Raw genomic sequence first — 53,751 nt, 5'->3', positions numbered from 1 at the left:
GCGGTCACCAGGTTCAGCGGCGCGCCGACCCCGAAGCCGAGCAGCATGAGGCGTCGGCGGATCCGCGCGCCGGCGGGGGTGTCGTCGAGCGCGCCCGCGCGCAGCAGCCGCGAGCCCAGGAGGAACAGCACCGTGGCGGACGGCACGATCAGGACGAGCTCGATCCGGTAGAGCCCGGCGCTGTCGAGCCGCACGAGGACCTGCTCCCACCAGCTCGCCGTCGACGCCACGGCCGGCTCCGGCACCGCCGGCCCGCCCGGCAGCACGAGCAGCAGCGCCGTGACGGCCCCGATGCCGAGCAGGTAGAGGCCGCCGACCACCGCCATCCACGCGTGCACCACCCGGTCGCTGCGCCCGACGAGGTACGCCACCAGCAACGACGCGACGGCGTAGCCCATGAGGACGTCGAACTCGAACACGAGCACGTAGTGCAGGAGCCCCTCGACGAAGAGGATCGCCGCCCGCACCGGGTACCGGCCCGGCCACGGGGAGCCGCGGCGCACCGCCGAGCGGTACTGCAGCTCGATGCCGATGCCGAACAGCAGCGTGAGCAGCGCGAGGAACTTGCCGTTGGCGAGCGTCCGGAGCGCCGTCTCGACGACGTCCGGCGCCGGCCCGCCGCCGGCGAACCAGGCGGTGGGCCCGCCGGGGTGGGCGAACAGCCACACGTTCGACGCGAACGTGCCGAGGATGGCGACGCCGCGCAGGACGTCCAGGGACGTGATGCGGGTGGGCGTGGTCGTGGGCGCGGCGGGGGCGGTGGACGTCATCGGGGACCTCCGGGGGCACGGGTCTCGGGCACGACGACGACCCTGCCGCGGTGGACGTGCAGGGTCGTCGGTCGTTCTGATGACGCGTGCGGCGCGGCGTACCCACCTCGACGGACGCTCACCGCCCGCCGTTCACGCTGACCGCTCACCGCTCGGCGGCCGGGTGCACGGTCGCGCGGCCCACGCGGTGGCTGCTGACCTCGCGGGTGGGAGGTGTCAGGCGCCGGCGATCGTCTCGAGCACCGAGCGCACCGGTGTGGGGCGCCGACCGAGGAGCGTCCCCAGGGTCGGGTCGGTCACCTCGAACTCCCCGCGGCGGGCCGCGCGGTACATGCCGAGCGTGAAGTCGGCCGCTGCGACGGGCATGCCGCGCTCGACGGCCGCCTCCTTCCACTCCTCGTCGCTCACGACGACGCGTCGGACGGTGCGCCCGAGGACCTCGCTGAGCTGCTGCGCGACGGCGTGCAGGTCGAGCGCCTCGGCCGCGGTCAACGGCGGGGTGACGCCGTCGAGCGCCCCTGCGTCCGTGAGCGCGAGCGCGGCAGCCTCCGCGAGGTCGGCGTGCGCGGTCCAGGACACGGGTCCGTCCTCGGGTGCGACGAGGAGGCCGGTCCTCGGTGCGTCCCCGACGGAGAAGCGCAGGGTGTCGGCGTAGAACCCGTTGCGCAGCGCGGTGAACGGGACGCCGAGCCCGGCGAGGTGCGCCTCGGTCGCCGCGTGCGTGGCCTGCGGGGAGAACAGCGAGGTCGCCGAGGCCGCCTGGTGGCTCGTGTAGAGGACCCGCGCGGCGCCGGCTGCGTGGGCGGCGTCGACGGCGGCCCGGTTCGCCTCGGCCGCACCGGGGCCCCGGATGGCGGCCGAGACCACGAGCACCTGCTCGGCGCCCTCGAAGGCGTGCCGCAGGCCGGCGGGGTCGGTGAAGTCGCCGGCCCGGACGCGCACGCCGCGCTCGGCGAGGTCCGTGGCCTTCGCGGGGTCGCGGACGCTGACCCCGACGGTGTGCGCGGGCACGCGCTCGAGCAGGCGCTCGACGATCTGCGACCCGAGCTGACCGGTCGCGCCGGTGAGGACGATCATGACGGCACCTCTCGTTGAACCAGTGGAACTCGCATCACGTTATCACTGGAAATTCAGTGGTACGCCGCGGGCGTTACCCTTGATCCATGTCACCCGAGCCCGACCCCGTGCCCGATCCGCGGGACGACGCACGGGCCCGCATCCTGGAGCAGGCCGAGCGCCTCCTGCGTCACGACGGCGCCGCCGCGGTCACGACGCGGGCCGTCGCCTCGGCGGCGGGCGTGCAGCCGCCGACGATCTACCGTCTGTTCGGCGACAAGGACGGGCTCGTCGACGCGCTCGCGGAGCACGTCATGGCGGCGTACGTCGACACCAAGGCCGCGGCGAGCGCGTCGGAGGGCGACCCGGTGGCGGACCTGCGGGCCGGGTGGCGCACGCACGTCGAGTTCGGGCTCGCGAACCCCGAGCTGTACCGCCTGCTCGCCACGCACCGCTCGCCCGGCCGGTCCCCGGCGACGGCGCGCGGGATCGAGGTGCTGCGCGCCCGCGTCCACGCGCTCGCCGTCGCCGGGCTCCTGCGGGTGAGCGAGCAGCGTGCGCTCGCGATGATCCACGCGGCCGGCAACGGGACCGTGCTCGCGCTCCTGGAGGTGCCCGCGGGCGAGCGGGACCCGGGCCTCGCGGACGCGATGCTCGACGCCGTCCTCGCGAGCGTCGTCGCGCACGAGCCGGCCGCTCCCGAGGCGACCAGGACCACCACCGTGGCCGTGACCTTCGGGACGGTGCTCGACGACCTCCCCGGGCTGAGCGACGCCGAGCGGGCCCTCCTGGCGGAGTGGCTCGCGCGGTCTGTGGAGCGCCTGCAGGGCGCGTGACGGCGGGGGCCCGGCGTGTCCCGGTAGGTCGCGCGGCGCTCGTCGCGCCGTGCCAGTGGTCCTCGCCGGGCTGGATGAAGGCCGGTGAACCGCTGGGCGGGGCACTTGCCGGTCGCGGTCGGGTCAGCCCGGGACGTGCTCCGCGGCCGGCGTCGAGTACTGCGCGACGAGCTCGCGCTTGAGCACCTTGCCCGAGCCGCCGAGCGGCAGCGTCTCGACGAGGTGCACGACGCGCGGGTACTTGTAGGCGGCGATCCGCTCGCGCGTGAAGTCGACGACCTCCTGCGCGGTCGCGGTGCGGCCGGGCATGAGCACGACGGCGGCGTGGACCTCCTGGCCGTGCGCCTCGTCCTCGACGCCGAACACCGCGGCCTGCGCGACGGCGGGGTGGCGCACCATCGCGTCCTCGACCTCGCTCGGGTACACGTTGTAGCCGTTGCGGACGATCATGTCCTTCTTGCGGTCGACGATCGTGACGATGCCCTCGGCGTCGACGGTGCCGAGGTCGCCGGTCCGGAACCAGCCGTCGACGACGGCGGCCGCGGTCGCCTCGGGGTTGCCCAGGTAGCCCTTGAACAGGTTGTGGCCGCGGACCACGACCTCGCCGAGCTCGCCCGGCCCGAGCAGCACGATCCGCTCCTCGACCTCGGAGTCCGCGATCTCGACGTCGACGCCCCACAGCGGCCGCCCGACGGTGCCGGGCCGGATGGGCTCGCCGACGTAGTTGAACGACACCGTCGGCGCCGTCTCGGTCAGCCCGTAGCCCTCGTGCACCTCGGCGCCGAACGCCGCGGCGAACGCCTCGAGCAGCGCGACCGGTAGCGCGGCGCCGCCCGAGACCGCGTACTTGAGCGGGGGCCGGTCGGGGGTGCGCGCGGCGGCCTGGACCATGCCGAGGAACATCGTCGGGACCGCCGTGAACACCGTCGCGCGGTGCTTGACGAGCAGCGCGAGCGCCTCGTCGGCGTCGAACCGGGGGAGCAGCACGATCGCGGCGCCGCGGCGGAACGCGGTGTTGAGCACGGCCGACTGGCCGAACGTGTGGAAGAACGGCAGCCCGCCGAAGACCACGTCGTCGGGCCGGATGTCCGCCGTGTCGAGGAGGGTGACGTGCACCTGCTCGACGAGGGCCAGGTGCGAGGCCACGGCGCCCTTGGGGCGGCCCGTCGTGCCGCTCGTGTACAGGACCGTGGCCGGCGCGAGCGGGTTGACCGACGCGTACGTGCGCACGGGCTCCGCGGCGTCGGCCTCGTCCTCGAGGCGCGGGGCGGGGACGGCGGCGACGTGCGTGTCGGGGACCAGGACGGTCACGACGGGGACGCCGGCCGCCGCCGCGGCGGGCAGCGCCTCGCCGAGCATCGGGGCCGCGGCGACGAGCAGCGTCGCGTCGCTGTCACCGAGCACGTACTCGATCTCCTGCGCCTTGAACAGCAGGTGCACGGGGACGACGACCGCGCCGAGCGACAGGATCGCGTAGTAGACGCGCGCGAAGTCGGGCACGTTCGGCACGAGCATCGCGACGCGGTCGCCCGGGCCGACGCCGCGGTCGCGCAGCGCACCCGCGTACGCACGCGTGCGGTCCCACAGCGGGCCGTAGGTCAGCGCCGCGTCACCGACGTGGAACGCGACCCGGTCCGGGTGGCGGCGGGCGGTCTCGGCGAGGATCGCGGCGACGGACAGCGTGCCGTGGCCGGGGCCGGTGAGGATCGGGTCGAGCTCGGCGGTCATCTCGGGGTCCCTTCGCGTGCGGTGACTGCGGCGTGACTTCGGCGGGGGAGTGCGGGGCGAGCGGTGCGGTGCGGGACGAGCGGTGCGGTGCGGTGCGGTGGGGCGGGCGGTGCGGTGGGGGGTGGAGCGGAGCGGCGTGCCGTCGGCGGCGTCACGTCGGGCGTGGTCGGAGCTCCGCCTTCCCGAGCGAGGAGAGGTGGACCTCGTCGGGCCCGTCGGCGATCCGCAGCGACCGGGCCGCGGCGTACATCGCGGCGAGCGGCTGGTCGTCGGAGAGCCCGGCCGCGCCGAACACCTGGATAGCGCGGTCCACGACCTGCTGCACCGCGCGCGGGACCGCGATCTTGATCGCCTGGATCTCGGTCATCGCCGCGCGGTTGCCGACCGTGTCCATGAGCCAGGCCGTCTTGAGCACGAGCAGGCGCAGCGCCTCGACCTGGATGCGCGACTCCGCGGCCCACTCCCGGACGACGCCCTGCTCGGCGAGCGGCCGCCCGAACGGCGAGCGGGACGCGGCGCGCTCGCGGACCAGGTCGAGCGCCCGCTCCGCCATGCCGAGCGCGCGCATGCAGTGGTGGATGCGCCCCGGCCCGAGCCGGGCCTGCGCGATCGCGAACCCGTCGCCCTCCCCGCCGAGCAGCGCCGACGCGGGGACGCGCACGTCCTCGAAGGCGATCTCGGCGTGCCCGCCGTGGTCCCGGTCGTCGTAGCCGAGCACGGTCAGCGGGCGCACGACACGCACGCCCGGGGTGTCGCGCGGGACGAGCACCATGCTCTGCTGCCGGTGCCGCGGCGCGTCGGGGTCGGTCGCGCCCATCACGACGAGCAGCGTCGCGTCGGGGTTCATCGCGCCGGTCGACCACCACTTGCGGCCCGTGACGACGAGGTGGTCGCCGTCGCGGCGGATGCGGGTCGCGATCTGCGTGGCGTCCGACGACGCGGCGCCGGGCTCGGTCATGCAGAACGCCGAGCGGGTCCGCGCGGCCAGCAGCGGCTCGAGCCAGCGCTCCTGCTGCTCGGGGGTGCCGAACTCGGCGAGGAGCTCCATGTTGCCGGTGTCGGGCGCCGCGCAGTTGGTCGCGACCGGACCCAGGCGGGGGCTGCGGCCGAGCGCCTCGGCGACGGGCGCGTACTGCAGGTTCGTCAGCCCGGCACCGCGCGGCCCCGGCAGGAACAGGTTCCACAGGCCCTGCGCCCGCGCGACCTCCTGGAGCTCGCGGACCACCGGGCGCGGGCCCCACTCGTCGGGCGTCGCGGCGACCTGCGCGTCGAGCACCGGCTCGGCGGGCAGGACGTGCTCGTCGAGGAACGTGCGCGTGCGCGCGAGCACGTCCCGGGTCCGCTCGTCGTACGCGAAGTCCACGTCCGCCCCCTCAGCTCGCGCCGTCGAGGCGCGCGAGGCCCTCGTCGGCCAGCGGGAGGACCATCGCGCCGATCGCGTCGAAGCCCTCGCCCACGGTCTCGCCCGCGCGGAACCGGAAGTGCACGCCCTCGAGGATCACCGCGAGCTTGTACGCGGCGAACGCGCGGTACCAGGACAGCTCCGGGACCGACGAGCCGAGCCGCACGGCGTACGCGTCGGCGAGCTCGGCGAAGTCCGGGTAGCCGGCGGCGGGGTCGACGGCGCTCGCGGTCAGGCCGTCGGGCGGCGCTATCCGGCGGATGTCCCAGTACAGGCCGAGCATCCCGAGGTCGACGGCGGCGTCGCCCAGGGTGGCCATCTCCCAGTCGAGCACGGCGGCGACGTGCACGCCGCCCGCCCGGGCGACGAGCGCGTTGTCGAGCCGGTAGTCACCGTGCACGAGCCCCGTCCGCGCGGTCTCGGGGACGTGCTCGCGCAGGCGCTCCTGCAGCGCGTCGAGCGCCGGGAGGTCGCGCGAGCGGGAGCCGTCGTACTGCCGGCCCCAGCGGTGCAGCTGCCGGCCGAGGTAGCCGTCGGCGCGGCCGAGGTCCGCGAGCCCGACCGACGCGGGGTCGAGGGCGTGCAGCTCGGCGAGCAGCTCGGCGAGCTCGAGGCTCACGGCCCGGAGCTCGGCGGGGGAGTAGGCGGCGTTCTGCGCGGGGTCGGAGATCGCCTCGCCCTCGACGCGCTCCATGACGAAGAACGGCGTCCCGGTCCCGGCGCTGCCGTCGGTGTCCTCGACGAGGTCGACGGTCGCGGGAACCGGGACGCGGGTGCTTCCGAGCGCGTGGATCACGCGGTGCTCGCGGGCCATGTCGTGCGCGGTCTCCTGCACGTGGCCGAGCGGCGGGCGGCGCAGCACCAGCGGGACGCGCGCGCCGTCGACCCGGTACGTGAGGTTGCTGCGGCCGCCCGCGAACAGGGTCGCGCGCAGCGGCTCGTCGGTCGCGAGGTGGGGGTGCGTGCGGCGGAGCCAGGAGTCGAGGCGGGCGACGTCGAGACCGGGGAGCGGCGGTGCGGAGGGTTCCACGGGGAGGTCCGCGGGTGCGACGTCCTCCGTGCGGCCCGCGGCCATGGTCGGCGGCTCCGGGGAGCGTGGTGCGGCAGGGGGTCGGGGCAGCGCGGGGACCGCCGTGGCGGCAGTGTCCGGGACCGGCTGCGTCATGCGCTGCCACCTCCGTGCTCGGGACGGGCGCCGATGCCCGTCCCGAGCAGCATACCGGACAGTCGGTATGCGGAGGTCCGCCGCGCAGCGCCAACCTCGCCCCGCGCCGCCCCGCCCCGCTCCGCCCCGCGCCGCCCCGCTCCGGGGGCTCAGTGGTCGGAGGCGTGCTCCTCCGTGCCACGCACCCGCGCCCCGATGCCGTCGAGGATCACGTCGAGACCGAAGCGCCACGCGTCGAACCCGGCGACGCCGGCGGCCTCCGCCGCGCGGATCCGCGGGAACGCAGCGCCGCTCTCGCGCAGCAGCGAGCGCATCTCCGCCCCGACGTCGTCGGCTGTCGTCCAGTACTGCGTCCCGGCGAGCTCGCGCGAGAGCGTCGACCGCGTGTGCGAGAAGAGGAGCGTGATGACCGCCCGGAGCGCGTCCCCGGTCAGCCCGCTGCCCTCGAGCGCTCCCGCGGCAGCCTCGCTCCACGCGATCTCGCGCGGCCCCATCAGGCGGTTGCCGACGGTCGCGGCCGGGAGCCACGGGTGCGCGAGCCAGGTCTCCCGGAGGTCGGCCGCCCACGCCACGACGGCCGCCCGCCAGTCGTCGTCCACGTCCACCTCGGGAGGCACGCCGACGGCCTGCTCGACCGCGACGGCGACGAGCTCGTCCTTGCTGCCGACGTACCGGTACAGCGCCATCTTCGAGACCCCGAGGCGGTCCGCGACCTTCTGCATCGAGACGGCGTGCAGGCCGTCGGCGTCCGCCACGGCGATCGTCTCGACGGCGATCCGGGCCAGGTCGAGCGAGGGTCGCGGACCGCGCGCCGGGACGACGGGCTCGCCCCAGAGCAGCCGCGCGAGGCCCTCGTGCGGCGCCCTGGGGGCGTCGTCGGACCCGTCAGGCACGTGGCTCCGCGACGAGCCGCAGGATCGTGACGCCGGTGTCGAGCGTGGTCGTCCCGGCGTGTGCGAAGCGGACGAGCGCGTCCGCCGGGCTGAACAGCAGGTCCTCACGGTCCGCGGTCCGGGCCAGGACGGGGTGCACCCAGAAGTGCACCTCGTCGAGCAGGCCGGCCTCCGCCAGCGCGTACGCGATCGACCCGAAGCCGTAGGTCAGGATGTGGCCGTCGCCGTCGATCCGGAGCTTCTCGACGGCGGCGACCGGGTCGTCGGCGACCGTGGTGGTGTTGTGCCAGGTGCCCTCGGTCTGCGTCCGCGAGACGAGGACCTTCGGGATCTCGTACATCCGGTGGTTGTAGGCGTCGTCCGACGGGGCGTTCCAGTACGGGGCGAACCCCTCGTACGTCCTCCGGCCCTGCAGCAGGACGTCGCTTCGGCTCACCAGGTCGGTCTGGTACGCCGCGGCCTGCTCGTTGAAGTACGGGAGCGACCACTTCTCGGGGTGGTCGATGACCCCGTCGAGCGAGGCGTACACGGCGGCGACGGTGGTGCGCATGAGTCGTCCTCTCAGTGGGGCGAACCTCTGCGTCCGCCGGATACGGTTTACGGTAGACGCAGTTGTGCGGCCTGCGCCACCCCTGTCGTCCGACTCATCTGGTGGACCGGGGTGAGGGAGCAGGTGCAGGCCTCAGGCCCCGGCGTCCTCCCGCGACGTCCGCGCCAGCCGTTCGACCAGGTCGTCGGGGATCGGCCTGCGCGGCGAGAAGGTGATGCCGGTCTTGGTCGCCTTCAGGCCGGCGGCCGCGATCTCCCCGGCGTGAGCCGTGATGGCGCCCGGGAGGACGTACAGCCCGCACTGCCTGCTGAACGCCGCATAGCTCGCGACGACCGCGCCGTCGACCCTGAACCCGGGCATGTCGTACGCCACGATCTCCTCCGCGTCCGGCAGGGTCCGCGCCAGGAGCGCGCGCAGGTGCGTCAGCGCGGGCCGGAAGGGCTCGGGTGCCGCGGCGATGTACGCGTCGTGGTCGGCGGGCGTCGTCATCGGACCACGAGCTCCCGCTCGATCGCTGCCCGGATCGGCTCGGGGATCGGCGCCGGGCGGCGCGAGTCCCGGTCGACGAACACGTGCACGAACCGGCCGGTCGCGATCGGCTCCGGCTCGTCCGCGCGCAGGATGCCGAGCTCCCACGTGACGCTCGTCGTCCCTACCCGCCCGGCGCGCAGGCCGACCGCCAGCGGCTCCGGGAACGACGCCGGCGCCCGGAAGTCGCACGACGACGACACGCACAGCGCGATCCGGTCGCCGCCGAGGGGGTCGAGCCCGGCGCCGATCATCCAGACGTTCACCGTCGTGTCCATCGCCTCGTAGTAGACGGTGTTGTTGACGTGCCCGTACTGGTCGTTGTCGTTCCAGCGGGTCGGGAACGGCGCGCGGTGGCCGTAGGTCATCGGGGCTCCTCGGGGCGCAGGACCAGGTCGAACGCGGCGCGGGCGCGCTCGGCGCTCGGTGCGTCGCCCGTGATCAGGTCGGCGTACGTGAACGACTCCGAGACCCGCACGAGCAGGTAGGCGAGGTCACCCGGGGCGATGTCGCGCCCGAACGGCCGGTCGCCGAGCTCCTGGCGGACGAGCTGCTCGACGACGGCGACGTAGCGGCGCTGGATCTCGCTGCCGTTGGTCGTCAGCAGGCGCAGGGCCCGCGCCGGTTCGCGGCGCAGGAACGACCGGAAGTAGTCGGCGGTGATGAGGTCGTGCGCGAACGAGGTGAGGATCGCGACGACCCGGTCGGCGCCGGAGCGGCCGTGCGTCGCGGCATCGGCCTGCTCGAGCGTCGGGACGGCGAGCGACCACAGGACCTCGGACAGCAGCGCGTCGCGGTTGCCGACCCAGCGGAACAGCGACGTGCGGTCGACACCGAGGCGGGTCGCGAGCCGGCCCATGTCGATGCGCTCGCCGGCGATGAACGTCTCGCGCGCGAACCGGAACGCCCGGACGGCGTCCTCGTGCGCGCCGTCCTCGAGGCGCTCGGACAGCCAGGACGGCGCGACCGCGGTGCCGACCCGCGCGAGCGTGCTCCGGTGCGTGGGGAGCGTCATGCGCCGCACTCTAACCCCGGTCGCCGAGGGGGTTGCAACATTCTCGCGAATGATGCAACCCTGGCGGCGGGACGCGTGCGCACCGGGGCGCAGCGCGCCGATCGACGACGATCGAGGGCCGAGATGACCGACACCGCCACGACGGACCACGCCGCCACGGACAGCACCGCGGCCGACGCCGCCACGGTCGAGGGCGCCGTCGTCGACGGTGTCGAGGCGGGGACCGCCACGACGGACGGCGCCGCGACCGGGCCGGCCGAACCCGCCGCCGGCGCGTACGTCGTGCCCGGCACCGACCGCCTCGCCGCCGACTTCTACGCGTTCCAGGACGCGCTCACCCCGGTCGAGCTCGAGGCGTCGCTGCGCCTGCGCGACTTCATGGAGCGCGAGGTCCGGCCGATCGCGACCGACTACTGGGACCGCGCCGAGTTCCCGACGCAGATCATCCCGGGGCTCGCCGAGCTCGGGATGTTCGGCGCGAGCTGGCCCGAGACGCAGCGGTTCGAGAACAGCGCCGTGTGGCGCGGCTGGGCGGCGCTCGAGCTCGGCCGGGTCGACCCGTCCACGGCCACGTTCGTCGGGGTGCAGAGCGGGCTCGCGATGAGCTCGATCGCGATCGGCGGGTCGCCCGAGCAGCGCGCGCAGTGGCTGCCGCCCATGGGCCGCGGCGAGCTCATCGGCGCGTTCGGCCTCACCGAGCCGCTCTCCGGCTCCGACTCCTCCAAGGGGCTGCGCACGACCGCCGAGCGCCACGGCGACACCTGGGTGCTGAACGGCGCCAAGCGCTGGATCGGGAACGCGACGTTCGCCGACGTCGTCGTCATCTGGGCGCGCGACGTCGCCGACAACCAGGTCAAGGGCTTCCTCGTGCGCCGCGGGACCCCCGGCTTCACGACCACGAAGATCGAGCGCAAGCAGGCGCTGCGGATCGTGCAGAACGCCGACATCACGCTCGACGGCGTCCGCGTCGACGAGGCCGACCGGCTGCCGAACATCCACTCGTTCCGCGAGGTCGCGCTCGTGCTGCGGCTCACGCGCGCCGAGGTCGCCTGGCAGGCCGTCGGCGTCTCGGTCGGCGCGTACGAGGCGGCGGTGCGGTACGTCGGCGAGCGTCAGCAGTTCGGCCGGCCGCTCGCGTCGTTCCAGCTCGTGCAGGACCGCCTGGCCCAGTGCCTCGGCAACATCACCGCGAGCATCGCGCTGTGCCTGCAGGTGTCGCGCCTCCAGGACCAGGGCCGCCAGGGCGACGAGCACGCCGCGCTCGCCAAGGGGTTCGCGACGAGCCGCATGCGCGAGACCGTCGCGTGGTGCCGCGAGCTGCTCGGCGGCAACGGCATCGTGCTCGACCACGGGGTCGCGAAGTTCTTCGCCGACGCCGAGGCCGTCTACTCGTTCGAGGGCACGCGCGACATGAACAACCTCATCGTCGGCCGCGCGATCACGGGGGTCGGCGCGTTCGTCTGACCGGCCCGCACCGCGCAGCCCGGGGCCTCCTGGCGCCCGCACCACCCACCGTCGGAGCCCGCCACCGCCCGTCCGCACCGTCGTCACCCACGAGAGGACCGCCCGCCATGCCCGAGGCCTACGTCGTCGCCACCGCCCGCTCACCCATCGGCCGCGCGTTCAAGGGCTCGCTGCGCAGCCTGCGCCCCGACGACCTCGCCGCGGCGATGGTCCGCGCCGCGCTCGACCAGGTGCCGGCGCTCGACCCGGCACGCGTCGACGACCTCCTGCTCGGCTGCGGCATGCCCGGCGGCGAGCAGGGCATGAACATGGCGCGGGTCGTCGCGGTGCTGCTCGGGCTCGACACCGTGCCCGGCGCGACCGTGAACCGGTACTGCTCGTCGAGCCTGCAGACCACGCGCATGGCGTTCCACGCGATCAAGGCCGGCGAGGGCGACGTCTTCGTGTCCGCGGGCGTCGAGTCGGTCAGCCACGCCGCGCGCGGGTCGAGCGACTTCATCCCCGGCGAGGACCTCACCAACCCGGTGTTCGCGGAGGCCGTCGAGCGCACGGCCCGGTCCGCGAAGGGCGGCAGCACGTGGCACGACCCGCGTGACGACGGCGAGCTGCCCGACGTCTACGTCGCGATGGGCCAGACGGCCGAGAACGTCGCGCAGCGCACCGGCACGACCCGCCGCGACCAGGACGAGTACGCCGCGTCGAGCCAGAACCGCGCGGAGGCGGCGATCGCGAGCGGCTTCTGGGAGCGCGACATCACGCCGGTCACGCTCGCGGACGGCACGGTCGTGTCGCGGGACGACGGTCCCCGCGGGGGCGTCACCGTCGAGGCGCTCGCCGCCCTCGACCCCGTCTTCCGGCCGGACGGCACCGTGACCGCGGGCAACTGCTGCCCGCTCAACGACGGCGCCGCCGCGGTCGTCGTGGTCAGCGACCGGGTCGTCGACGAGCTCGGCCTGACGCCGCTCGCCCGCATCGTCTCGACCGGGGTGAGCGCGCTGTCGCCGGAGGTCATGGGCCTCGGCCCGGTCGAGGCGAGCCGGCGGGCGCTCGCGCTCGCGGGCCTGTCGATCGGCGACCTCGACCTCGTCGAGCTCAACGAGGCGTTCGCCGCGCAGGTCCTGCCGTCCGCGCGCGAGCTCGGCGTGGACCTCGACCGGCTCAACGTGCACGGCGGCGCGATCGCCGTCGGCCACCCGTTCGGCATGACCGGCGCCCGGATCACGAGCACGCTGCTGCACGGCCTGCAGGAGCGCGACGGGACGCTCGGGCTCGAGACGATGTGCGTCGGCGGCGGCCAGGGGATGGCGATGGTGCTCGAGCGCACGAGCTGAGCTGCGGACGTCTGCCGCCGGCATCCCCGCCGCCCGTCGGCGTGGGGACGGCGCGGTGCCTCCGCGGCTCCCACGCCGTCCCGGGCGGTCACCGGACCGCGTCCAGGGCGAGCGGCACCCCGGCCAGCTCCTCGGAGACCCGCCAGACGCGGGCCGCCTCGTCGGCGTCGCGCAGCGGGCGGTACAGGGCGTGCTCCGCCGGGCCGCCCCCGAGGTTGCCGAGCCCGTCGGGGCCGTAGAGCCGTCCACCGCGGGCCTGCGGCGACGTCGCGGCGTACAGCGCCGGGAGCTGTGCGCTCTCCACGGTCCCGAGCAGGATCCCCGCGCGCGACAGCCTCCGGATCAGGGCGATCTGCGGGGTGTCGCGGTCGCGTCCCAGCTCCGGGCGCGCGCTCAGCAGGCTCGTCGGGGCGACCCCCGGGTGGGACAGGTTGCTCGTGACGCCCCAGCCGCCGGCCTGGCTCCGCCGGTCGAGCTCGAGCGCGAACAGGCCGAACGCGACCTTCGACTGGCCGTAGGCGCGCCGCCCGTCGTAGGAGGTCTCCCAGTTGACGTCGTCCCAGTGCATCGACCCGGACCGCGCGGCGACGCTGACCTGCGACGTGACCCGTGCCCGTCCGGCGGAGAGCAGCGGCAGCAGGTGCGCGACGAGCGCGACGTGGCCGAGGTGGTTCGTGCCGAGCTGGAGCTCGAACCCGTCCTGCGTGGTCTGCCGGTCCGGCGGCGTCATGACCCCCGCGTTGTTCACCAGCAGGTGGAGCGGGCGCCCCTCGTCCCGCAGCCGCGCGCCGAGGGCCGCGACCGAGGTGAGCGACGCGAGGTCGAGGTCGAGCAGCGAGACGAGGGCGGCGGGGTGCTCCTCGCGGATCGCGGCGAGGGCCGCCTCACCCTTCGCCCGGTTGCGGACGGGAAGGAGCACCTCGGCCCCGGCCGCAGCGAGCCTGCGGGCGATGCCGAGGCCGATGCCGTCGCTGGCGCCGGTGACGAGCGCTCGTCGGCCGGTGAGGTCGGGCAGGGTCAGGTGAGGGGTGCGAGGCATGGCGGAGCTCCTGGGTTCGAGGGGTCGGGGTGCGAGGGGTCTCGCGGTCAGCGGGAGGCCGGCACGGGTGCCGGGGGGACGGGTGCGTCGAGCGGGGCGCCGGCGACGCGGCGTGCGAGCACGACGGTCACCGCGAAGTGGGCGGCGAACAGCGAGGTCGCCGCGACCTGGGTCACGGCCAGGGCCGCAGGCTCGTCGGCGAGGTAGAGCCCGACCCGGACCACGAGGTTCGCGGTGGCCATCGCGAGCCCGACCAGCGAGGTGACGACGTAGACGCGCCGCAGGCCGCGGTGCCGGCTCCAGTCGCGCGGCCCGCCCGACAACCGGTTGGCCATGAGGCCCGTGAGCGGCCGGCCCACCACGAACGAGACGACGTAGGCGAGCACGAAGACGGCGGGCAGCACCATGGTGGGAAGGAAGAACGCCCGCGCCTCGCCGGCGAGGGCCGCGACCCCCGCGCACACCGCGGCGACGACCAGCCCGGCGACCGCAGACCCGGGTGACTCCCGGCGGGCGAGCCGCACGGCGCAGGCGAGCACCGCGGTCACCCCCAGGGCGACGAAGGCGGTGCCGAGCCCCGCGGCGGCGTCGGCGGCGACGAAGGCGATCGTCGGTGCGGCGGCCGTGGCGAGCCCGACCGGTCCACCGACGCGCTCCCACGTCCGCGCCGCCGCGGCCCGCGCCGCGGACTGCTCCTCGACGTCCGGCAGCCCGAGCACGCGGCGGGCCCTCGCGCTGGCTCCGGACGGCTCGCCGCCGGGACCGGCGTGCTCGGGCCAGGAGGGGACGGAGGCGGTGGCGGGCTGCTGGATCACGGGATGCTCCTCGGTCGGTCGGTCGGGGTGTGGTGCCAGCCTCATCGCGCAGCACCGACGCATCCAGGGCCTCCCGATCCGTGCCTGACGGGACGGGGCCGGCGACCGGCGGGCTCACGGGGGGATCGGCAGGCCGTGGCTCCGCGGGCGCACGGACGGTAGGAACAGCACATGAGCCGAGGACGGGAACGTTGATCGACAGGGCAGGGCTGGCGGAGTTCCTGCGCAGCCGCCGCGACGCGCTGCAGCCCGACGACGTGGGCCTCCCACGCGGCCGGCGCCGGCGCACCGCCGGGCTGCGCCGAGAGGAGGTCGCCGCGCTGTGCCACATGTCGACCGACTACTACGCGCGCCTCGAGCGCGAGCGCGGGCCGAAGCCGTCCGAGCAGATGGTCGCCTCGATCGCGCAGGGGCTGCACCTCAGCCTCGACGAGCGCGACCACCTGTTCCGCCTCGCCGGGCACCGGCCCCCCGGCCGCGGCGCGGAGAGCGAGCACGTCAGCCCGGGTCTGCTGCGCATCCTCGACCGCCTCTCGGACACCGCCGCCGAGGTCGTCACCGAGCTCGGGGAGACCCTGCGGCAGACGCCGCTCGGTGTCGCCCTGACCGGCGACGCCACCGGGCACACCGGCCCGTCCCGGAGCCTCGGCTACCGCTGGTTCGCGGACCCGGCGAGCCGCGCGCTGTACCCGCCCGAGGACCACGCCTTCCTGTCCCGGCTCTACGCCTCGCACCTGCGGACCGTCGTGACGCTCCGCGGGCCGGGCTCCCGGGCGGCACGCCTCGCCGACCTCGCCCTCGCGCGCAGCGAGGAGCTGCGGCTCCTGTGGGAGACCCACGAGGTCGGCCTCCGGCCCACCGAGATCAAGCGCCTGGTGCACCCGGAGGTCGGGGCGCTCGAGCTGCACTGCCAGACGCTGCTGGACCCGCAGCAGTCACACCTCCTGCTCGTCTACACCGCGGTCCCCGGGAGCGAGAGCCACGAGAAGCTGCAGCTGCTCTCGGTGATCGGCGCTCGGGCGCTGGGCTGAGGCGTCCTCGGGCACCCGGCGTCCCGCCGCGCGTCAAGGGCGCCAGTCCTCCTGGTGGTCCGGGTGGCCGGCGTGCACCGGCGGGCCCGACCGCCTCAGGCCGGCACGAACAGCGCGATGGTCCGCGCCACGAGCGCCGGGCGCGGCGCGCCCTCGATCTCGACGGTCACGGTCGACGACACGCGCACGCCCTGCGCGGTCGGCTCCGCGCTCTCGACCACCGTGGTCGCCCGCACGCGGGACCCCGCGAGCACGGGTTGCAGGAACCGCACGCGGTCGAGCCCGTAGTTGACGACCATCGCGGTCCCGCCCACGTCGAGCAGCCCGGCGGTGAGTGCGGGGACCAGCGCGAGCGTGAGGAAGCCGTGCGCGACGGGCCCGCCGAACGGCGACTCGGCGGCGGCGCGCTCGGGGTCGACGTGGATCCACTGGTGGTCGTCGGTCGCGTCGGCGAACAGGTCGATGCGTCCCTGGTCGACGACCCGCCACTCCCCGGTGGCGGTCTGCCCGACGGCACTGCCGAGGGAGGCGGGCGAGGCGACGGTGATGACGGTCATGCGCGCGGCCCCCCGGCGACGTAGAGGACCTGGCCGGAGACGTAGGACGCGCCCTCGGAGCAGAAGAACGACACCGCGGCGGCCACGTCCTCGGGCTGCCCGACCCGGCGCACCGGGACGTCCTTCGCGGCGGCGGCCAGCAGGTCGGCGTACGGCATTCCGGTGCGCTCGGCGACGGCGCGCATCATGTCGGTCTCGATGACGCCCGGCGCGACGGCGTTGACGGTGACCCCGAACGGCCCGAGCTCGATCGCGAGCGTCTTGGTGAAGCCCTGCATCCCGGCCTTGGCGGCGGCGTAGTTGGCCTGCCCACGGTTGCCGAGCGCCGAGGTGCTGGACAGGTTGACGACCCGCCCCCAGCGCGCCGCGACCTGGTGCTGCTGGACGGCCCGGCTCACGAGGAACGCTCCGCGCAGGTGCACCGAGAGGACGGCGTCCCAGTCGTCGGCCGACATCTTGAACAGCAGGTTGTCGCGCAGGATCCCCGCGTTGTTGACCAGGACGGTCGGCGGACCGAGCTCGTCCGCGACGCGCGCGACGGCGGCCGTGACCGCCTCCTCGTCGGCCACGTCGGCCCCGAGGGCGAGCGCGGCGCCGCCCGCCTCCCGGATCGCGGCGGCGGTCGCCTCGGCGTCGGCCTCGCGCAGGTCGAGCACGGCGACCTGGTACCCGTCGGCGGCGAGCCGGCGGGCGGTCGCGGCGCCGATGCCGCGGGCGGCGCCGGTCACGAGGGCGGTGCGGGCAGTCGTCACGGGGTGGTCCCTTCGTCGAACGTGAGGAGCTGGCGGAGCTCGCCACCGGCCGCGAGGCGGTCCATGGCGGAGTCGAGGTCGTCCAGCGTGACGCGCGAGGACACGAGCCGCTCGAGCGGCAGGCGTCCGGCGCGCCACAGGTCGACGTACGCGGGGATGTCGCGCGCGGGCACCGCGGAGCCGAGGTAGGAGCCGACGACCGTACGGGCCTCGGCGGTGAGCGTGAGCGGCGAGACGGCGGCGCGCGCGTCGGGAGGCGGCAGCCCGACGGTCACGGTGGTGCCGCCCGGGGCGGTCAGGGCGAGCGCGGTCTCGAACGCGCGCACCGACCCGGCCGCCTCGACGACGACGGGGGCGCGCACGCCGCGGTCGACGGCCTCCACCGGGGTGTGGGCGGCGGCGGCTCCCAGCTCCCGGGCCGTCGCGAGCTTCTCCGGGACGGGGTCGACGCCCGTCACCTCGTGACCGAGCGCGACGGCCACGAGCAGCGCGGCCATGCCCACGCCGCCGAGCCCGACGACGACGACCGGCTCCCCGGGCCGGGGCCGGCCCGCGTTGACGACCGCTCCGCCGCCCGTGAGCACGGCGCAGCCGAGCAGCGCCGCGACCTCGGCCGGGACGTCGGGGTCGACGCGCACGACCGACGTCCGGCTCACGACGGCGTGCGACGCGAACGCCGAGACGCCGAGGTGGTGGTGCACGGGGGAGCCGTCGCGGTGCAGGCGCGTGCCGCCGCCGACCAGGGTCCCGGCGGCATTGGCCGCGCTGCCCGGTCCGCACGGGAGGCGGCCGTCGGTCGCGCACGCGGGGCACGCGCCGCACCGGGGCAGGAACGTTAGGACGACGCGGTCGCCGAGGGCGAGGTCGTCGGCGCCGTTCCCGGGCCCGTCGCCGGACCCCTCGCCGAGCCCCTCGCCCAGCGCAGCGACGACCCCCGCGGCCTCGTGCCCGAGCAGCATCGGCACGGGCCGGACGCGGCTGCCGTCGACGACGGAGAGGTCCGAGTGGCACACGCCGGCGGCCTCGATCCGCACGAGCACCTCGCCCGGTCCGGGGGGGTCGAGCTCGAGGCGCGAGACCCGGAAGGGGCGCGACGCGGCGAACGGCGGGGTGCTGCCCGAGCGCTCGAGCACAGCTCCGACGATCTGCACGCGTACCTCCTGTCGGCGTCGTCCTCGACGCTCTCGCACATACCGACTGCCCGGTATGTGCGACCCTACCGCACGGCCCGCCGGCCGGGGGCAGGTCCGCGCGCCGGCGCGGAGTGTCGGCAGCTGCGGCGGGGATCCGGGGCGGGTCGCCGCAGCCGGGTCGCCGCGTCGCTTCCCATGCAACGGCCGGTCGTTCAGGCACCCGCTGAAGAAACGAAGGGTCCGACCAGAGTTGAATCCAGACGAGGTCTCACCACCCTGGACTACCGCGTAACTCGAGTGGGCCGAGAAGGAGTCTCGAGCGGCGCACAGCCGCCTGACAAGCCCCTCTTGTGCGCATGACTCAATGTTGTGTTGGATGCAACGGTGGTCACGCCGTCCGGAGGGCACGAAGCGCAGGGTGCAGCCCGTCTCGTCCTGGTCGACGGGCTTGGTCTGCTGCATCCCGAGGCTGCGGTGATGGACGCGATGCTGGAGGGCTGGGCGCGCCAGCAGCGGGTGCGGTTCCTGAAGCGGGACACGATCGCCCACCGGCTCCGGCTGGTGCGGCGCATGGTGGAGTTCTCGAACCTGTACCCGTGGCAGTGGACGGCGCCGGAGGTCGAGGCGTTCATCAGCGGGCAGTCCGGTGCCGTGCGGCCGTCGACCGTTCGCGGCTACACCGCTGACCTGCGCATGTTCCTCGAGTACCTGACCGATGCCCGGTACGGCTGGGCGCCCGTCTGCCTGGAGCGCTTCGGCCAGGCGCCGCAGCAGGTGATCGACGAGTGGAACAGCGTCGCCCACACCAGCGGCTACGAGGGGGCGCCTGGGCGCCGGCCGCTGAGCTATGACGAGGTGCAGCGCCTGTTCGACGCCGCGGACGACATCGTCGAGTCCGTGCGAGCACGCGGGCGCAAGGGCGCGCTCGCCGCGCAGCGTGACGCGGCGATTCTCAAGACGGTCTACGCGTACGGGCTGCGGCGCCGGGAGGTGTGGGGCTTGGACACCGTGGACCTGCGCCGCAATCCGAAGGTCCCGGCGTTCGGCCGGTTCGGTGCGCTGTACGTGCGCTGGGGCAAGGGGAACCGCGGCGGGTCCCCGCGACGGCGCACCGTCATGCTCGTCCCGGAGATGGACTGGGTCGTGCCGGTCCTCGAGCAGTGGGTCGAGGAGGTCCGGCCCCGCTTCGACCCCGGGCAGCACGCCGCGCTCTGGATGACCGAACGACGGAGCCGGCTCGACTGGCGCGGGATCAACGCGGCGTTCGCGGAGGCCCGCGATGCGGCCGGCCTGGACCGGGCGCTCGACCTGCACAGCCTGCGCCACTCGTACGTGACGCACTTGGTCGAGTTCGACTACCCGGAGCGCTTCGTCCAGGAGCAGGTCGGGCACTCCTACGCCGCGACCACCGCCATCTACACCGGCGTCTCGGACGCCTACCGCAACACGTTGCTGCGCCGGGCGATCACCGCTCATCAGCCGGACCTGTGGCACGACCCCGAGGAGGGCACATCGTGATCAAGAAGATGGGTGTGGCGTGGGACCTGCGCCTGCGCATGGCCGAGCGCGGTCTCTTCGCCACGACCGACCTCGTGCCGCTGCTCGCCGAACGTGGCATCCACCTGTCCCGCGAGCAGGTCTACCGGCTCGTGACCTCCACCCCCCAGCGGCTGAGCACCGACACCCTCGCTGCCCTGTGCGACATCCTGCGGTGCACCCCGAACGACCTGCTTCGCGTCGTCGTGGTCGACGAGCAGGTCGCCAAGAACGCGAGCGGTGGGATCGGTCCGAGCGGTGCGGCGCCTTCGGTGCGGCGCAGCCGGATCCGGCGACCCGACCTCGACTGATGGCGCCGGCGGCGAAGCAGTACGTCCGCATCCCCGTCCGTTGCCCCATCTGCACCCAGACCCGGCTGTTCGCCGCCCGCTGGCCCATCGGCCCGGTCTGCTTCCCCTGCTACAACCAGGCCCGCGCCTTCCCCAGGCCGTGCGCCGGGTGCGGCAGGTCGCGGGTGCTCATCGACCACCCTGACCGGTCGCCCAACGAGGAGCCCGTGAAGCCGACGCTGTGCGGGCCGTGCTGCGGCAGTCGCCGGTACTCCTACATCTGCTTGCGCTGCGGTGGAGGGGAGGAGCCGTACAAGGGCCTGGTCTGCGTGCGGTGCGCCGTTGCAGACCAGCTCGTGGAAGCGTTCGGCGTGGCAAGCCCGGGGAGCCCGGTCGCTGCCTTGACCGCGGCGCTGGTCGGGAGTCGGCGTCCGCGGTCGGTCATGAGGTGGCTGACCAACTCGCGCGGCGGAGCCCGTGTCCTGCGTGAGCTCCTCGACCAGGGCATCACGGTCAGCCACGAGGCGCTCGACACCTACGACGAGCGCGAGGTGTGGCCGCTGCGCCGGACCCTGGTCGAGCTCGAAGTTCTGCCGGATCGGCACGAGCCGATCGCCCGCCTCGACGTCGTGGTGGACAAGGTGATCGCGGAGCTACCCCCAGGCCACCGCCCGATCGTGCGGGCCTACGCCTCGTGGTGGTACCTGCGCCGGGTCCGTCGCCGGTACGAGCGGACCGGCACGTTCACCTACGCGCAGTTCCGCAAGGCGTGGATCGGCGTCGTTGACGTTGGCAAGTTCCTGGGATGGCTCAGCGACCGCGACGTGACGCTCGACTCGCTCGACCAACCCACGCTGGACGAGTGGCTTGACCACGCCACCGGCCACCAGCGGTCGACGATTGCGGACTTCCTACGCTGGGCGGCGCGGCGGCGCCTGACCCCGAGCCTGACGGTCAGCTACCCGGAGTCGACCGAGCCGTCGATCCGAATGACCGAAGAGCAGCGTTGGGCGGCGCTGCGCCGTTGCCTGACCGACTCCACCATCCCAGACGACCTGCGCGCGGCCGGCGCGCTGCTGCTGCTTTACGGGGTGCCATTCGCACGGATTCGTGAACTCACTCGTGACCACCTGGTGACCGACACCGATCGGAGCCTGGTGACCGGGTTCACGCTCACGCAGCACGGCCCGACCATCGAGGTCCCACCCCGCCTCGGACGCATCCTCGCCCGGCTCCCGGCCGCGACGCCGACCCGTGGTGCTCCGCTCATCGCCGCGAAGTCCGCCCGTCCGCAGTGGCTGTTCCCTGGGAGGGGGACCCGTGGCCACATCACTCACACCAGCCTGGCGGCCCGGCTGAATGCGCACGGGATCGCGGTCCGCCCCTCGCGTAACGCCGCCCTGATCTCGCTCGCCTCCGATCTCCCGGCGGCAGTGGTCGCCGACCTCGTCGGGATGAACGCCACGACCGCCGTGCGGTGGGCCCGGCGTGCGGCCCGCGACTGGACCGGGTACATCGGTCTACTCGAGCCGCCCACGCGCGAGGACGCCGCCGGCTCGATTCGTGAGCCTTCAGGACGGCGATAGCCGTCGAGCGGTTCAGACGCTTTCTCTGTCGGACGGGATGCGCAGCCACGCCGGACCGGCCGGGGGGCTACGGTCGCCGGGTCGTCCGCGAGATGCCGTCGGTTGCGTGGGTCGCGGCCCAGCTCGCGAGCACGCGTAGGGCGTCCTCGCCGGGTGATCCGGTGGGGGTAGTGAAGGTGATGACGGTGAGGCCGGGGTCGGCGGGGAGGTCCAGGACCTCGAAGTCGAGGTGAAGTTCACCGACGACGGGGTGGCGCAGGTGCTTGCGGCCGGTGCGGTGCAGGCGGACGTCGTGCGCGGCCCAGCGGGTGCGGAACTCGGGGCTGCGGGTGCTGAGCTCCCCGACGAGGTCGGTCAGGGCGCGGTCGTAGGGGTCGCGGCCGGCCTCGGTGCGCAGCTGGGAGACGGAGTCGTCGGCGGCGCGGTCCCAGTCGATCCAGAAGTCGCGGGCCCGGTCGTCCAGGAAGGTGAACCGAGCGTGGTTCGGCGGGGTGCCGGGCGGGTGCGGTGTGGCGTCGACCGGGGCGAAGAGCGCACGTCCGAGCGGGTTGGCGGTGAGCAGGTCGAGGCGGCCGTTGTTGACGATCGCGGGCACCGAGTCGCCCATGAGGTCGAGCAGCCGCTGCACGCCTGGGCGCACCTGCGCAGGGGTCGGCTTGCGACGCGGGCGGGTGCCCGGTGCGGCGGCGCGGGCGAGGTCGGCCAGGTGAGTGCGTTCGGCCTCGTCGAGCTGCAGCGCCCGGGCGAGGGCGTCCAGGACGCTGTCGGAGACCCCGGCGAGATTGCCGCGTTCGAGCTGGGCGTAGTACTCGACGCTGACCCCGGCCAGGTCGGCGACCTCGCCGCGCTTGAGGCCCGGTACGCGCCGGTTGGGGGCGAACGCGCTCAGCCCCGCCTGTTCGGGGGTGAGCCGGGCCCGGCGCGTGCGCAGGAAGTCCTTGACCTCGTCACGGTTGTCCACCAGGCCACGGTAGGACCGGTCCGCTGCGGGCGGGGTGGGCTGCCGGTACACCTTCCACCGGTAACTTCTCCGGCCTGGTGGCCTCCCGTTGCATGGGTCATGCCGCACCACGCGGCGCACCCGAAGCGATGGAGAGGCACGAGCATGAGCGAGCAGACGTCCGCCCAGCAGGTCTGGATGGTCACCGGAGCCGGCCGCGGGATGGGCGTGCACATCGCCCAGGCAGCCCTGGCCGCCGGGCACGCGGTCGTGGCGACCGGCCGCGACCCCCAGCGCGTGCAGGACGCGATCGGCGCGCACGAGAACCTGCTCGCCGTCGCACTCGACGTCACCGACCCGGCCGCAGCCGAGGCCGCCGCCGGTGCGGCGGTCGACCGGTTCGGGCGGATCGACGTGCTGGTGAACAACGCCGGCAACTTCTACGCCGGGTTCTTCGAGGAGATCAGCCCCGCGCAGTTCCGCGCGCAGATGGAGACCAACTTCTTCGGTCCGCTGAACGTGACCCGCGCGGTCCTGCCTGTCATGCGCGCCCAGCGCAGCGGCCACGTCCTGACGATCACGTCGGCCGCGGGGATCATCGGCCAGGAGTTCTGCGCCGCGTACGCCGCCTCCAAGTTCGCCTTGGAGGGGTGGATGGAGTCCCTGCGGTACGACCTCGCGCCCTTCGGGATCCACACCACGATCGTCGAGCCCGGGTTCTTCCGCACCGAGCTCCTCGTCGAGGGCGCCTCCTCGATCTGGCCCGAGCTGTCGATCGAGGACTACGCCGAGCGGACGACCGCGACCATCGCGGCGTGGAAGAGCATGAACGGCCAGCAGGGCGGGGACCCCGCCAAGCTCGGCGCGGCCCTGGTCACCCTCACCGCGCTCGAGGCGCCCCCGCTGCGCTTCGTCGCCGGCGCGGACGTCGTCGCGGGCGTCGAGGACAAGGCCCGACTGCTCCTCGAGCAGGTCGACGCCCACCGTGAGCTGTCCTCCGCCATGGCGATCGACGAGAGCTGACGAGCCTCCATGCGAAAGGTACCGACCGCCCTCGCCATCGCCCTGATGAGCACGATCACCCTCGCGGCGTGCTCGCCGGCGGCCGACCAGACCACCACCCCAGAGACCACGTCCACGACGACCAGCCCGTCCGCCACCGCCGAGCCGTCGACGCCGGCTGCCGCGTCGACGGAGGGGACCGCGATCACCCTCACCGCCGGTGAGGTGGTCATGACCGGGACCCTCAACGACACCCAGGTCGCCCAGGACTTCGCCGCGATGCTCCCGGTCACGCTGCCCTGGTTCCGCAACTCCGGCATCGAGTACATCACCGAGCTGCCTGCGCCCCTGACGGAGACCGGGCCGTTCTACACCGACGTCCAGCCCGGCGACATCGTCTACTACAACCCGCTCGACAGCATCACGATCATCTACGAGGAGACGGTGTCGGTTCCCACCCTGACGGAGATGGGCGAGATCACCTCCGACCTGAGCGTGTTCGACGACCTGCCCGACGAAGTCGACATGCTCGTCGAGCTCGGCTGAACAGGGCCCCACCGGTGTCGCAGCGACCCCTGGTGCGGCCCGGCCGCGGGAACCTTGCGGCCAGGACCCTGAGCGCGAATATCGCCACCCGCTGGTGCGGGAACGGGGACTCGGGTGCCGGGGCCGTGCAAGCAGGGCGGCCATGACCGGTCCTCCGCTCGGCCGCGATCTGAACCTGATCGCCGCGTACCTGGCTCGACGAGACAGCCCGTCCTTGTCCCCCGCGCACGTGTCGCCGTTCGACGTGCTCATCCTGTGCGGCAGCGCGGTGCTCCCGGCGGTTGACGTTGTCGCCTCCACCTTCCACGCCGGCCTAGCCCCTCGCATCCTGGTGTCGGGCGGCGTCGGACACTCCACAGAGCACCTGGCTGAGGCCGTGCGCAACCACCCCGTCTACCGCGACATCCCTACTCAAGGGCGATCCGAGGCCGGCGTCCTCACCGACATCCTCACCAAACATCACCGCGTGCCCGAGTCCAATCTCCTGCTTGAGGACGGCTCCACCAACTGCGGTGAGAACGCCGACTACAGCGTCGATCTGCTACGCCGAACGCCCGGACCGTGGAGATCCCTGACCCTGGTCCAAGACCCGACCATGCAACGACGTACACACGAGTGCTTCCGCCGCTCGACGCGCGACATCCCCGAAGCGCAGATCCACAGCTATGCGCCCTTCATCCCCGCGGTCGACCCTGAACTCGCTCGAGAAGTAACGGACGGACAAGGATGCCCCACCTGGTCCTTGAGTCGCTTCGCTGCTCTCCTCCTCGGCGAGATCCGCCGACTACAAGACGACGAGGACGGCTATGGCCCACGCGGCGCCGGCTTCATCGACCACGTGGACCTCCCCAGCGAGGTCGTATCGGCGCATGAACGCATCAGAAGGGCGCGACCCGAGTGGGCCACCTTGCGCGACACCCCCCAGCCGTGACGTCGGCCTCGGACGCGACGACCAGAATCCTTCGGTCCTCTAGCGGACAAGGTCCGAATACAAGCGGTGACGAATACCGGACACCGCCAGGTGTCCGACCGGACCTGGACCCTGGTGAGGTGCAGTTACCCGGGCGGCTGACCTGACGTGCCGTTGTCCTCGAGGAACGGCGACGGCAGCGGTTCTCGTGCACGGGTCTGGTGCACGCAGTCGAGGAAGTCGTCCCACGAGGCCGGGTCGTTGCTCCGGTACGGGGGAGTCGGTTGCATCGCGATCGCCATGAGCTGCAGCGACTCTGACTCGGGCTCGCGCGCCAGGTACTGCATGAGGTAGCGGTAGGCGGCCTCGTAGGCCTGCTCGACGCTGAGCACGCCGTCGTCGTCACTCATGCGAGGACGGTAGCCGCCCGTCCAATCCGCGAATACTGACGGTGACGAATACCGGACTCCGCCAGGAGTCCGGCCGGACCTCGACCCCGGCGAGGTCGAGCTACCCGTGCGGCTGACCTGAGCCGCCGTCGTGGTCGAGGAACGGAGAGGGCAGGGGACGGCCCTCTCGGGTGTCGCGCTCGCAGTCGAGGAAGTCCTCCCACGAGGCAGGGTCGTGGCTCGTGTGCGGGTGGGGCTCGGGCTGCATGGCGATCGCCATGAAGGTCAGCGAGTCCGACTGCAGCTCGCGGGCCCGGTACTGCATCAGGTGGTTATGACGGTCGTACTCGGCCCCGGTTGGACGGCCTTGCCTGGCCCCACGGGAGGTCAGCGTACGCGAGCTGTGACGGTCGTGTTTGGCCCCACCTGAGTGGTGCTGTGGGATGCACCCGGACTACCGGATCGAGGGCGAGATCTTCGACAGCGTCGCGCCCGCCACGTCCAACGTTCGCAACATCTGGGACCGGGCGCGGAGAAAATCGAGGTGGAGCAGGCGAACCGGGTCGTGTACAACCTCGATGACAACCCGGTCTCGATCGACGCGCTGCGCACGCAGTTCGCCAGCTGGGGGATCCCCGGTCTCCAGGAGGTCCTCGCCGTGCGCGGCGGTGAGGTCGTCCGGATCTTCCCCTAGGACGGAGTCCCGATGTTCAACTACCCGATGGCGCTGGCGACCGACGAACCCGTCGAGGTCGTCGCGGACGTCCTCGCCGACGTCCTGGGGGTGCCGCGCGGCGGCGTGCTCGTGGTGGGCGCGCTCGAGGCCCGGGTGCGCACGCTCGACCACCCGATCACCTTCGAGGTGTACAGCGAGATTCTCGGTCGACCGGCCGACATGTCGGTCGAGTTCTACGTCGAGAACAAGACGGGCGACGACGCGTGGCGCGAGGCCGAGCTCCGGCTCGCGACCGTCGCCGCCGAGCTGGCCGTCCGGCTCGACGCCGAGGCGTGCCTGACGTTCGAGAACGACCGCGTGGTCATGCGTCGGACCGGCGGCGGGCTGGTGCTGTTCTCGTGGTTCCCCCAGTGGTCCGAGCCCGCCGTGCGCGGGGCCCTGCGCGGGCCGGTCTCCGTCACGGACGAGGCCGGCAGGCCCTGAGCGCGGCGGGTGCCGACCCGCCGGAGCGCCGCGCCGACGTGCCGGGCGCACCGCTCCGGCGAGGCGCTCAGCCGCAGGCCCGCTTGACGCACCGCCTCGGCGGGGCGGTCCGCATCGCGGTCAGCCCCGACGGCAAGGACGCCTACATCGCCGGGAACTCCGAGAAACTCGCTCGCGGTCTTCTCCCGCACCCGCTGACACAGGCGGCGCCGACCGCCCGAGGCCGGTCGGCCGTTCGAGCACCGTCGCTTCGCAGCAGGTCCGCTAGCACCGCCTCGAGGGCGCCTTCAGACGCCCACGGTGGCCACCTATGGCCGTCACAGCCCCCTCGCGATAACCCACGGTGGCGCCACCTATGGCCGTCATCCTGGAGCCAGCTCACGCCGCCTCAACCAATCAGGTAGCGGTAGGCCGCCTCGTAGGCCTGCTCGACGCTCAGCACGCCTTCGTCGTCGCTCATGCGGAGACGTAGCCGCCCGTCCGATCCGCGAATACTGACGGTGACGAATACCGGACGCCGCCAGGTGTCCGACCCGACTTGGATCCGGCCAAAGTTGTCGTGCCTGACCGGCTCACGTGACCGCTCCGTGCCGTGAGCGGGCGGTGGAGAGCTGGGTACGTCAGCCTGTGAGGGCGACCTCCCGTAGCCACTGGTCGAGGTCGGGGCCGGCCTCGGCGACCTCTTCGCCGCGCACGGCGAGCCCGTCGCCGATCACGGCGTCGGGCGCGAGGTCGGTGTAGACCTCGACGGCGCGACCCAGGCCGCTCATGGCGTGGGTGGTGACGGGCAGCAGGCGCCGGGTGCCCAGGGGCGCGGACTCCACGAACGTGGACATGATCATCGGGGGGCGGACGTTCCAGATGGGGCTGGCCAGGATCACCGTGTCGTAGGCGGTGAGGTCGGGCAGCGGGCTGGCGATGGCGGGGCGGGCGTCCTGGTCCTGCTCGCGGACGTTGCGCGCCACGGTCTCCTCGTAGTCGTCGGGGTAGGGGTCGGCGGCCTCGATGCGGTAGGTGTCGCAGTCGATGCGGTCGGTGATCATCGTGGCCAGAACCTCGGTGTTGCCGATCTCGAGGTCGCGGCGGTCGCCGTACCAGTAGTTCTCCCCGGGGCGGGAGAAGTACACGAGCAGCATCGACGTCGTGACCGGCGGCGAGGTGGGCACAGTGGAGGACTCCTGGCGTGGGGTAGCGAGGGGGCCGGTGTCCTCGGTGGTGCAGCCGGCCAGCGCGAGCACACCCGCGCCGGCGGCGCTGCGCAGGAACGTCCGGCGGCTGATGGTCGGGCTGGTCATGTGCCAGGGTCGACCAGGGCCTGGCCGCGGGTGGCGGCCAGCGACGCGAGCAGGGAAAGGGCGTCGGCGGCGGGGGTGCCGGGGGCGGCGCTGTAGGCGATGAACACCAGGCCGGGGTCCTGGGTGAGTTCCATGACGTCGTAGTCCAGGGTGAGGATCCCGACGTCGGGGTGGCGCAGGCGCTTGACGCCGGTGCGGTGCAGGCGCACGTCGTGGGTGCCCCACAGGACGCGGAACGCCTCCGAGCGGGTGGAGAGCTCACCGATCAGCTCGACGAGGGGCTTGTCGTAGGGGTTGTGGCCGGCCGCGGCGTGCAGGGCCGCGACGCAGTCACGGGTGACCTGCTCCCAGTCGGGGTAGAAGGCCCGTCCGCCGGGGTCCAGGAACGCGAACCTCGCCGCGTTCGGTGCGGTGCCGGTGAGGCGGGCGAACTCGAAGACCGGGGCGTGCAGCTCCCGGGCGAGTGCGTTGGAGGCGACCATGTCCATGCGGGTGTCGCGCACGTACGCCGGGGTGGTGGCCATCCCGTCCAGGACCCGCTGCAGCGAGGGCCGCACCGTGGTGGCCTTGGCGGGGGAGCGGCGCCGGCGGGCGGGCTGGTTCGCGGCCTGGGCCAGGTTGCGCAGGTGCAGGTGCTCAGCCTCGTCCAGGCGCAGCGCGCCGGCCAGGGCGTCCAGGACCGAGTCCGAGACTCCGGCGAGGTTGCCGCGCTCAAGGCGGGCGTAGTACTCCGAGGACACCCCGGCCAGGACCGCGACCTCGTCGCGGCGCAGCCCGGCGACACGCCGGCGCCCGGAGCCGAGCGGCAGACCGACGTCCGCCGGGCTCAGCCGTGCACGCCGTGACGCGAGGAAGTCGCGTACCTCGTCTCGCTGGTCCATGCCCTCGACGGTAGGTCGGCTCCGGCCGGCTAGCCACGACCTGCCAGTACACCTCTCGTCAGTGCGTTCCTGCCGCGCGGTCCCGGTGGTGTGGTGGTCAGGTGAGAGTCCGTGCGGCACGCCGCGGCTCCCACACCCGCCCGCCACGGGCGAGCACCGACACGACGAAGGGCTTCACCATGTCCAGCCAGATCCCCACGGTCACCCTGAACAACGGCGTCCAGATGCCGATCCTCGGCTTCGGGGTCTTCCAGGTCCCCGCCGAGGAGACCGAGCGCGTCGTCACCGACGCCCTGGCCGCCGGGTACCGGCACATCGACACCGCCGCCGCCTACGGCAACGAGGAGGCGGTCGGCCGCGCGATCGCCGCCAGCGGCATCGCCCGGGACGAGCTGTTCGTGACCACGAAGCTGTGGATCCACGACGGCGGCGAGGACGGTACGAAGCGCGCCTTCGAGGCGTCCCTGACCAAGCTCGGCCTGGACCGGCTCGACCTGTACCTGATCCACCAGCCGCTCGGGGACTACTACTCCTCCTGGCGCGCCATGCAGGACCTCAACCGGCAGGGCGCGGTGCGCGCCATCGGCGTCTCCAACTTCCACCCCGACCGGTTGGTGGACCTCGTCGACCACAACGAGGTCGTCCCGGCGGTCAACCAGATCGAGACCCACCCGTTCCACCAGCGCGCCACCGACCAGCAGGTCATGGCCGAGCGCGGCGTGCAGATCGAGTCCTGGGGCCCGCTCGCCGAGGGCAAGAACGACATCCTCACCAACCCGGTGCTCACCGAGATCGGGCAGGCCCATGGCAAGTCCGTCGCCCAGGTGACCCTGCGCTGGCTCATCCAGCGCGGCGTCGTCGTGATCCCGAAGTCGTCGCGCCCGGAGCGGATGGCCGAGAACATCGACGTGTTCGACTTCGAGCTCACCGACGACCAGATGACCCGCATCGCCACCCTGGACACCGGCGTCAGCGTCGCCTTCGACCACCGCGACCCCGCGATGGTCAGCTGGCTCAACAGCCGCCGCGACCGCTGACCCCCTCCCGCAAACCGCGCCCGGGGCAGGTGCACGAGCACCGCGGTGCACCTGCCCTGGGCACGAGCTCTGACCCGCACCCCGGACGAAGGAGAACGACGATGATCACGCGCACCCTCGGCACCAGCGGCCTGGAGGTCTCCGCCCTCGGCCTCGGCTGCATGGGCCTGAGCCACGGCTACGGTCCCGCGGCCGACCACTCCGACGGCATCGCGCTCATCCGCACCGCCGTCGACGCCGGCGTCACGTTCTTCGACACCGCCCAGGTCTACGGCCCCTTCACCAACGAGGAGCTCGTCGGGCAGGCCCTGGCCCCGGTGCGCGACCAGGTCGTCATCGCCACCAAGTTCGGGTTCTCCTTCGACGGCACCACCAGCACCGGGCTCGACAGCCGCCCCGAGCACATCCGCGCCACCGTCGAGGACTCCCTGCGCCGCCTCGACGTGGAGTCGATCGACCTGCTCTACCAGCACCGCGTCGACCCGAACGTGCCCATCGAGGACGTCGCCGGGACCGTCAAGGAGCTCATCGACGCCGGGAAGGTCGCACTTCGGGCTGTCCGAGGCCGGCGCCGGGACCATCCGCCGGGCCCACGCCGTCCAGCCCGTGGCCGCGCTGCAGAGCGAGTACTCCCTGTTCTGGCGCGAGCCCGAGGCGCAGATCCTGCCCACCCTGATCGAGCTCGGCATCGGGTTCGTCCCGTTCAGCCCCCTCGGCAAGGGCTTCCTCACCGGCGCCATCACCACCACGACGAGGTTCGCCGACACCGACCTGCGCAGCAGCCCGCCCCGGTTCACCGAAGACGCCCGCGCCGCCAACCAGGCCCTCGTCGACCTCGTCACCGCGATCGCCCACCGCGCCGGCGCCACCCCCGCGCAGGTCGCCCTCGCCTGGCTGCTCGCCCAGCACCCCTCCATCGTGCCGATCCCCGGCACCACCAAGGCCCACCGCCTGCACGAGAACACCGCCGCCGTCGACGTCACCCTCACGGCCGAGGACCTCGCCGAGCTCACCACCGCCTCCGGCCAGATCGACGTCCAGGGCGACCGCTACCCCGAGCACATGCAGAAGTGGATCGACCGCTGACACGACTGTGCCGACGCGCGACCGGGGCCAGGAATACCGACGGTCAGCAATACCGGACACCGCCAGGTGTCCGACCGGACCTGGACCCCGGTGAGGTGCAGCTGCCCGAGCGGTTGACCTGACGGAGCGTCCTGGAGCAAGGGCCGGCTGCTGCTCGCGGATCTGGCGCGCGGCTAGAGCGGGAGTGCGCGGTCCTCGACGACGGAGCGCATGACAAGGGTGGAGTTAAGTCGTTGGACGCCGGGTAGGGCGGCGAGGTGGCCGTCGTAGAGGCGCTGGTAGTCGGCCAGGTCGCGGGCGACGACGCGCAGGAGGTAGTCGGGGTCGCCGAACAGGCGCTGGGCCTGCAGGACGTTGGGGAGATCGGCGACGGCGGTCTCGAAGGCGCCGATGCTGGTGACGGTCGCCTCCTGCATGGTGACGAAGACCAGGGCCTCGAAGGTGAGGCCGACAGCGCTGGGGTCGAGGCGGGCGTGGTAGCCGGTGATGACGCCGGCGCGTTCCAGCGTGCGCAGCCGGCGGTGGCACGGGGAGACGCTGAGCTGGACCCGCTCGGCGAGTTCCGTCAGCGTCTGGCGCCCGTCGCGCTGCAGCTCAGCAAGGATCGCGCGGTCGATCGCATCCATGCGCCATATCCTTCCACGACCGGTGGCGATGTGGGGAGATCTTGGGACCACCTTGCGTGCGTTCCTGCATAGCCTTCCCCTGCTATCCCCGGACAGGGGTGTGGAGCGGGGGTGGGGAGCGGATGGACGGCGCGGATGTGCTGGGGTTCTGGGCGATCTCGGTGCTGTTCGTGCTCACCCCGGGTGCGGACTGGGCCTACGCGATCAGTGCCGGCATCCGGGGCCGGGTCATCGTCCCCGCGGTGACCGGGATGCTCGCGGGGCACCTGATCGCGACGCTGCTGGTCGCCGCCGGCGTGGGCGCGCTGGTCGCCGGCGCGCCAGGGCTGCTCGGGGCGCTCACCATCGCGGGCGGCGTGTACCTGGTGTGGCTGGGGTTCATGACGTTCACCCGACCGGCCACACCGCACGAGAGCGCGGAGGCGGTCGCCGGGGTGTCGCGGGCGCGGTGGCTGTGGAAGGGGCTCGGGGTCAGCGGCCTGAACCCGAAGGTGTTCCTGCTGTTCCTCGCGCTGCTCCCGCAGTTCACGTCCCGCGCGGCGCCGTGGCCGGTGTGGGCGCAGATCGTGGCCCTCGGCTCGGTCCACGTCGCCACCTGCGCCGTGGTCTACCTCGCAGTGGCGGTGACCGCGCGGCGGGTGCTGTCCGCGCGCCCGTCGGCCGCGAAGATCGTCTCGCGGGTGTCCGCGGTCGTGATGGCCGCGCTCGGCACCTGGCTCGTCGTCGAGCAGCTCCTCCACTGACCGACCAGCACCCCGGCCACCCGACCCGAGATCTCGAGGAGACCGCGATGGACGCTCTGGCTCTGCAGGCCACGTTCTCGGACCTGACCACCCCGCACGTCGCGGACGCCTGCCTGCGGGTCGGGGTGCCGGTGCGGTGCGCTCCCGCGGCGGTCCGCCCGCTGTGGCCCGGCACCCACGTCGCCGGCCCCGCGTTGCCAGCCCGGCACGGCGGCAGCGTCGACGTGTTCCTCGAAGCCCTCGAGCACTCGGCGCCCGGCGACGTCCTGGTCGTGGACAACGGCGGACGCACCGACGAGGCGTGCGTGGGCGACCTGGTCGCCCTCGAGGTCGCACACGCCGGCCTGGCCGGGATCGTGATCTGGGGACTGCACCGCGACACCCCGCAGCTGCGCGCGATCAACGTCCCGGTCCTCAGCCTGGGCGCCTACCCCAACGGACCCGAACGCCTCGACCCCCAACCGGTCGACGCGCTCACCCGGGCCGCGTGCGGGACCCACACGGTCACCCGCGAGGACGTCGTGCTCGCCGACGACGACGGCGTGCTCTTCCTCCCGGCTGACCGTGCGAGCGAGGTCGCCGCGGTCGCGACCCGCATCCGCGACACGGAGCTCCGCCAGGCCGCCCGCATGCAGCTCGGCACGTCGCTGCGGGAGCAAACCCGCTTTGCCGACTACCTGGTCGCCCGGGATCGGGACGGGGTCACCTTCCGCCAGCACCTGCGCTCGCTCGACGCCGCGGTCGAGGAATGACCCGGTGGCGTACTTCGAGCGGCTCGACGCGGCCACGTTCCGCCCGACCGAGCACGTCAGCGGCGGGTGGAACCCGCGTGAGCAGCACATCGCCCCCGCGCTCGGGCTGCTCGCCCACGCCGTCGAGACCGACCACGCGACACGAACCCCGGACCCGCTGCAGCTCGCACGCGCGTCCTACGACATCCTCGGCACCCTGCCGCTGGAGCCCGTCCGCATCGACGTCGAGGTGCTCCGCCCCGGCCGCACCATCGAACTCGTCCACGCCACCCTGAGCCACGCCGGCCGACCCGCCGTCGTGCTGCGCGCCTGGCTGCTGCGCGGCTACGACACCGCCGCCCACGCCGGTGGAGCGCTCCCGACCATCCCCGACCCGAACGAGATCCCGGTCTGGGACCCCGCCGACATCTGGCCCGGCGGCTTCGTCCGCTCCGTCGAGGTGCGCCGCCACCAGCACGAGCCCGGCCGCGCTGTGTCCTGGGTCCGGCCCACCATGCCGCTCGTCCGGGACGAGTCCGTCAGCGCCACCGCCCGCATGCTCGGCGTCATCGACATCGCCAACGGACTGACACCCCGGACACCAACCGACCAGCTCGTGTTCCCGAACGTCGACCTGACCGCCCACCTCGTCGCGACGCCCCGCGGCGACTGGATCGGGCTCGACACCACGGTCACGTTCGGACCGACCGGGCTCGGCCTGACGCACACCACCGTGCACGACACCACCCTCGGGCCGGTCGCAGTCGCCACCCAGGCCCTGACGGTCCGACGTCGAGCGGAGACTCCCGCCGTCCGCGCGGGCGGGTCGTTGCTCCCGTAGCTGCTCTGCGAATAGTGACGGTGACGAATACCGGACACCGCCAGGTGTCCGACCCGGGTCGAGCTGCAGCAGGCCCGGCTGAGAGCGATCCGTCGTTGTCCTGAAGGGACAGGGTCGGTCGCGACACAAGCGGGTAGAGACCCCGCGACGCGAGGCGCAGAGCCAGTCGGAGGGAGCCAGCCGTGAGAGACAAGGACGCGCACGGATCACGGGCCTCCGCCCGGGCCTTCGGTGGCGGGTCAGCCGAGGACGGCACGGTCGTGGCCGGCAGGGACGACCGCACGCTCACGCGCTCCGACCTCGCAGCCGGCGACCTGGTCGAGGTGTGGATCGGAGACGGATGCGGCGAGTCCTCGCCCGTGACGTGCGAGGTCGTCGCGATCCGGGTCGCGGCACACGCGGGGTGAAGGGGAACGGCCCCGCTCCCCTCGAGCGCCGGCCGCTGTCGCGTCGTCCCCCCCGCACGACACGCAGCACTGAGCCCGCGCAGCAGACCTACGAGGGGCGGGTGGCGGTGATGCCGCCGTCGACCGCGAGCTCGGCGCCGTGGACGTAGCGGGCCGCGTCCGAGAGCAGCCACGCCACGGCCTCGGCGATCTCGGCGGGAGCGCCGGGGCGTCCGGCGGGGATCCCGGACGTCATGCGCGCGATGACGTCGCCGTCGGACGCGTTGATGGGGGTCCGGGTGGCGCCGGGGGAGACGGTGTTGACCCGGACACCGCGGGGACCGAACTCCGCAGCCCAGCTACGGGCGAGCTGGATCTCCGCGGCCTTGGTCGCGGAGTAGAGACCGACGAAGGGGTGCCCCACGTGGGCCATCCAGGAACCGATGACCACGATCGCGCCGTGGCCGCGCTCGGTCATGGCAGGGGCCAGCGCCGCGGTCAGGACGTGCGGCGCGCGGACGTTCACCGCCAACGTCGCCTCGAGGTCGACGTCGGTGAGTGCGAGGGTGTCCACGGCCGGGCACAGCGCGGCGTTGTGGACCACCGCGTCCAGGCGTCCGCCCGCAGCCCGGGTCGCGGCACGAGCGAAGTCGCGCAGCTCCTCCGGCGGGCCGGCGAGGTCGGAGGTGACGAACACGGCTCGCCCACCGACGCCCTCGATGTCGGCCACGACCGCGGCACCGCGGTCGACGTCGCGGCCGGTGACGACGACGCGCCAGCCGTGCCCGGCCAGGGTGCGCGCGGTCGCCGCGCCGATGCCGCTGGTGGAGCCGGTGACGAGGACGGTGCGGGGCTGCTGGTCGGGAACCGGGGTGGGTGCGGAGGAGGTCGGTGAGGTGGTCATGAGGACCACCTCACCGGTCGTCGCGGCGGGGGACCAGGGCGCGTGCTGCCGGGGCACGGCACGCCCAGGTCCGCGCCGTCGTCCACTCGTACGCTGGACGGGTGCCCACCGACCGTGCTGCCCTCGGGGCGTTACTCCGGTCGCGACGCGACCGGCTCACCCCGGCCCAGGCCGGCGTCGCGGCGTTCCCCGGTCCGCGGCGGGTGCCCGGGCTGCGCAAGGAGGAGCTCGCCGTGCTCGCCGGTCTGAGTCCGGACCACTACAGCCGGCTGGAGCAGGGCCGCCAGCAGACCGTGACCGACGAGGTGGTGCGGGCCCTGTCCCGGGCGCTGCAGCTGGACGACGTCGAGCAGGCTCACCTGCGTGACCTGGCCGCGCCGACCTCACGCACGAGGTGGGAGGTGGCCGCGATCGCCCAGCGCCCCGACCCCGGGATGCTGCGGCTTATGGACGTGCTGGACCCCGTGCCGGTGCTCCTGCTGGGGCGGCGGTCGGTGGTCCTGGCCCGCAACAGGCTGCTGGCCGCCGTGCTGGGCGCGCCCATGGAGCCGGGGACCTCGTTCGCGCGGTGGCTGTTCCTGGACCCGGCGGCGCGGGCACGCCTCAGCAACTGGGCGGACTTCGCGGGCCCCGCCGTCGGGGCGCTGCGCTACGAGATGGGGCGGCACCCCCACGACCGCCTCCTCGTCGAGCTGGTCGACGAGCTCCGCCACGGCGACCCGGACGTCGCCGGGTGGTGGGACGACCAGCGGGTCACGTTCCGCACCTCGGTGACCAAGCACGTCGACCACCCCTCGGCCGGGCCTCTGACGTTCGGCATCGAGTCCGTCGTCGGACCGCACGACCCCGAGCAACGACTCGTCGTCTACACCGTCGCCCCGGGTTCACCCACCGCGCAGACGCTCCCGCTCCTGGGCAGCTGGACGGCCGAGCCCGGGACCGGGTCGTCCGGTCCGTCGTCAGCCGGTGCGCCCGTCCCGAGCCCCGGCGCATCGGTGAGACCGGTCAGCAACGCGATCTAGTGCCCGAACGATCGTCCCGGGACATGCGCGGACGGGTGTGGCCTCACGGGAGGAGGGTCAGCGTCTCTCGGAGCAGGCGGTCGCCGGACGCGAAGGCGACGGTGCCGCTCATGGGGTGGCCGGGTGTGCTCGAGCCCGCCACCTGCCCGCCTGCCTCGTGGACGATGAGCGCCAGGGCGGCGTAGTCCCAGGGTCGGCCCCCGATCTGGACGGCGAGGTCGAGCTCCCCGGCGGCGACGAGCAGGGCGCCGTGGCAGTGCCACGGGCTGTCCTGCACCAGGATCCACCGCCGGTGCCCTGTCCCCGAGCTCCCTGTCTCCTCGCCGAGGAAGGCGTCATCGGGCCGCGCTCGTGCCAGGGCCTGCTTGATCGTCGACTCGACGGTCAGGTCGGCCTCGGTCACCAACGAGCCGTCCGCCTTGCTCGCGACCGGGAGCGCGCGCACCCGGCCGAAGTACTCCAACGCGACCGCTGCACCCTCACGGGCGGCGGCCAGCGCGATCTCCGGATCGGTCCACTGCACGGGCACAGCATGCCGTGTGCGGTACCCGGCCTTGGTCGCACCCCCGCGTGTCCCGTGTTCCTGCCCGAGCCCTGGTTCTGCGGCTACGCGGTCCCGCGCACGACCGACCCGCGCATCGAGGCCCGAGTGCATGCCGCGCTCGGCACGAGCCGGACCGTCCTCGACGTCGGCGCGGGTGCCGGGTCGTACGAGCCGGCCGGAGGTCCTCGTCGAGGCGCTGCGGCTGGTGGACCTCGAGCGGGCGTGGGTGCGGACCCACCCGAGTCCGAGCAACGACGACAGCTACCGGGCGTGGCTCGAGGAGGGTCCGATGGGCGACGCCGCCGATGTGCCGCCTGCTGCGTCTCGCGCGCAGCTCTGGCCGGCTCAGCAGCCCGCGACCTCGTACCCGCACAGCAGCTCCCACGCCTGCTGCGTCTGTGCGACCGTCTCGGTGCGGGCGGTCCCGACGGTGCGCTCGCCGCCCTCGCCCGAGACGAGCGTCACGACACTGCCGCGGCGCGTCACGGCGAGGTAGGTCCCGAGCCCGCTGTCGTCGCCCGGCTGGTAGTACCAGGTCGCCAGCCCGTGACCCTGCGCCCCGACGGCCACGGGCTCGACCGCGTACCCGCCGCCCGAGCCGCTCGTGTCGACGCACGCGCCGAGCGCCTCGACGAGCGCGGTGGCTGCCGCGACCGCGTCGTCCGCCGTCGCGAACGCCGCGACCTGCTGGACCCCGACCACGGTCTCCTCCATCCCGTCGCCGTGCGCGTGCGTGCGCATGGCGGTCGCCCCTGCGGGCGCCCCGACGTCGCCGCACGAGTCCGGGATGCGCCACGGCTCGACGGCCGTCGTCTCCGCGAGCACCTCGCTCGACGCCTCGAAGACCTCGGCGGGGAGCAGGACGTCGGCGGGGACGTCCGTGGGCGTCGCCGGGGGTGCGGTGGTGGTCTCCGGCGTGGGCGACGCGACGGGCTCCGCGGAGCGGCTCGGGCTGTCCGCAGGTGCGGCGCCGCCGGTCGGGTCCCCGGGCGCGCACGCCGCCACGGTGGTGGCGAGGGTCAGCGCCAGCAGGACGCTCCGCACGCGGGACGGGGTGGTCGGGGACGTCGTGCGTGCCGCCTGGGTCATGCGGGTCCTCTCGTCGCGCCCCGACCGGGCGCCGCCGCCGGGGCGGGCGTCGCGCAGCCGCTGTCGGCGGCCATCCTGCCAGCGCCGACGTGCCTCGGCGGCCGCCCGGTCCACCGCTGTGGCCGCACGCAGGAGGCCCCGCACGACAGCCCTGACCGGACGGCCCCCACGGGGGGGAGGAGGGCCGTCCGGTCAGGAGTCGTCCCGGGCGTCAGGTGCGCGACGCGCCGGTGGGTGCGGTGGGGTCGGTCAGAACGTCCACTGCTGGTTCGCCGCGCCGTGGCAGTCCCAGATGTTGACCTTCTGGCCCTCGAACACCGGGTTGCCGCCCTTGGCGTCGAGGCACCGGCCCGACTGCGGGTTGCGCAGCGTGCGCGCCGCCGAGTCGTACGTCCACTTCTGCGCGTTCGTGTTGTTGCAGTCCCAGAGCTGGACTGCCGTGCCGTTGGCGGTGTCGCCGCCCGACACGTCGAGGCACTTGCCGAGGGCGCGGATCGTGCCGTCGGTGCCGCGCGTCCACTGCTGCGCGGCGTTGCCGTTGCAGTTCACGACCTGCGCCGGGTTGCCGTTGTGGGTCTGGGCCCACGGCACGTCGAGGCACAGCGAGCTGGCGACGCGGATCGTGCCGGTCCCGGTCGGCAGCGCGCCGCCGCCGCCGCCCCCGCCGCCGCCGTTCGCCCCGTTGTCGTAGACGCGGACGTAGTCGACCTTCATCTGCTGCGGGAACTGCGTCGTCGCGTCGGGGTAGCCGGGCCACTGGCCGCCGACCGCGAGGTTGAGGATGAGGAAGTACGCCTTGTCGAACACCCACTGGTTGGCGCCGACGCTCGCGCGCGTGACCTGGTGGTAGCGCTGGCCGTCGACGTACCAGGTGATGGTGCCGGGGGCCCAGTCGACCGCGAAGGTGTGGAAGTCGTCGGCGAACGCCCAGCCCTGCGGGTGCTGGTACGTGCCGGTGATCCCGGCGCCGCCCGAGTAGCCGGGGCCGTGCACCGTGCCGTGCGCCCGGTGCGGCTCCTTGCCGACGATCTCCATGATGTCGATCTCGCCGGAGCTGGGCCACGACGTCGCGGGGAAGTCCGCGCCGAGCATCCAGAACGCCGGCCAGATGCCCTGGCCGCGCGCGACCTGGATGCGCGCCTCGACCCGGCCGTACCTGACCTCGAACTTGTCGTTGCTCTGCAGGCGGGCCGACGTGTAGGAGCCGTCGCCCTCGCGCCGCGCGGTGATGACCAGGTTGCCCGCGCCGTCGAGCGCCGAGTTGGCGCGCGACGTCGTGTAGTTCTGCAGCTCGGCGTTGCCCCAGCCGCCCGCGCCGGTGTCGTAGCTCCAGACCGACCCGTCGGGCGCCGAGCCGGCCGCGCCGTTGAACTCCTGCGACCAGACGACGTCGCCGACGGCCGCGGGGGCGGGGCCGAGGGCCGGGGCGGGACTGGCGGCGGCTGCGGGCAGCGTGCCGGTGAGGGTCGCGGCGCCGGCGGCGACGGTCGCGATCGCGGCGGTGAGCCAGCGGCGTCTGGTGGTGCGGGGTGCGGGGGGCGCGAGCTGCATCGTGCGTCTCCTTCGGGTCCGGGGGGACCGGTCGGATCGTCCACCCGCGCGCCGTCCGCGGTGCGTCGTCGGCACGGGAGGTCCGGGGCGTCGTCGTCCCGGCGGAGCGAGGCTATGGGTTACTGACCGGAAAGTACATACCCGACACCGTGGGGCGAAGGCCCCAGCGCGCGCCGGACCGAGGCGTCTCCTACCGTGGCTCGGGTCCCGTCCTCGACACCCCGGAGCGTGGTTCGGTCATGAGCCCCCACCGCCACCACGACGTCCTGATCGTCGGAGGCGGCAACGCCGGCATCTCGCTCGCCGCCAAGCTGCGCCGCGACCGGTGCCGCGACGTCGCGGTCGTCGACCCGAAGCAGACCCACGAGTACCGGCCCCTGCTGTCCTGGGTCGCGGGCGGCTTCGCGACGCTCGACGACCTGCGCCGGCCGCAGGCCGACGTGATCCCCGACGGCGTCCGCTGGTACCCGGACCGCGTCGTCGCGATCGAGCCCGAGCGCTCGCTCGTGCGGCTCGCGGGCGGTGAGGAGATCACCTGCACGGACCTCGTCGTCTGCCCCGGCTCGCAGGTCGACTGGGACGCGGTCCCGGGCGCGGAGGCCGCCGTCGCGACCCCGTACGCGTCGACGAGCTACCTGCCCGAGCACGCACCGGACACGTGGACGATGCTGTCGTCGCTGACCTCGGGCCGGGCCGTCTTCGCGATCTCGGACCGGCACGTCCCGTGCGCGCCCGTCGGGCTCAAGCCCCTCTTCCTCGCAGCCGACCACTGGCGGACCACCGGCGTGCTCGGGGACGTCGAGATCGAGCTGCTCGTCGAGGCCGACCGGCTCGTCGACCTCGACCGCGCCGACCGCGAGCTCCGCGCCGCCGCCGAGGACCTCGGGGTCCGGGTGCGCACCGCGACGACCGTCGAGTCCGTCGACGCGGCGTCGCGGACCCTGCGCGTGCGGTCCGCGGGCGGCTCGTCCGACCTGCACTACGACGCCCTGTACCTCGCGCCGCCGCACCGCGCGCCCGGCTGGGTCGCCGAGAGCGGGCTCGACGCCCCCGGCAGCGACGGGTTCGTCGCGGTCGACCCGCACACGCTCCAGCACGTCGCCTACCCGACGGTGTGGGGCCTCGGCGACGTCGCGACCGTCGACGCGCTGCCCTCCGGCGGAGCGCTGCGCAAGCAGGTGCCCGTCGTCGCGCACAACATCGCCGCACGCCGCACCGGGAAGCAGATGCGGCACTACGACGGGTACTCGATCGGGCCCGTCACCACGTCCCGCTCGCACCTGCTGCTCGCCGAGTTCGACCGCGACCGCCGTCCCGAGCCGACCGTCCGGTTCCCGGACCTCGTGCGCCCGCGCCGCAGCACGTTCCTCTTCGACCGGTACGTCGAGCCGCAGGTGTACTGGCACCGGCTGCTCACGGGTCACGTGTCCTGAGCCGGCACCACCGGTCGCTCGGGGGCGCGCGGGCGCCCGGGTCTCGTCCCGTCGCGGCGCTCGGTCGGCGTGCCCGGGGCGCCGGTCAGGGCCGGCCGCCCCGCCGCCGCGTCGCACCGTGCTCCTCGACGACCGGCAGTCCCGCGACCCAGCCGCTCGAGATCGCGGACTGGATCGGCGCCCCGTACACGCGCTCGCCGCGCCCGGGCACCCGCACCGAGCCGGCGAAGGCCGAGCCCAGCAGCACGGGGAGCCACCGCAGGAGCGCCGGCACGCGAGGGCGCTCGATCCACGCCTGACCGGTGAGCACCGACTCGACGACGGCGACGGTGTCGCGGCGCGGCACGTCGACGTCGATCACGTCCTCGAGCGTCACGACGTCCTCGCCGAGGCGGTCGAGCCGCACGACGACCGAGGGGCGCCCGCCGAAGGCCACGACCGCGACGACGTCGTCCACGGGGTAGGGGTCCGCCTCCTCCCACGGGTCGACCTCGGGCGTCGGCTCCGGCGTGCGCCCGAGGCTCGCGCCGAGCGCCCAGAGCTCGCGCACGACGGCGGCGTGCGAGCCGTCGGCGGTCACGGGTGGTCGACCGGGCGGCCGGGTCGAGGGTGCGTCATGCCCCGAGTCTGGTCCGGGAGCGCGGTGCGCGGGAGATATTCGACCGGCCACGTGGTTACGGCACTGGGCCGCGGGAGGGGCGGCACGCGCGAAAGATCACCAGGAATATAGTTCCGGTGCATCGAGTTCTGATCGGCATGGACTTCTTCGACCTGCTGATCCGGTATGAGACCGGGCTCTGGAACCACCTCGAGGACCGGCTGCGCGACGGTGGTGCCGTGTCCCTCGCGACGCTGTCGGCGCTCCGCGTCGTCGATCACCACGACCGCCGTGCGCGCGTGCAGGACGTCCGCGCGGACCTGCGCATCACCGTGGGCGCCGCGAGCAAGCTCGTCGACCGCCTGGAGCGCGACGGTCTCGCCACCCGGCGTCCGCACCCCGACGACCGCCGCTCGTCGCTCGTCGCGCTGACGCCCGGGGGGCGAGACGCGCTCGCCACGGGGACGGCGCTGCTCGACGACGCGATGCGGGAGCACCTCGCCGGCGAGCCCGCGGACGCGCTCGCGGCCGCCACCGAGGTCCTCGGGCGGCTCGACGCACGCCTGACCCCCGCGGCGGCGACCGCGTGAGCGCCCGCATGCGTGCCGTCGTGGTCGACGCGCCGGGAGGCCCTGACGTGCTGCAGGTCCGTGAGGTGGCCGTCCCCGAGGTCGCGCCCGGAGAGGTGCTCATCCGCGTCAGGGCGTTCGGGCTGAACCGCTCCGAGCTGCACTTCCGCCGCGGGCAGGCGTACTCCGGGTCGTTCCCGCGCATCCCCGGCATCGAGGCGACCGGCGTCGTCGAGGCAGCGCCCGGCGGTGAGGTCGCGGTCGGGACGCAGGTCGTGACGCTCATGGGCGGCATGGGCCGCGAGCGCGACGGCGGCTACGCGGAGCTCGTCGCGGTGCCGGCGGCGCAGGTCGTCCCGTTCCGCAGCGACCTGCCCTGGGAGGTGCTCGGCGCCGTTCCGGAGATGCTGCAGACCGCGCACGGGTCGCTCACGGTGGGGCTGCAGGCGCGTGCAGGGGACACCGTGCTGGTGCGCGGCGGGACGTCGTCCGTCGGCCTCGCGCTCACCGTGCTCGGCGGCCTGCGCGGGCTCACCGTGCTGTCGACCTCGCGTTCGGCGGACCGGCTCGGGCTGCTCACGGACGCCGGCGCGCACCACGCCCTCGTCGACGACGGCTCGCTCGCCGACCAGGTGCGGGAGCTCGTGCCCGGGGGAGTCGACGGCGCGGTCGAGCTCGTCGGCGTCACGACGCTGCGCGACACGCTCCGGGCCGTGCGGACCGGCGGCACCGCGTGCTTCACCGGGATGCTCTCCGACGAGTGGACGATCCCCGACTTCTACCCGATGGACTGGCTGCCGAACGGCGTGCGGCTCACCGCGTACTCCGGCGGCGCGGCGGACCTCCCGCCCGACGTGCTGCAGGACTTCCTCGACGCCGTCGCCGCGGGTCGGGCGCGAGTGCCGCTCGGGCGCACGTACCGGCTCGACGAGATCGCGGACGCGCACCGCGACATGGAGGCCGGGGTGGTCGGGGGCAAGGGGGTCGTCGTGCTGTGAGCCCCGAGCCCCCGGTCGCGACGCGGTTGCCGTGCGCGCGGCGTCCGGACCGGTCACGCCGGGGGCGGCTCGGCGAGCGGCGACCAGAACGACCACGGCTCGCCCTCCGGGCCGAGCGCGCCGTACTCGCGGACCCCGTACGGCTGGTCCGTCGGCGGGTAGGTGACCGTGCCGCCGCGTGCGACGACGGCCGCGTGGTGCGCGTCGACGTCCTGCACCGTGACGACGAGCATCCCGGTCGCGGCCCCGACGGTCGCCGGTGACGCGAGCCGCCACTCGGGGGCGACGCGGTGCAGCATCACGATGCCGTCGGCGGTGCGGACCTCGGCGTGCACGACCGTGCCGTCGTCGTCCCGGTGCAGCGGGCCGGGCACGAGCCCGAAGACGTCGACGAGATGCCGGTGCGCCGCCGCGAGGTCGGCGTAGACGAGCACCGCGATCCGGCGCAGCGGCTCGGTCGCGACGACCGCGGTGTCCTCGAGGACGGCGAGCAGCCGGCGGCACACGTCCACGTCGCTGCCGTGCGGCGCCGCCGGCGGCTTGGGCGCGACGTCCGCGTCCTCGCCCGGCAACCGTCCGGCTCCGACGTCCCCGCCCGGCGGCAGCCCGGCGTCGCCGTCCTCGCCCCGCCGCGGCCCCATCCCCGACGTCACGTCCGTGAGCCGGTGCAGGGTCCGCTCCATCCGCAGCACCTGGTCCTCCAGCGCGGCGAGCTGCCCGCGCAGCGCACCGTCGAGGCTCCAGCCCGGGTCGTCGAGCGCCGCGGCGATGTCGTCGAGCGACACCCCGAACCGGCGCAGCACGCTGATCCGGTACAGCCGCTCGACGTGCGCGCGCCGGTACACGCGGTGCCCGGCGGCCGTCCGCTCGGGACGCAGCAGCCCGACGTCGTCGTAGTGGTGCAGCGTCCGCACGGTCAGCCCGGACACGTGCGCGAGGTCGCTGACCCGCCAGGACGCGCCGTCGTCGTCCACCGCCGCACCTGCCGCTCAGCCGAGCGGCGAGCAGATCGCCCAGTGGTGACCGAACGGGTCGAACAGCCAGCCGCGCCGCTCGTCGCCCTGGTCCTGCGGCTCCCGGTCGACCGTCGCGCCGGCCGCGACGGCGCGGGCGTAGGAGGCATCCGCGTCGGCCACGTGGAGCACGACCGACGACGTGCCGTGCCCGAGCGTCCGCGGGGCGTACGCGCCGTACCGGTGGTTCTCGTCGGACAGGTAGAGCGGCTCGCCGTCGACCTCCAGGGCCACGAAGCCGATCCGGCCGTCCTCCTCGTCGTACCGCTCTCCGCTCTCCTTCGCGCCGAACGCGGCGGCGTAGAACTCGATCGCCGCGGCGCCGTCGTGCACCGTCAGGTACGGGACCATCCGTGTCATCGTCCGCTCCTTCGCGTGCGGTGCCGTGCAGGGCGGCGCCGGACGGTGCCGCTCCTCGTGACGCTAGGCCCTCACGTCACGTGAGGTGCAAGGGGTGCGGCCGGCGCCCGGGTCAGAGCACGTACCCGGTCGAGGACAGAACCGCCGTGTAGGCGACGGCCGCGCAGAGCACGAGCACGACGACCGCCGCTGCCGCGAGGGGCCGCCGGCGCCGGCCGACCGTCAGCGTGACGGCGAGCGCCACGGCGTACGTCATCGCGAGGACGACGGTCCAGAGCACGCCCGTCTCGACGCGGTGCTCGTGCGTGCAGGTGGGGGGCGCCGGGTAGATCGCGGGGCAGACGGTCTCGCGCGGCACGGCATGCCCCCAGATGGCGGCCGCGGTGACGCCGGCCACCACGGTCGCGACGAGCCACAGCCGCCGCGCTCGGGTCCGAGTCGGTGCGGTCGTCATGCTCGTGCCTCTCCGCTCGGCGGGCGCGCTGCTCACGCTCGTCGGCATCCTCGCGTACGCCTCGCCGCGCCACCAGGTCGTACGGACTCGGCACGCGTCGCCCGACCTCGGGACGCGCGCGTGGCCGGCCTCGGCCGACATCCCTCGGTGGCTTCGCGGGGGGCCCACGGGCCGCTCATAGAGACGTGGTGAACCATCGGCCCCTGCGTCTCGTCTACCGGGTGGCGGCCTCGACCGGGTCGCGACGGGGGCGGACGGCGGCAGGAGGCAGGACGATGGACAAGCGCACGAAGGTGATCACGGGTGCGGGGGTCGGTGTGGTGGTGCTCGTGACGGGTCTGATCGTGGGTCCGCGGCTCTACGCGGACAGCCAGAACAGCACGGTCGACGCGGCACCCACGCTGACGGCAGCGGCCGAGGCCGGGAGCACGGCGGCGCCCGCGGCGACCGACGGCACGTGGACGATCGGTGACGGCTCGTTCGCGGGGTACCGGGTCGACGAGGTGCTCAGCGGCAACGACATCACCGTCACCGGGCGCACCGAGGACGTGACGGGGACGCTGACCGTCGCCGAGGGCTCGCTCACCGAGGCGACCGTCGAGGTCGACATGGCGAGCATCGCGACCGACGAGGCGCGGCGCGACGACTACTTCCGCAGCACCGCGCTCCAGGTCGAGACCTACCCGACGGCGACGTTCGAGCTCACGGAGCCCGTGGAGCTCGAGGAGGGCGCGACGAGCGCCCAGCTGGTCGGCGAGCTCACGATCCGCGACGTCACGCAGCCCGTCACGGTCGACGCGCAGATCGCGGCGTCCGGCGACGCGGTCCAGGTCGTCGGCTCGGTGCCCGTGACGTTCGCCGACTACGGCGTCGAGGCCCCCAACCTCGGCTTCGTGAGCGTCGAGGACACCGGCGCCGTCGAGTTCGACCTGCGCCTCACGGCCGGCTGACGGCAGGCTGACGAGCACCGATGACCCCCGACGCCGACGCCGACGAGCTGCTGCGTGCCGTGCACGCCGCGCACGGCGCCGCGCTGCACCGGTACGTCGTGCGCCTCACGGACCCCGCCCGCGCGCAGGACGTCGTGCAGGAGACGCTGCTGCGCGCGTGGCGGAACCCGGAGGTGCTGACCCGCCCCGAGGCGTCGGTGCGCGCGTGGCTGTTCACGGTCGCGCGCAACCTCGTGGTCGACGACGTGCGCAGCGCCCACCGGCGGCGCGAGCTCACGACGGGGGACGTGCCGGACGCCCCGACCGGCGACGGCACGCAGGCGGTGCTCGACGCGTGGCTCGTCGGCGACGCGCTCGACGGGCTCTCGGCCGAGCATCGCGCGGTCGTCGTGGGGGCGTACTACGGCGGGCGCTCGGTCGCCGAGCTCGCCGCGGAGCTCGGGATCCCGCCCGGCACCGTCAAGTCCCGGCTGCACTACGCGCTGCGCGCCCTCCGGCTCGCGCTCCAGGAGAGAGGGGTGACCTCATGACCGCCGACCCGTACCGCGAGTGGGACGCCGCGTACGTGCTTGGAGCGCTCGCGCCCGACGAGCGGCGCGAGTTCGAGCAGCACCTCGCGGGCTGCCCGGCGTGCCGGGAGGCGGTCGGCGACCTCGCGGGGATGCCGGCTCTGCTCGGGATGGTGCCCGCAGACGTGGCGACGCCGGCCGAGCCCGCGCGCGGCTCCGGCGATTTCCGCGCGACCCGGTCGGGCGCGTCCGGCGGCGAGGACGACGAGTCGTCGGCGGCGGTCGTGCCCATCGCCTCGCTCGCGCACGCGGCGCAGCGGCGCACTCGTCGCCGGCGCACGCTCCTCGCGGTCGCCGCCGTGGGGCTCGTCGCGGCGAGCGGCCTCGGCGGTGCGGCGACCGCGCAGCTCGGGGACGACGAGCGCGCACCCGCGGTCGTCGCCGAGGCGGAGGCGCGGACCGTGACGCTGACCCCGGTCGGGCAGTCCGGCGTCAGCGCGGACCTGACGCTCGTCCCGGCCCGCTGGGGCACGCGGCTCGACTGGTCGTGCGAGTACGAGGCCGCCGAGCTGGCCGTCGGGGTCTACACGCTCGTGCTGGTCGACGACGCGGGGGAGCGGACGGTCGTCGCGACGTGGACGAGCACGGGCTCGCGCGTCGCGGCGGGGCTCGGCGCCTCGTCGGCGGTCCCGCTCGACGGCATCAGCCGGGTCGAGCTCGGCGTCGTCGGGCTCGACGTGCCGCTGGCGTCGGCGGAGGTCACGACGGACGCGTGACGGCAGCGCGCGCCCGGACGCCGTCCGCCGGACGTGGTCCTCGTCCCGGACGGGGACGGCTACCGTCGCAGCGGCACTGCCGGCTGTACCCGGCGCTGCGTGGACCCACGAACGGGAGACCGATGACGCCTGCGCACCTGGCCGTGGAGAACGACGACCTGCCGATGCTGCGTGACCTGCTCGACGGCGGAGCCGACATCGACGAGGTCGACGGGCTCACGTTGCTGCAGCACGCGATCGACGCCGAGGTGCAGGGGTACGTCCAGCTCGGCGAGCCCCTGCACGTGGACATGACCGCGTACCTGCTCGCGCGCGGCGCCGACCCGCTCGCGACGGTTCCCGGCACCGGGTCGGCGCTCGACCTGGCGCGGAGGCTGGGGCACTGGCTCGCGGTCACGGTCATCGAGGCGCACCTCGACAGACGGAGGTAGGCGCACGTACGTGCCGCGTCGGGCCGAGAAGGACGTCGGAGCAGGCGGGGACGACGCCCGCGTGCGACGAGGGCGGAGACGTGGCGGAACGCACCCGCAAGATCGGTTGCCTCAGGCGCCCTCCGCGGTGCACCATCGAGGGTCGGGCGCCGCGTGCTGAGCGGCGGCCGCGTCGTCGGAGGAACGGGGAGCGAGCGGATGCTGGGCATCGCGGGATGCGGGGTGGCCGCCCTGGCCTGCTCAGGCGCGCCCGGGAGCCTCGTCACGCACCTCTGACCACGAGCACGGCAGCACGCCGGTCCACCGTTCCCCGGGGCGGTCGACCCCGGCGCGCCGTGCCCCGGTGAGCGTGCGGGCGGGGCTGACCCCTGCCCCGCCACCAGCCGCCCGCCGCCCGGACACCCGGGTCGCGGACGCGTCGCCGTGCACCGCCCGGTGCGCCGGCCGGTGGCCCCGACCCACCGGAAGCCGAGAACTCTGATGAACCCCCTGACCGAGAAGCAGCTCCGTGCCTGCTTCGTCAACGCCTCCCGCCGCGAGGCGGCCCAGGCGACCCTCCCCGACCTCGACGCGCTGCGCTGGGACCGCCTCGAGTACCTCGGCTGGCGTGACCGCAAGGCTCCGCTCGCCGCGTACGTCGTCGTCGAGCTCGACGACGAGCCCGTCGGGGTCCTGCTCCGCTCGGGCGACGCGACGAAGGGCAAGCGCCGCCGGGCGGTGTGCGCGTGGTGCGAGGACGTCGTCGAGACCGACGACGTGTCGTTCTACGTCGCGCGCCGCGGCGGTGCCCTGGGCCGGCGCGGCGACACGATCGGCACGCTGATCTGCACCGAGTTCCGGTGCTCGCAGAACGTGCGTCGCACCCCGACGCGCGCCGAGGCGGGCAGCGACCTGGACTCCGTGCGTGAGCAGATCGTCGAGCGGCGCGTCGCCGGGCTGCGCGAGCGCTCCGCGCGGTTCGTCGCGGAGGTGCTCCGGACGCGCTGACGAGCGCGACGAGGTCCCGGCTCCGACCTCTCGACCGGGAACCGCGCCCGGACGCGCGCGACGAGGGGTGGTCACCTGTCCGGTGACCACCCCTCGTCCGACCTCGTGCACCGCGCGCGGTGATCCGGTCAGCAGCGCGTGATCGCGCTCGTCGGCGTCACGTTGCGGATCGTCAGGTTCGCGGTGCAGGGGCTCTCGCGGAGCCGCGCGCCGTTCGTGAGCGTGAGGTTCTGCAGCGTGATGTCGCGGTTCCCGGCGAACTCGGTGCGTGCTGCGAGGCGGACCTCCCCGCCCGAGACCGTGCCGCTCCGGGTCGCGATCGTGACGTTGTAGCAGTTCTCGATGAGGATCGGGTTGTTGCCGGTCCCCGAGATCTCGACGCGGTCGATCACGGCGCCGCCGCTCTCGGAGACGCAGAAGATCCCGCGGCCGCCGCCCGACGCCTTGACGGTCCCGACGCGGATGTTCGTCGCCCAGGAGCCGCCGTTCGCGCCGTTGCGGTTGGCCATCCGGAACGCCGCGTACCCCGTGCCGGTCCCGGCGCCCTGCGCGTCGACCGTCCCGACGGTTGCCTGGTTGGTGTCGTTGAGCAGCAGCGCGGAGTACCCCGTGTTGCGCCCGGTGACCGTCCCGATCGTCAGGCCGTCGACGCCGTACGTCTCGACGCCCTCGGCGCCGGTGTTCGCGACGTACACGTCGTCGATGCGCACGTTGCGGGTCCGCTGGGAGCGGTCGCCGTGGTTGTCGATGCGGATGCCGAGGCCGACCCGGTCGAACCGGAGGTCGATCTGGCCGAGCGTGATGTTGACGCCGTTGCGGATGAAGATCCCGTAGTTCGGGGTCCCGGTGCCCTTGAGGCGCGTGATCTCGACGTCGGTGACGCCGCGGCCGTAGAAGATCGCCTGGTCGCCGGTGCCGCTGCCGGTCACGTGGATCGTGCCGCACACCTCGACGGTCGTGTAGCTGCGCAGCGAGATGCGGCTGTTCGCGCTCATGGTCCCGGAGCCGCGGACGACGACGCGCTCCTTGGTCGTGCGGCCCGGCGTGAGGCTGTCGATGCCGGCCTGGACCGCGGCGCGCAGGTCGGTCCCGCTGTAGACCTGGCTGCCGCCGCGGCGGGCCGTCCAGGTGCTGCCGCTCTGCACGACCTCCGCCTGGGCGGTGCCGCCGCACTCGCCGGTGCCGCCCCCGCCGCTCCCGGAGCCGACCGGCACGAGCTCCCACTGCTGGTGGTAGGAGTTCGCGTTGGTCCCCTGGACGACGAGGGCGCCGTCGGCGGTCGAGCGGTCCTGGACCTGGACGACCTTCCCGGAGAACCGGTTCACCAGGCGGACCCGCCCGCCCTCGGAGTCGGAGAGCGTGAACTGCTGGTTCTGCGCGTTGAGGTCGGTCCACTGGCGGATCTGGGCGCCGTCGGCGGCGTTCCACTCCCACACGTCCAGGACCTTGCCGGAGTGGCGGGCCTTGAGCCGGTACGCGCCGTCGCCGGTCGGGACGAACTGGAAGTGCTGGTTCCACCCGTCGCCGCGGGTCCACTGGAGGACCTGGGCGCCGTCGGCGGTCGAGCGCGCGTCGACGTCGAGGGCCTTGCCGCTCTGCCGGTTCACGAGCTGGTACCAGGCGGTCGGGTCGACGGTGGCGGCGCTCGCCGCGGGGGCGACGGCGACCGCGCCGACGGCGGCCAGCGCGGAGGCGACCGCGGCGACGGCCGTGAGGAGGGCCGCCGGTCGGCGGCGGGTGGGTGGGCGGTTCTCGGTCAGGTGCACGTCGTCGGGCCCTTCCGGTCGGGGTGTCCCGCGGGCGCCCGGCCGCGCTGCGGCGGGGTCCGACGCCGTGGGGGCGCCGGACGGCGGGCGGGTGCGGGGGGTGCGCCGACCGTAGGACAACGTTGTAGGACGGCACAACGAGCAGCGGCCGCGATGAAACGGTTCAGACGGCAAGCTGCGGTCCGGCGGCCGGTGCCACACTCGTCGGATGGCCGACGCGAGCGACGAGGACGGTGCGACGGAGCGCGCGACCGACCCCGCGACCGAGCGTGCGCGGCGGTACTTCGACACGCACGCCGACGCGTACGACGACGAGATGCGCGTCGCGGAGCGGCGGCTGCTCGGCGAGCAGCGGACGTGGGCCACGTCGCGGGCGTCCGGCACGGTGCTCGAGCTCGCGGTCGGCACCGGCCTCAACCTCCCGCTGTACCCGGCGGCGGCGACGCACGTGCTCGGCATCGACCTGTCGACGGCGATGCTCGCCCGGGCGCGGCACCGGGTGCGCGACCTCGCGCTGGGGGAGCGGGTCGAGCTGCGCGAGGGCGACGCCCAGCACCTCGACCTGCCCGACGGCTCGGTCGACACCGTCGTCGCGACCTACGCGCTGTGCACCGTCCCGGACCCCGGTGCCGCGCTGCGGGAGGCGCGGCGCGTCCTGCGACCGGGTGGGCGCCTCGTGCTCGTCGAGCACGGGCCGGCGTCGTCGCGCTGGGTCCGCGGCGTCCAGCGCGTGCTCGACCCGCTGGCCGTGCGGTTCCAGGCGGACCACCTGCTGCGCGAGCCGCGGCGGTTCGCGGCGGAGGCCGGATTCGACGTCGAGCACGCCGACCAGGTGGGGACGGCCGGCCTCGCGCACCGGGTGGACGCCCGGCGCCCGGTGTGAGCTCGCCGACCGGAGCGCGCGAGAGCGGCGCGCCGCAGCCTCGCGACGCGCCGCCCGCACCGGTCAGGGGAAGTTCGACCGCGCGTACGTGATCAGCGCGCTGAGCGCCGACCCGCCGCCGAACTCGTTGTCGCCGGACGTCGTCGGGCCCGGGGTGCCGGACTCGGCGGACTGCACCCCGACGACCCGCGGCCACGGCTCCGAGCCCCACCAGCCCCACACCGGACCGCCGGAGTGGCCGCCCGTGATGTCGTTGAAGTGGCCCATGACGAGGCCGTCCTGGCCGGACACGGACTCGTCGGACGTCGACGAGACGACCGCGCTGCCCACGAACGCCGGGCGCTGGGTCCCCGTGAGGTCGCCGGGGTAGCCCATGTGCTGCCAGTACGCGCCGCCGTTCCAGCCGTCGTCGTACGCGCGGTAGCCGGCGTAGCCGACGTGGTCCCCGACGGGACGGTCCATGACGAGCACCACGTAGTCGAACGCGGTCTCGAGGTCGGTGAGCCCGCCCTCGGCCTTGTTCCACGACAGGATCGAGGTCGCGTGGTACTCGCCCCACGGGCCGTTGGTGTTGTAGTACCCGGGCGAGAACGTGACCCACCCGGCGCCGCCGTCGTCGTGCCAGTCGATCATGTGGCTCGCGGTGAGCACGTGCCGCGGGCCGACGACCGCGCCGCTGCCCGTCCCGCCCGCTCCCCAGACGCGGCCGACGATGCGCCACGGGAACGAGGTGTCCTGGTAGACGTAGCGCGAGTCGGGCTGGAACACGTTCGCTGGCCGGTCCTCGTCCTCGCCGAGCTTCCCGGCGCGCTCGAGCACGTGCGGCCACGAGCGCAGCGCCGCGAACGGCGGGCGGTAGCCGTCGAGCTCCCGGACGTCGCCGAGCTGCTCGACGAGGCCGCGGTCGAGCTTCTGGACGTCGAGCGTCGGGTACGGCGGCTCGACGCGGACGCCGTCGCCGCGGGTGCGGGCCACGACGCGGTAGGTGCCGCGCTCGTCACGCACGAGCTCGACGTCGTCGCCGTCGGGCAGGGCGAACTCGTAGAGGGAGAACTCGCCGCCCGGAGGGGCCTCGGTGGCCTCCTCCTCGCGGCGCCGGCGCAGCGAGCGCGCGGTCACCGGGGCGTCGAGCTTCTCGGGTGTGGTGGTCATGGGGTGCCTCCTGCTCGGGCCGCCGGAGGTCGGCGGTCTCCTGGGTGGAGGCTGTGGGGGGCCGGGGGATACGGCCGGGCAGGGCACGGACGGTGCCCGATGGGGCGCGCCGCGAGTGCCCGACGACGCGCCGGGCCGGGTGGCGCGGCGGGTCAGCGGGCGGTCAGCCCGAGCTCTCCCTCGACGGCCGCGCAGACGTCGCTCGCCGGAGCGATGCCGCGGAGTGCGCACGCCGCGGCGGAGAGCAGGTGGCGCAGCGCCGCACGGTCGGCGGGCGCGAGGACCTGCAGCGCGGCGTCCTCGGCCGCGCGCACGTCGTCCTCGAGCCGGGCGAGGGTCGTGCGCCCCTCGGCGGTCGGGACGAGGCGGCGCTGGCGCCGGTCGGCCGGGTCGACCTGGCGCTCGACGAGGCCGGCGGCGACGAGGTCGTCGACGAGGTAGGTCATCACCGTCCGGTCGATGCCGAGGTGCCCGGCGAGCGCGAGCTGGCTGCGCTGGTCACCGTGCACCACGGAGGCGAGGACCTGGAAGCCGCGGTGACCGTGCGGGACGGCGTCGAGCACGGGCCCGACCTGCTCCTGGTAGTGCCGCAGCAGCACGCCGAGGCTCCACCCGAGCTCGTCGTGCCCCAGGCGTCCGCCGCCGGCTGCCGTCGTCGTCTCCACGCCCGCAGCATACGCCGAGGACGTCGCTTGCGCAGATCGTCTGCTGGACATACGGTCTGCTCGACAACGCGAATCCGTCGAAGGGACCGCCCGACCATGGCTGACCACGGCCACGACCTGCTGCTCGGGTCGTTCCTCACGCCGACGCACGCCGACCCGCAGGCGCCCGTCCGGCTCGCCGTCGCGAGCGAGGCCGCCGGGCTCGACCTCGTGACGTTCCAGGACCACCCGTACCAGCCGGCGTTCCTCGACACCTGGACCCTGATGTCGTACGTCGCCGCGCGGACCGAGCGCGTCCGGCTCGCGGGCAACGTGCTCAACCTGCCGCTGCGCCCGCCCGCCGTGCTCGCCCGCGCCGCCGCGAGCCTGGACCGGCTGTCGGGCGGGCGCGTCGAGCTCGGCCTCGGGGCCGGGGCGTTCTGGGACGCGATCGAGGCGATGGGCGGACGCCGGCTCACGCCGGGCCAGGCGGTCACGGCGCTCAGCGAGGCGATCGACGTGATCCGCGGCGTGTGGGACGACTCGACGCGCCAGCCGCTGCGCGTCGACGGCACCCACCACGCCGTGCACGGCGCCAAGCGCGGACCGTCGCCAGCGCACCCCATGGAGATCTGGCTCGGCGCCTACAAGCCGCGGATGCTCGCGCTCACCGGGCAGAAGGCCGACGGCTGGCTGCCCTCGCTCTCCTACCTCGGCTCGCCGCAGGACCTGGCCGACGCGAACGCCCGGATCGACGACGCCGCGCTCGCCGCGGGCCGCCGGCCCGAGGACGTCCGGCGGCTCCTCAACATCAGCGGAACCTTCGCCGACCGGTCGGACGGCCTGCTCCAGGGGCCCGTCGCGCAGTGGGTCGAGCAGCTCGGGGAGCTCGTGGTCGAGCACGGGTTCAGCACCTTCGTCCTCGCCGGGGACGACGAGCGCGCGCTGCGGCTCTTCGGCGGCGAGGTCGGCCCAGCGCTGCGTGAGCTCGTGGCCGCGCACCGCGGGACGTCGGGGGCCGGCGCGTGAGCGGGCGGGGTGACGCCGGGCACGCGCTGCGGCTCGGCGC

Annotated in this window: 60 protein-coding genes and 2 pseudogenes (1 of these 62 only partly in view); 30 read left to right on the top strand and 32 right to left on the bottom strand. The window is 74.1% G+C overall.

The window, feature by feature from the left end:
• Together AB6N24_RS05170 and AB6N24_RS05165 are read right to left on the bottom strand one after the other, a co-directional pair.
• Positions 1-770, bottom strand: partial view of a DUF418 domain-containing protein gene (locus AB6N24_RS05170; RefSeq protein ID WP_412868357.1) — the 5' portion only. 424 nt of this gene lie to the left of the window's left edge; 770 of the gene's 1,194 nt are visible here — the first part of the coding sequence; its start codon is at positions 768-770; its stop codon lies beyond the left edge, outside the window.
• Positions 771-986: 216 nt separating this feature from the next.
• On the bottom strand, positions 987-1,847 hold the full coding sequence (locus tag AB6N24_RS05165) for an NAD(P)H-binding protein (protein ID WP_412868356.1): 861 nt from the start codon (positions 1,845-1,847) through the stop codon (positions 987-989).
• 86 nt (positions 1,848-1,933) lie between these two features.
• Between AB6N24_RS05165 and AB6N24_RS05160 the strand changes: the two genes are divergently transcribed.
• Positions 1,934-2,662, top strand: a complete 729-nt coding sequence (locus AB6N24_RS05160) for a TetR/AcrR family transcriptional regulator (RefSeq protein ID WP_412868355.1) — start codon at positions 1,934-1,936, stop codon at positions 2,660-2,662.
• 123 nt (positions 2,663-2,785) lie between these two features.
• Here AB6N24_RS05160 and AB6N24_RS05155 read toward each other — a convergent pair whose 3' ends face one another.
• From AB6N24_RS05155 to AB6N24_RS05120, 8 genes are all read right to left on the bottom strand, one after another.
• Complete coding sequence (locus AB6N24_RS05155) at positions 2,786-4,390, bottom strand: AMP-binding protein (RefSeq protein WP_412868354.1); 1,605 nt, start codon at positions 4,388-4,390, stop codon at positions 2,786-2,788.
• Positions 4,391-4,541: 151 nt separating this feature from the next.
• Positions 4,542-5,753: an acyl-CoA dehydrogenase family protein gene (locus AB6N24_RS05150; RefSeq protein WP_412868353.1), complete on the bottom strand. Its 1,212-nt coding sequence runs from the start codon at positions 5,751-5,753 to the stop codon at positions 4,542-4,544.
• A gap of 10 nt (positions 5,754-5,763) precedes the next feature.
• Positions 5,764-6,957 carry a phosphotransferase family protein gene (locus AB6N24_RS05145; RefSeq protein ID WP_412868352.1) on the bottom strand — a complete coding sequence of 398 codons (1,194 nt, stop codon included), beginning with the start codon at positions 6,955-6,957 and terminating at the stop codon, positions 5,764-5,766.
• A 149-nt stretch (positions 6,958-7,106) separates the two neighbouring features.
• Entirely contained in the window at positions 7,107-7,850 is a 744-nt protein-coding gene (locus AB6N24_RS05140; RefSeq protein WP_412868351.1) for a TetR/AcrR family transcriptional regulator, read from the bottom strand.
• Positions 7,843-8,400 carry a dihydrofolate reductase family protein gene (locus AB6N24_RS05135; RefSeq protein WP_412868350.1) on the bottom strand — a complete coding sequence of 186 codons (558 nt, stop codon included), beginning with the start codon at positions 8,398-8,400 and terminating at the stop codon, positions 7,843-7,845. Before AB6N24_RS05135 ends, AB6N24_RS05140 begins: the two co-directional genes overlap by 8 nt.
• Positions 8,401-8,532: 132 nt before the next feature.
• On the bottom strand, positions 8,533-8,889 hold the full coding sequence (locus tag AB6N24_RS05130; protein WP_412868349.1) for an iron chaperone: 357 nt from the start codon (positions 8,887-8,889) through the stop codon (positions 8,533-8,535).
• Positions 8,886-9,296, bottom strand: coding sequence for an acyl-CoA thioesterase (locus AB6N24_RS05125; RefSeq protein WP_412868348.1), 411 nt, complete (start codon positions 9,294-9,296; stop codon positions 8,886-8,888). The genes AB6N24_RS05130 and AB6N24_RS05125 overlap by 4 nt, the downstream gene beginning before the upstream one ends.
• Entirely contained in the window at positions 9,293-9,943 is a 651-nt protein-coding gene (locus AB6N24_RS05120; protein ID WP_412868347.1) for a QsdR family transcriptional regulator, read from the bottom strand. Before AB6N24_RS05120 ends, AB6N24_RS05125 begins: the two co-directional genes overlap by 4 nt.
• Before the next feature lie 123 nt (positions 9,944-10,066).
• Here AB6N24_RS05120 and AB6N24_RS05115 point away from each other — a divergent pair, with 123 nt between their 5' ends.
• Together AB6N24_RS05115 and AB6N24_RS05110 are read left to right on the top strand one after the other, a co-directional pair.
• Positions 10,067-11,407 (top strand): acyl-CoA dehydrogenase family protein, encoded by a 1,341-nt coding sequence (locus AB6N24_RS05115; protein ID WP_412868346.1) that lies wholly within the window; start codon positions 10,067-10,069, stop codon positions 11,405-11,407.
• A 107-nt stretch (positions 11,408-11,514) separates the two neighbouring features.
• Positions 11,515-12,738, top strand: a complete 1,224-nt coding sequence (locus AB6N24_RS05110; protein WP_412868345.1) for an acetyl-CoA C-acetyltransferase — start codon at positions 11,515-11,517, stop codon at positions 12,736-12,738.
• An 88-nt stretch (positions 12,739-12,826) separates the two neighbouring features.
• Here AB6N24_RS05110 and AB6N24_RS05105 read toward each other — a convergent pair whose 3' ends face one another.
• Both AB6N24_RS05105 and AB6N24_RS05100 read right to left on the bottom strand, forming a co-directional pair.
• Positions 12,827-13,777, bottom strand: a complete 951-nt coding sequence (locus tag AB6N24_RS05105; RefSeq protein ID WP_412868344.1) for an SDR family oxidoreductase — start codon at positions 13,775-13,777, stop codon at positions 12,827-12,829.
• Between the two features lie 47 nt (positions 13,778-13,824).
• The gene (locus AB6N24_RS05100; RefSeq protein ID WP_412868343.1) at positions 13,825-14,592 is read right to left on the bottom strand and encodes a DUF3159 domain-containing protein; all 768 of its coding nucleotides are present in this window, start codon (positions 14,590-14,592) and stop codon (positions 13,825-13,827) included.
• Positions 14,593-14,783: 191 nt separating this feature from the next.
• On the opposite strand from AB6N24_RS05100, the gene AB6N24_RS05095 reads away from it, so the two are divergent.
• Positions 14,784-15,623 (top strand): helix-turn-helix transcriptional regulator, encoded by an 840-nt coding sequence (locus AB6N24_RS05095; RefSeq protein WP_412868342.1) that lies wholly within the window; start codon positions 14,784-14,786, stop codon positions 15,621-15,623.
• A gap of 95 nt (positions 15,624-15,718) precedes the next feature.
• Here the strand turns inward: AB6N24_RS05095 and AB6N24_RS05090 are convergent, their stop codons facing one another.
• Genes AB6N24_RS05090 through AB6N24_RS05080 form a run of 3 tightly spaced genes read right to left on the bottom strand, consistent with a single transcriptional unit; the run spans position 15,719 to position 18,083 of the window.
• Positions 15,719-16,180 (bottom strand): MaoC family dehydratase, encoded by a 462-nt coding sequence (locus AB6N24_RS05090; protein ID WP_412868341.1) that lies wholly within the window; start codon positions 16,178-16,180, stop codon positions 15,719-15,721.
• Positions 16,177-16,932 carry a 3-oxoacyl-ACP reductase FabG gene (gene fabG / locus AB6N24_RS05085; protein WP_412868340.1) on the bottom strand — a complete coding sequence of 252 codons (756 nt, stop codon included), beginning with the start codon at positions 16,930-16,932 and terminating at the stop codon, positions 16,177-16,179. The genes AB6N24_RS05090 and fabG overlap by 4 nt, the downstream gene beginning before the upstream one ends.
• Positions 16,929-18,083 (bottom strand): zinc-binding dehydrogenase, encoded by a 1,155-nt coding sequence (locus AB6N24_RS05080; RefSeq protein ID WP_412868339.1) that lies wholly within the window; start codon positions 18,081-18,083, stop codon positions 16,929-16,931. The genes fabG and AB6N24_RS05080 overlap by 4 nt, the downstream gene beginning before the upstream one ends.
• 459 nt (positions 18,084-18,542) lie before the next feature.
• On the opposite strand from AB6N24_RS05080, the gene AB6N24_RS05075 reads away from it, so the two are divergent.
• The 3 genes from AB6N24_RS05075 to AB6N24_RS05065 all read left to right on the top strand — a co-directional run bounded on the left by AB6N24_RS05075 (position 18,543) and on the right by AB6N24_RS05065 (position 21,477).
• Complete coding sequence (locus AB6N24_RS05075; protein WP_412868338.1) at positions 18,543-19,583, top strand: tyrosine-type recombinase/integrase; 1,041 nt, start codon at positions 18,543-18,545, stop codon at positions 19,581-19,583.
• Positions 19,580-19,912, top strand: a complete 333-nt coding sequence (locus tag AB6N24_RS05070; protein ID WP_412868337.1) for a helix-turn-helix domain-containing protein — start codon at positions 19,580-19,582, stop codon at positions 19,910-19,912. The genes AB6N24_RS05075 and AB6N24_RS05070 overlap by 4 nt, the downstream gene beginning before the upstream one ends.
• A gap of 422 nt (positions 19,913-20,334) precedes the next feature.
• Positions 20,335-21,477 carry a hypothetical protein gene (locus AB6N24_RS05065; RefSeq protein WP_412868336.1) on the top strand — a complete coding sequence of 381 codons (1,143 nt, stop codon included), beginning with the start codon at positions 20,335-20,337 and terminating at the stop codon, positions 21,475-21,477.
• Between the two features lie 67 nt (positions 21,478-21,544).
• Here AB6N24_RS05065 and AB6N24_RS05060 read toward each other — a convergent pair whose 3' ends face one another.
• A complete protein-coding gene (locus tag AB6N24_RS05060; RefSeq protein ID WP_412868335.1) occupies positions 21,545-22,438 on the bottom strand; it encodes a helix-turn-helix domain-containing protein in 894 nt (297 codons plus the stop codon).
• Positions 22,439-22,582: 144 nt separating this feature from the next.
• Here AB6N24_RS05060 and AB6N24_RS05055 point away from each other — a divergent pair, with 144 nt between their 5' ends.
• The 3 genes from AB6N24_RS05055 (at position 22,583) to AB6N24_RS05045 (ending at position 24,896) form a co-directional block, all read left to right on the top strand.
• Complete coding sequence (locus tag AB6N24_RS05055; protein ID WP_412868334.1) at positions 22,583-23,440, top strand: SDR family oxidoreductase; 858 nt, start codon at positions 22,583-22,585, stop codon at positions 23,438-23,440.
• A 9-nt stretch (positions 23,441-23,449) separates the two neighbouring features.
• A complete protein-coding gene (locus tag AB6N24_RS05050; RefSeq protein ID WP_412868333.1) occupies positions 23,450-23,965 on the top strand; it encodes a cyclophilin-like fold protein in 516 nt (171 codons plus the stop codon).
• A 142-nt stretch (positions 23,966-24,107) separates the two neighbouring features.
• Positions 24,108-24,896 carry a YdcF family protein gene (locus AB6N24_RS05045; protein ID WP_412868332.1) on the top strand — a complete coding sequence of 263 codons (789 nt, stop codon included), beginning with the start codon at positions 24,108-24,110 and terminating at the stop codon, positions 24,894-24,896.
• 125 nt (positions 24,897-25,021) lie between these two features.
• Here AB6N24_RS05045 and AB6N24_RS05040 read toward each other — a convergent pair whose 3' ends face one another.
• Positions 25,022-25,285: a hypothetical protein gene (locus AB6N24_RS05040; RefSeq protein WP_412868331.1), complete on the bottom strand. Its 264-nt coding sequence runs from the start codon at positions 25,283-25,285 to the stop codon at positions 25,022-25,024.
• Between the two features lie 100 nt (positions 25,286-25,385).
• Entirely contained in the window at positions 25,386-25,589 is a 204-nt protein-coding gene (locus tag AB6N24_RS05035) for a hypothetical protein (RefSeq protein WP_412868330.1), read from the bottom strand.
• A gap of 118 nt (positions 25,590-25,707) precedes the next feature.
• Here AB6N24_RS05035 and AB6N24_RS05030 point away from each other — a divergent pair.
• The 3 genes and pseudogenes from AB6N24_RS05030 to AB6N24_RS05020 all read left to right on the top strand — a co-directional run.
• Positions 25,708-25,794: pseudogene (locus AB6N24_RS05030) on the top strand (CdiA C-terminal domain-containing protein); the annotation flags it as partial.
• Between the two features lie 14 nt (positions 25,795-25,808).
• Positions 25,809-25,958: a hypothetical protein gene (locus tag AB6N24_RS05025; protein ID WP_412868329.1), complete on the top strand. Its 150-nt coding sequence runs from the start codon at positions 25,809-25,811 to the stop codon at positions 25,956-25,958.
• Positions 25,959-25,970: 12 nt separating this feature from the next.
• Positions 25,971-26,423: a SitI3 family protein gene (locus AB6N24_RS05020; RefSeq protein ID WP_412868328.1), complete on the top strand. Its 453-nt coding sequence runs from the start codon at positions 25,971-25,973 to the stop codon at positions 26,421-26,423.
• 620 nt (positions 26,424-27,043) lie between these two features.
• Here the strand turns inward: AB6N24_RS05020 and AB6N24_RS05015 are convergent.
• Positions 27,044-27,718: a flavodoxin gene (locus tag AB6N24_RS05015; protein ID WP_412868327.1), complete on the bottom strand. Its 675-nt coding sequence runs from the start codon at positions 27,716-27,718 to the stop codon at positions 27,044-27,046.
• Positions 27,715-28,599, bottom strand: a complete 885-nt coding sequence (locus tag AB6N24_RS05010; RefSeq protein WP_412868326.1) for a helix-turn-helix transcriptional regulator — start codon at positions 28,597-28,599, stop codon at positions 27,715-27,717. Before AB6N24_RS05010 ends, AB6N24_RS05015 begins: the two co-directional genes overlap by 4 nt.
• A gap of 179 nt (positions 28,600-28,778) precedes the next feature.
• Between AB6N24_RS05010 and AB6N24_RS05005 the strand changes: the two genes are divergently transcribed.
• Together AB6N24_RS05005 and AB6N24_RS05000 are read left to right on the top strand one after the other, a co-directional pair.
• Complete coding sequence (locus tag AB6N24_RS05005) at positions 28,779-29,636, top strand: aldo/keto reductase (protein WP_412868325.1); 858 nt, start codon at positions 28,779-28,781, stop codon at positions 29,634-29,636.
• 101 nt (positions 29,637-29,737) lie between these two features.
• Positions 29,738-30,722: pseudogene (locus AB6N24_RS05000) on the top strand (aldo/keto reductase).
• A 173-nt stretch (positions 30,723-30,895) separates the two neighbouring features.
• Here the strand turns inward: AB6N24_RS05000 and AB6N24_RS04995 are convergent.
• Positions 30,896-31,348, bottom strand: a complete 453-nt coding sequence (locus tag AB6N24_RS04995; protein ID WP_412868324.1) for an Lrp/AsnC family transcriptional regulator — start codon at positions 31,346-31,348, stop codon at positions 30,896-30,898.
• A gap of 122 nt (positions 31,349-31,470) precedes the next feature.
• On the opposite strand from AB6N24_RS04995, the gene AB6N24_RS04990 reads away from it, so the two are divergent.
• The 4 genes from AB6N24_RS04990 (at position 31,471) to AB6N24_RS04975 (ending at position 34,070) form a co-directional block, all read left to right on the top strand.
• A complete protein-coding gene (locus AB6N24_RS04990; RefSeq protein WP_412868323.1) occupies positions 31,471-32,091 on the top strand; it encodes a LysE family translocator in 621 nt (206 codons plus the stop codon).
• 47 nt (positions 32,092-32,138) lie between these two features.
• On the top strand, positions 32,139-32,843 hold the full coding sequence (locus AB6N24_RS04985; protein WP_412868322.1) for an RraA family protein: 705 nt from the start codon (positions 32,139-32,141) through the stop codon (positions 32,841-32,843).
• Positions 32,844-32,847: 4 nt separating this feature from the next.
• The gene (locus AB6N24_RS04980; protein ID WP_412868321.1) at positions 32,848-33,663 is read left to right on the top strand and encodes a thioesterase family protein; all 816 of its coding nucleotides are present in this window, start codon (positions 32,848-32,850) and stop codon (positions 33,661-33,663) included.
• 182 nt (positions 33,664-33,845) lie between these two features.
• Positions 33,846-34,070 (top strand): hypothetical protein, encoded by a 225-nt coding sequence (locus AB6N24_RS04975; RefSeq protein WP_412868320.1) that lies wholly within the window; start codon positions 33,846-33,848, stop codon positions 34,068-34,070.
• An 88-nt stretch (positions 34,071-34,158) separates the two neighbouring features.
• Here the strand turns inward: AB6N24_RS04975 and AB6N24_RS04970 are convergent, their stop codons facing one another.
• Entirely contained in the window at positions 34,159-34,953 is a 795-nt protein-coding gene (locus AB6N24_RS04970) for an SDR family NAD(P)-dependent oxidoreductase (RefSeq protein ID WP_412868319.1), read from the bottom strand.
• 101 nt (positions 34,954-35,054) lie between these two features.
• On the opposite strand from AB6N24_RS04970, the gene AB6N24_RS04965 reads away from it, so the two are divergent.
• The gene (locus tag AB6N24_RS04965; RefSeq protein WP_412868318.1) at positions 35,055-35,975 is read left to right on the top strand and encodes a helix-turn-helix transcriptional regulator; all 921 of its coding nucleotides are present in this window, start codon (positions 35,055-35,057) and stop codon (positions 35,973-35,975) included.
• A 43-nt stretch (positions 35,976-36,018) separates the two neighbouring features.
• Here AB6N24_RS04965 and AB6N24_RS04960 read toward each other — a convergent pair whose 3' ends face one another.
• From AB6N24_RS04960 to AB6N24_RS04950, 3 genes are all read right to left on the bottom strand, one after another.
• Entirely contained in the window at positions 36,019-36,498 is a 480-nt protein-coding gene (locus AB6N24_RS04960; RefSeq protein WP_412868317.1) for an inositol monophosphatase family protein, read from the bottom strand.
• A gap of 366 nt (positions 36,499-36,864) precedes the next feature.
• Positions 36,865-37,608, bottom strand: a complete 744-nt coding sequence (locus AB6N24_RS04955) for a hypothetical protein (RefSeq protein ID WP_412868316.1) — start codon at positions 37,606-37,608, stop codon at positions 36,865-36,867.
• Positions 37,609-37,857: 249 nt separating this feature from the next.
• A complete protein-coding gene (locus AB6N24_RS04950) occupies positions 37,858-39,159 on the bottom strand; it encodes a family 16 glycosylhydrolase (protein WP_412868315.1) in 1,302 nt (433 codons plus the stop codon).
• 239 nt (positions 39,160-39,398) lie between these two features.
• Here AB6N24_RS04950 and AB6N24_RS04945 point away from each other — a divergent pair, with 239 nt between their 5' ends.
• Positions 39,399-40,592, top strand: a complete 1,194-nt coding sequence (locus AB6N24_RS04945; RefSeq protein ID WP_412868314.1) for an NAD(P)/FAD-dependent oxidoreductase — start codon at positions 39,399-39,401, stop codon at positions 40,590-40,592.
• A gap of 85 nt (positions 40,593-40,677) precedes the next feature.
• Here AB6N24_RS04945 and AB6N24_RS04940 read toward each other — a convergent pair whose 3' ends face one another.
• Positions 40,678-41,172: a hypothetical protein gene (locus AB6N24_RS04940; protein WP_412868313.1), complete on the bottom strand. Its 495-nt coding sequence runs from the start codon at positions 41,170-41,172 to the stop codon at positions 40,678-40,680.
• A 155-nt stretch (positions 41,173-41,327) separates the two neighbouring features.
• On the opposite strand from AB6N24_RS04940, the gene AB6N24_RS04935 reads away from it, so the two are divergent.
• Together AB6N24_RS04935 and AB6N24_RS04930 are read left to right on the top strand one after the other, a co-directional pair.
• On the top strand, positions 41,328-41,780 hold the full coding sequence (locus AB6N24_RS04935; protein WP_412868312.1) for a MarR family winged helix-turn-helix transcriptional regulator: 453 nt from the start codon (positions 41,328-41,330) through the stop codon (positions 41,778-41,780).
• The gene (locus AB6N24_RS04930; RefSeq protein WP_412868311.1) at positions 41,777-42,757 is read left to right on the top strand and encodes an alcohol dehydrogenase catalytic domain-containing protein; all 981 of its coding nucleotides are present in this window, start codon (positions 41,777-41,779) and stop codon (positions 42,755-42,757) included. The genes AB6N24_RS04935 and AB6N24_RS04930 overlap by 4 nt, the downstream gene beginning before the upstream one ends.
• A 53-nt stretch (positions 42,758-42,810) precedes the next feature.
• Here AB6N24_RS04930 and AB6N24_RS04925 read toward each other — a convergent pair whose 3' ends face one another.
• The 3 genes from AB6N24_RS04925 to AB6N24_RS04915 form a co-directional block, all read right to left on the bottom strand.
• The gene (locus AB6N24_RS04925) at positions 42,811-43,731 is read right to left on the bottom strand and encodes a MerR family transcriptional regulator (protein WP_412868310.1); all 921 of its coding nucleotides are present in this window, start codon (positions 43,729-43,731) and stop codon (positions 42,811-42,813) included.
• A 15-nt stretch (positions 43,732-43,746) separates the two neighbouring features.
• Positions 43,747-44,130 (bottom strand): VOC family protein, encoded by a 384-nt coding sequence (locus AB6N24_RS04920; RefSeq protein ID WP_412868309.1) that lies wholly within the window; start codon positions 44,128-44,130, stop codon positions 43,747-43,749.
• A gap of 112 nt (positions 44,131-44,242) precedes the next feature.
• Positions 44,243-44,584: a hypothetical protein gene (locus AB6N24_RS04915; protein ID WP_412868308.1), complete on the bottom strand. Its 342-nt coding sequence runs from the start codon at positions 44,582-44,584 to the stop codon at positions 44,243-44,245.
• 275 nt (positions 44,585-44,859) lie between these two features.
• On the opposite strand from AB6N24_RS04915, the gene AB6N24_RS04910 reads away from it, so the two are divergent.
• The 5 genes from AB6N24_RS04910 (at position 44,860) to AB6N24_RS04890 (ending at position 48,237) form a co-directional block, all read left to right on the top strand.
• On the top strand, positions 44,860-45,534 hold the full coding sequence (locus tag AB6N24_RS04910) for a YceI family protein (RefSeq protein ID WP_412868307.1): 675 nt from the start codon (positions 44,860-44,862) through the stop codon (positions 45,532-45,534).
• Between the two features lie 20 nt (positions 45,535-45,554).
• A complete protein-coding gene (locus tag AB6N24_RS04905) occupies positions 45,555-46,064 on the top strand; it encodes a sigma-70 family RNA polymerase sigma factor (protein ID WP_412868306.1) in 510 nt (169 codons plus the stop codon).
• Complete coding sequence (locus AB6N24_RS04900) at positions 46,061-46,819, top strand: anti-sigma factor family protein (RefSeq protein ID WP_412868305.1); 759 nt, start codon at positions 46,061-46,063, stop codon at positions 46,817-46,819. The genes AB6N24_RS04905 and AB6N24_RS04900 overlap by 4 nt, the downstream gene beginning before the upstream one ends.
• A gap of 122 nt (positions 46,820-46,941) precedes the next feature.
• Positions 46,942-47,250 carry an ankyrin repeat domain-containing protein gene (locus AB6N24_RS04895; RefSeq protein WP_412868304.1) on the top strand — a complete coding sequence of 103 codons (309 nt, stop codon included), beginning with the start codon at positions 46,942-46,944 and terminating at the stop codon, positions 47,248-47,250.
• 480 nt (positions 47,251-47,730) lie between these two features.
• The gene (locus tag AB6N24_RS04890) at positions 47,731-48,237 is read left to right on the top strand and encodes an FBP domain-containing protein (RefSeq protein WP_412868303.1); all 507 of its coding nucleotides are present in this window, start codon (positions 47,731-47,733) and stop codon (positions 48,235-48,237) included.
• Positions 48,238-48,365: 128 nt separating this feature from the next.
• Here the strand turns inward: AB6N24_RS04890 and AB6N24_RS04885 are convergent, their stop codons facing one another.
• Complete coding sequence (locus tag AB6N24_RS04885) at positions 48,366-50,003, bottom strand: RICIN domain-containing protein (RefSeq protein WP_412868302.1); 1,638 nt, start codon at positions 50,001-50,003, stop codon at positions 48,366-48,368.
• A gap of 208 nt (positions 50,004-50,211) precedes the next feature.
• On the opposite strand from AB6N24_RS04885, the gene AB6N24_RS04880 reads away from it, so the two are divergent.
• Positions 50,212-50,886 (top strand): class I SAM-dependent methyltransferase, encoded by a 675-nt coding sequence (locus tag AB6N24_RS04880; RefSeq protein WP_412868301.1) that lies wholly within the window; start codon positions 50,212-50,214, stop codon positions 50,884-50,886.
• Positions 50,887-50,949: 63 nt separating this feature from the next.
• On the opposite strand, the gene AB6N24_RS04875 is transcribed toward AB6N24_RS04880, so the two are convergent.
• Together AB6N24_RS04875 and AB6N24_RS04870 are read right to left on the bottom strand one after the other, a co-directional pair.
• Positions 50,950-52,038 (bottom strand): trypsin-like serine peptidase, encoded by a 1,089-nt coding sequence (locus tag AB6N24_RS04875; RefSeq protein ID WP_412868300.1) that lies wholly within the window; start codon positions 52,036-52,038, stop codon positions 50,950-50,952.
• 152 nt (positions 52,039-52,190) lie between these two features.
• Entirely contained in the window at positions 52,191-52,703 is a 513-nt protein-coding gene (locus tag AB6N24_RS04870) for a MarR family winged helix-turn-helix transcriptional regulator (protein WP_412868299.1), read from the bottom strand.
• Positions 52,704-52,799: 96 nt separating this feature from the next.
• Between AB6N24_RS04870 and AB6N24_RS04865 the strand changes: the two genes are divergently transcribed.
• Positions 52,800-53,711, top strand: a complete 912-nt coding sequence (locus AB6N24_RS04865) for an LLM class flavin-dependent oxidoreductase (protein ID WP_412868298.1) — start codon at positions 52,800-52,802, stop codon at positions 53,709-53,711.
• Positions 53,712-53,751 lie beyond the last annotated feature (40 nt).

It is taken from the genome of Cellulomonas jepli (assembly GCF_047229345.1).
Classification (GTDB): domain Bacteria; phylum Actinomycetota; class Actinomycetes; order Actinomycetales; family Cellulomonadaceae; genus Cellulomonas_A.
This window is presented reverse-complemented; position numbering and strand designations above follow the sequence as displayed.

Excerpts from the sequence above, each read along its gene's own strand:
- AB6N24_RS04950 (WP_412868315.1), bottom strand. The coding sequence starts at position 39,159 with ATGCAGCTCGCGCCCCCCGCACCCCGCACCACCAGACGCCGCTGGCTC.
- AB6N24_RS04875 (WP_412868300.1), bottom strand. The coding sequence starts at position 52,038 with ATGACCACCACACCCGAGAAGCTCGACGCCCCGGTGACCGCGCGCTCG.
- AB6N24_RS04990 (WP_412868323.1), top strand. The coding sequence starts at position 31,471 with ATGGACGGCGCGGATGTGCTGGGGTTCTGGGCGATCTCGGTGCTGTTC.
- AB6N24_RS05040 (WP_412868331.1), bottom strand. The coding sequence starts at position 25,285 with ATGAGTGACGACGACGGCGTGCTCAGCGTCGAGCAGGCCTACGAGGCC.
- AB6N24_RS04915 (WP_412868308.1), bottom strand. The coding sequence starts at position 44,584 with ATGACGACCGCACCGACTCGGACCCGAGCGCGGCGGCTGTGGCTCGTC.
- AB6N24_RS05035 (WP_412868330.1), bottom strand. The coding sequence starts at position 25,589 with ATGCAGTACCGGGCCCGCGAGCTGCAGTCGGACTCGCTGACCTTCATG.
- AB6N24_RS05160 (WP_412868355.1), top strand. The coding sequence starts at position 1,934 with ATGTCACCCGAGCCCGACCCCGTGCCCGATCCGCGGGACGACGCACGG.
- AB6N24_RS05075 (WP_412868338.1), top strand. The coding sequence starts at position 18,543 with ATGGACGCGATGCTGGAGGGCTGGGCGCGCCAGCAGCGGGTGCGGTTC.
- AB6N24_RS05010 (WP_412868326.1), bottom strand. The coding sequence starts at position 28,599 with ATGGACCAGCGAGACGAGGTACGCGACTTCCTCGCGTCACGGCGTGCA.
- AB6N24_RS05020 (WP_412868328.1), top strand. The coding sequence starts at position 25,971 with ATGTTCAACTACCCGATGGCGCTGGCGACCGACGAACCCGTCGAGGTC.
- AB6N24_RS04985 (WP_412868322.1), top strand. The coding sequence starts at position 32,139 with ATGGACGCTCTGGCTCTGCAGGCCACGTTCTCGGACCTGACCACCCCG.
- AB6N24_RS04905 (WP_412868306.1), top strand. The coding sequence starts at position 45,555 with ATGACCCCCGACGCCGACGCCGACGAGCTGCTGCGTGCCGTGCACGCC.
- AB6N24_RS05130 (WP_412868349.1), bottom strand. The coding sequence starts at position 8,889 with ATGACGACGCCCGCCGACCACGACGCGTACATCGCCGCGGCACCCGAG.
- AB6N24_RS04890 (WP_412868303.1), top strand. The coding sequence starts at position 47,731 with ATGAACCCCCTGACCGAGAAGCAGCTCCGTGCCTGCTTCGTCAACGCC.
- AB6N24_RS04920 (WP_412868309.1), bottom strand. The coding sequence starts at position 44,130 with ATGACACGGATGGTCCCGTACCTGACGGTGCACGACGGCGCCGCGGCG.
- AB6N24_RS05090 (WP_412868341.1), bottom strand. The coding sequence starts at position 16,180 with ATGACCGTCATCACCGTCGCCTCGCCCGCCTCCCTCGGCAGTGCCGTC.
- AB6N24_RS05135 (WP_412868350.1), bottom strand. The coding sequence starts at position 8,400 with ATGCGCACCACCGTCGCCGCCGTGTACGCCTCGCTCGACGGGGTCATC.
- AB6N24_RS04910 (WP_412868307.1), top strand. The coding sequence starts at position 44,860 with ATGGACAAGCGCACGAAGGTGATCACGGGTGCGGGGGTCGGTGTGGTG.
- AB6N24_RS04900 (WP_412868305.1), top strand. The coding sequence starts at position 46,061 with ATGACCGCCGACCCGTACCGCGAGTGGGACGCCGCGTACGTGCTTGGA.
- AB6N24_RS04945 (WP_412868314.1), top strand. The coding sequence starts at position 39,399 with ATGAGCCCCCACCGCCACCACGACGTCCTGATCGTCGGAGGCGGCAAC.
- AB6N24_RS05105 (WP_412868344.1), bottom strand. The coding sequence starts at position 13,777 with ATGCCTCGCACCCCTCACCTGACCCTGCCCGACCTCACCGGCCGACGA.
- AB6N24_RS05120 (WP_412868347.1), bottom strand. The coding sequence starts at position 9,943 with ATGACGCTCCCCACGCACCGGAGCACGCTCGCGCGGGTCGGCACCGCG.
- AB6N24_RS05110 (WP_412868345.1), top strand. The coding sequence starts at position 11,515 with ATGCCCGAGGCCTACGTCGTCGCCACCGCCCGCTCACCCATCGGCCGC.
- AB6N24_RS05165 (WP_412868356.1), bottom strand. The coding sequence starts at position 1,847 with ATGATCGTCCTCACCGGCGCGACCGGTCAGCTCGGGTCGCAGATCGTC.
- AB6N24_RS05015 (WP_412868327.1), bottom strand. The coding sequence starts at position 27,718 with ATGACCAGCCCGACCATCAGCCGCCGGACGTTCCTGCGCAGCGCCGCC.
- AB6N24_RS05125 (WP_412868348.1), bottom strand. The coding sequence starts at position 9,296 with ATGACCTACGGCCACCGCGCGCCGTTCCCGACCCGCTGGAACGACAAC.
- AB6N24_RS04880 (WP_412868301.1), top strand. The coding sequence starts at position 50,212 with ATGGCCGACGCGAGCGACGAGGACGGTGCGACGGAGCGCGCGACCGAC.
- AB6N24_RS05065 (WP_412868336.1), top strand. The coding sequence starts at position 20,335 with ATGAGGTGGCTGACCAACTCGCGCGGCGGAGCCCGTGTCCTGCGTGAG.
- AB6N24_RS05005 (WP_412868325.1), top strand. The coding sequence starts at position 28,779 with ATGTCCAGCCAGATCCCCACGGTCACCCTGAACAACGGCGTCCAGATG.
- AB6N24_RS05155 (WP_412868354.1), bottom strand. The coding sequence starts at position 4,390 with ATGACCGCCGAGCTCGACCCGATCCTCACCGGCCCCGGCCACGGCACG.
- AB6N24_RS04865 (WP_412868298.1), top strand. The coding sequence starts at position 52,800 with ATGGCTGACCACGGCCACGACCTGCTGCTCGGGTCGTTCCTCACGCCG.
- AB6N24_RS05055 (WP_412868334.1), top strand. The coding sequence starts at position 22,583 with ATGAGCGAGCAGACGTCCGCCCAGCAGGTCTGGATGGTCACCGGAGCC.
- AB6N24_RS05050 (WP_412868333.1), top strand. The coding sequence starts at position 23,450 with ATGCGAAAGGTACCGACCGCCCTCGCCATCGCCCTGATGAGCACGATC.
- AB6N24_RS05115 (WP_412868346.1), top strand. The coding sequence starts at position 10,067 with ATGACCGACACCGCCACGACGGACCACGCCGCCACGGACAGCACCGCG.
- AB6N24_RS04955 (WP_412868316.1), bottom strand. The coding sequence starts at position 37,608 with ATGACCCAGGCGGCACGCACGACGTCCCCGACCACCCCGTCCCGCGTG.
- AB6N24_RS04895 (WP_412868304.1), top strand. The coding sequence starts at position 46,942 with ATGACGCCTGCGCACCTGGCCGTGGAGAACGACGACCTGCCGATGCTG.
- AB6N24_RS04970 (WP_412868319.1), bottom strand. The coding sequence starts at position 34,953 with ATGACCACCTCACCGACCTCCTCCGCACCCACCCCGGTTCCCGACCAG.
- AB6N24_RS05145 (WP_412868352.1), bottom strand. The coding sequence starts at position 6,957 with ATGACGCAGCCGGTCCCGGACACTGCCGCCACGGCGGTCCCCGCGCTG.
- AB6N24_RS04995 (WP_412868324.1), bottom strand. The coding sequence starts at position 31,348 with ATGGATGCGATCGACCGCGCGATCCTTGCTGAGCTGCAGCGCGACGGG.
- AB6N24_RS05045 (WP_412868332.1), top strand. The coding sequence starts at position 24,108 with ATGACCGGTCCTCCGCTCGGCCGCGATCTGAACCTGATCGCCGCGTAC.